Source organism: Vibrio sp. R12-SW3-ISO1, from assembly GCF_059834005.1.
Genome location: NZ_JCBDGK010000002.1, coordinates 1 through 57,671, shown reverse-complemented (window position 1 = coordinate 57,671; position 57,671 = coordinate 1). Strand labels below are relative to the sequence as shown.

The window sequence follows — 57,671 nt, the reverse complement described above, 5'->3', positions numbered from 1 at the left end:
AGACGGCCAAGCCGTTCCTCGAAGAGTGGATGATGAACCAAGTCGGGCCAAAAGCGGTGATCAATGCGGTAAAAGATCGCGCGCCGTTCTGGGCGGAAAAGCTGCCTGAGTTGCCAGAGCTTCTCTACGACAGCCTGCGCCAAGGCAAGATGATGAATCAGCGTATCGATCAACTCTATCAAGGGTATCGTCAGTCGAAGCGTCAGCAAGCGACAGGGAAATTTTTGTTTGGTGTTGGCGCAACATTAGTCGTATGCTCGGCAATATTGGTCAACACTCCGTATGAGCAACTGTCTATGGTCAGCGCCTTAGGTGGCGTCACATTTTGGTTGCTTAGTTGGCGAGCTTACCGTCGTTAGGCGGTAGACTTAAGAATTCAACAGTTAGACCCGAGGTAAAAAGAATGGGTGGTATTAGTATTTGGCAACTGCTTATCATTGCTGTGATTGTGGTACTTCTATTTGGTACGAAGAAACTGCGTGGCATTGGTGGCGATTTAGGTAGTGCGGTAAAAGGCTTTAAGAAAGCGATGAATGACGAAGAGCCTGCAAAGAAAGACGCCGACTTTGAGCCAAAAAACATCGAGCAACAGCAGAAAACAGACGCCACTGCTGACACTAAAAAAGACAAAGAGCAGGCATAACTCGTGTTTGATATCGGTTTCTGGGAACTGGTATTGATCTCTGTGGTGGGGTTGGTGGTTCTCGGCCCTGAGCGATTGCCGCATGCGATTCGCAGTGTCACTCGCTTTGTCGGTGCGGCCAAGAACATGGCGAACAGCGTCAAAGACGAATTGTCCCATGAGCTCAAGGTACAAGAGCTGCAAGAGAATTTGCGTAAAGCTGAGCAGATGGGCATGGAAGATCTCTCGCCAGAGTTGAAATCTTCCGTTGACCAGTTAAAGCAAGCCGCGCAAGACGTGCAGCGCCCTTATGCCAAGAAAAGCGACGAGCCTGCCAAGACTGAGCCCTGTGAAGAGGTAGCGTCACAAGGGCCTTCTTCCGACGCCACTGAGTCTTTGCATGTCGCCCCGGCTACAACAGATAAAAAGCCTGAGTAGTTCACCACTCTGATTATTGAGGGGCAGCCAATCGCTGCTCCTTTTGATTCCCAATAGTTGAGGTCTTCATGTCTTCTGTTGAGCAGACACAACCTTTGATTAGCCACCTTCTCGAACTGAGAAACCGCTTGCTGCGCGCACTCGTGGCGGTATTGGTGGTGTTTGTTGGTTTGATTTACTTTGCCAACGACATTTACGAATTTGTCTCAGCGCCTTTGGTGGAGCGCCTGCCTGAAGGGGCGACGATGATCGCCACCGATGTGGCGTCGCCGTTTTTTACTCCGCTCAAACTCACCCTAATTGCATCCATCTTTATTGCGGTGCCTTTCATCTTGTACCAAGTGTGGGCGTTTGTGGCGCCGGGTCTTTACAAGCATGAACGTCGATTGATCATGCCGCTGATGTTCTCCAGCTCACTGCTGTTTTACTGTGGTGTGGCGTTCGCCTATTTCGTCGTGTTCCCGTTAGTGTTTGGCTTCTTTACTGCGATTTCACTCGGTGGCGTTGAGTTTGCGACAGATATTTCCAGCTATCTGGATTTCGTGTTAGCTCTCTTCCTGGCTTTTGGTATCGCCTTTGAAGTGCCAGTGGCGATCATCTTACTGTGTTGGACGGGCGCGACCAATCCTAAAAGCCTCAGCGAGAAGCGCCCGTATATTGTGGTCGGCGCGTTTGTGGTGGGAATGATGCTGACACCGCCAGACATGATTTCTCAGACCTTGCTTGCTATACCCATGTGTTTGTTGTTTGAAGTCGGCCTGTTTTTCGCCCGTTTTTATGTGCGAAAAGAGGATGAACAGAGCGAGTAGTCGCTGATATAAAAAAGGCTTGCCGATGGGCAAGCCTTTTTTATCGAGTCCAATATCTTGGCACTAAAGAGTTGAGGGGAACACGCGTTGCTCGCTATAGCCTAAACAAGGCCTTAGCATTGTCGGTAGTAATCGCGTCTACTTCCTCGACGGAGATTTCTCGAAGGCTAGCAATGCGCTGCGCAACCAAATGGGTGTAGGCAGGCTCATTGCGCTTACCGCGATGAGGCACAGGTGCGAGGTAAGGGCAGTCGGTTTCCAGAATCACTTTACTCATATCCAAATGTGGGATGACGTTATCCATCCCGCCATTTTTAAAGGTGGAGACGCCACCAAGGCCAAGGTGAAAACCCAACTCATTAATTGCCTTGGCTTCCTCGAGACTGCCGCCAAAACAGTGAAAAACCCCGCTGAGGGACCCGTCTTGCTCTTTTTCAAGCAGAGTGAGGGTCTCTTCAATGGAGTCACGGGTGTGGATCACCACCGGTAGATCCATTGCTTTGGCCCATTGCAGTTGCGTGACAAACGCGTGTTCTTGTTCGGCGCGATAGGTTTTGTCCCAATAGAGATCGATGCCAATTTCGCCCACGGCAATGAACGCATGTTGACTAAACCAGGCATGAATTTGCGCAAGGGTATGCTCAACATTGCCATCGACGTAGCAAGGGTGGAGCCCCATCATCGAGCGGCACACATCGGGAAACTGACGCTCCGTGGCCAACATAGGGCTAATAGACTCAAGGTCGATGTTAGGTAATAAAATGCGGTCTATGCCTTGTTCCAATGCGCGGGCCACCACGGCGTCGCGATCGCCATCAAACTCACTGGCGTAGATATGGGCATGGGTGTCGATCATGGGATGTGTCTCTGGATAAAACGTCAATGGAGCCAGTATACCTGTCTGAGTAGAAGATGCAGCAAATGGCGCCAATCTGCCTAGGTCGTATTTTGCGTGATTTTTTCGCCTTGTTGGCTGGTGCAAGAGAGCGGGAGTGATATGATGCGACACAAGCACTTTCACCACACAAGGAGAATCGAGTGTCAGTTTCTATCCAAGGTCAGTTTCCTGGCCGTCGCATGCGTCGTATGCGTAAGCATGATTTCAGTCGTCGCCTTATGGCAGAAAATCAACTCTCAGTGAATGATCTGATTTATCCCATGTTTATTCTGATGGGCAAAGATCGCCGAGAAACTGTCGATTCGATGCCGGGTATTGAGCGTCTTTCCATTGATTTAATGTTGGAAGAGGCGCAATACCTCGCGCAGCTTGGTGTTCCTGCCATTGCGCTGTTCCCTGTGGTTAACCAAGATGCCAAAAGCCTGTGTGCGGCAGAGGCGTACAACCCAGAGGGCTTAGTTCAGCGTGCCGTTCGTTCGCTCAAAGAGCATGTGCCAGAGATGGGGGTGATCACCGATGTGGCGCTCGACCCGTTCACCACCCACGGTCAAGATGGCATCATCGATGACGAAGGTTACGTACTCAATGATGAAACCACTAAGGTATTGGTCAAGCAGGCACTATCGCACGCCGAAGCAGGGGCGGATGTGGTCGCGCCTTCTGACATGATGGATGGCCGCATTGGCGCGATTCGTGAAGCGCTAGAGCAAGCGGGCCACATCAATACCCAAATCATGGCCTATTCGGCGAAATACGCCTCTTGTTACTACGGCCCGTTCCGCGATGCGGTCGGCTCGGCGAGTAACCTTAAAGGCGGCAACAAAAAGAACTACCAAATGGATCCGGCCAACAGTGATGAAGCCATTCATGAAGTGGCGATGGACATCAACGAAGGCGCCGATATGGTGATGGTGAAGCCGGGCATGCCGTATCTGGATGTGGTTCGCCGTGTGAAATCTGAGCTGCAAGTACCGACGTTTGCTTATCAAGTTTCCGGTGAATACGCGATGCACAAAGCCGCGTTTGCCAATGGCTGGCTTAAAGAGCGCGACACTGTGATGGAATCCCTACTGTGCTTTAAACGGGCGGGGGCCGATGGGATTTTGACCTACTTTGCTAAAGATGTGGCGCAATGGTTGGCGCAGGAGCAGGCGCAAGCGGCGACGTTTTTAAAGCAAGAGTAAGCGAAGCGACAATACTGAGGTCGGCGCATGCCGGCCTTTTTCTTTTTCACCAAACCCAGAGAAGAGATCGCAATGAGTGTGCAGTATCGAGAAGGCACGTTAGAAGAGTGTGTCGAGGTGGTCAACCAAATCAATGAATTTGCTCAAAAGGAAACGGTTGAGAGCTTGGCGGCGAGATTGAAAGGGCGCCGTTACTTGATTCAAGTGGCCCAAGAAGGGGAGCAGTTGCTCGGTTTCAAAATTGGCTACGAGCTCGATGCTGAGACATTCTACAGCTGGTTTGGCGGCGTATCGCCGTTAGCGCGCAATAAAGGCGTGGCGCAAACGCTGCTCGACGTACAAGAGGCGTGGGTGGCGAAGCAGGGCTATCTGCGCTTGAAAGTGAAATCTCGCAACCAATTTCCAGCCATGCTGAGATTGCTATTGCGCAATGGCTATCTGATCGAACACTTTGAAGAAAAAGCACCATTAATCGAGTCGCGCATTCATTTTGTAAAGACGATGTGAGTGGTCATAAAAATTAAATGAGATTTTTTCTCATTTAACTATTGACGGAATAAATGAGAATGGTTATTGTTTATCTCGTCTTAGGGAATGAGAGAAGTTCACAAGGACGTGGTAGAACCGGATTCGATATGGAAAAGGTGATGCCAGACTCTAACGAACTTGCACACGTTTCTTTTGACACGACATTGCTCACATTGCTTCCAGTGTAATTTATAGCTTTACGGCAAAGTGTGATTCGCATGAACATGCTTTGACCTTTTCTGCTAGGCGACATCCTCACGATGTCGCTTTTTTTATGCCTGCTATTTGAGGTGAATAAAAGGACACCAGGTGTCTTTTCCACAGTTGAAGATCTCTAAAAGATCGATCTTTGTATGATCGATCTTGGTTATTTTTATTGTATTACAATGGGTTAAGATCTTGTTTGGCATCATTTTGTCAAATTTTACATCGCAGTGGAAAATAGTATAAACAGACTTATCCACAGCGTGAGCAAGAGAAGAGGCGATCACCAACACGCTGTGTGATCGCGATTCCTCGACAGAACATGGATTCACTGCTTGAGTCATGGCATCCTAAGCAGAAATTTGGACAGGCAGATAACAAACTATGGCTCGTATCCCAGACAACCCTTTGATCTTAATTGATGGCTCTTCTTACCTTTATCGCGCATTTCATGCTTACCCAGGCACGATGAGCAACGGGGAGATCCCAACCAACGCCGTTTATGGTGTGGTGAACATGCTGCGCAGTATGATGCGTCAATTTGCCAGTGATCGTATCGCGGTGGTCTTTGATGCGAAAGGCAAAACGTTTCGCGATGATCTGTACGCCGATTACAAGGCCAATCGTCCGCCTATGCCGGATGATCTGCGTTGCCAAATCGAGCCTTTGCACAATGTGATTCGTGCTATGGGGCTTCCTTTAATTTGTGTGCCGGGCGTGGAAGCCGATGACGTGATCGGTACGCTGGCGCATCAAGCGTCTCAAGCAGGTATGCCGGTGTTGATCAGCACCGGTGATAAAGACATGGCTCAGCTGGTGGATGACAACGTGACCCTCATCAACACCATGACTAACGTGGTGATGGACAGAGAAGGGGTGGTCGAGAAGTTCGGAATTGGCCCTGAGCTGATTATCGACTACCTCGCGTTGATGGGCGATAAAGTCGATAACATTCCTGGTGTCCCTGGCGTGGGTGACAAAACCGCGACAGCTTTGCTACAAGGCATTGGTGGTTTAGACAAGCTGTACCAACAGTTGGATGACATTGCCGCGCTCGGTTTCCGTGGCTCGAAAACCATGGCGAAAAAGCTGCTAGATAACAAAGACAATGCCTACCTTTCCTACGAGCTGGCGACGATTAAGCTCGACGTTGAGCTCGAAGAGAGTTTAGACGCGTTGGTGAAGTCTGTGCCGAATAAGGATGAGCTGGTCAAACTCTATGGAGAACTGGCGTTTAAATCTTGGCTCAATGAGCTGCTCGAAGGCGGCACGGGCGTAGTGGAAGCGAATGAGAAATCCGGGCAACGTGAAGTTAGCTCGTCAGCCAAAGCGCCGGAGCTCAATGTCGCCGCGGCGAGTATCGATCGCAGTCAGTATGAAACCATTTTGGATGAAGCGCAGTTCGCTAAGTGGTTAGACGCTCTACGCGAAGCCAAGGTGTTTGCGTTCGATACGGAAACCGACAGCCTCGATTACATGGTGGCGAATTTAGTGGGTGTCTCTTTTGCGACCGAAGAAGGTGTCGCGGCGTATGTGCCTGTCGCACATGATTATCTTGATGCGCCGGCTCAGCTTGACCGAGATTGGGTACTCGCTCAGCTCAAGCCTTTACTCGAAGATGAATCGCAAGCCAAAGTTGGCCAAAACTTAAAATACGATGCGAGTGTGTTGGCGCGTTATGGCATCGACATGAAAGGCATCAAACATGACACCATGTTGGCGTCTTATGTCTACAACAGTGTCGGCGGTAAGCATGACATGGACAGCCTCGCGCTGCGCTTTTTGCAACACAGCTGCATCTCGTTTGAGCAGATCGCGGGTAAAGGCAAAAAGCAGCTGACGTTTAACCAAATTGAATTGGACCAAGCGGCGCCTTATGCCGCAGAAGATGCGGATGTCACCTTGCGTCTGCACAATCGCTTGATGGAAAACATCGAGCAAGACGACAAGCTAAAGTCCGTCTATGAAACCATCGAGATGCCGCTCGTGCCTGTCCTATCGCGGATTGAGCGCACCGGTGTCTTGATTGATGACATGAAGCTGGCTGCGCAATCTCAAGAGATCGCAAAGCGTCTTGATGAGCTTGAACAAAAAGCCTACGAGGTGGCAGAGCAAGAGTTCAATATGAACTCACCTAAACAGCTGCAAGCGATTCTGTTTGAGAAAATGGGATTACCTGTAGTGAAGAAGACACCATCAGGTACACCATCGACCAACGAAGAGGTGTTGCAAGAGCTCGCGCTCGATTATCCACTGCCGAAGCTAATCTTAGAGTATCGCGGTTTGGCGAAGCTTAAATCGACCTACACCGATAAGCTGCCTAAGATGATCAATCCTGAAACGGGCCGAGTACACACCTCGTACCATCAAGCTGTCACGGCGACAGGGCGTTTGTCTTCAACCGATCCAAACTTACAAAACATCCCGATTCGTAACGAAGAGGGACGCCGTATTCGTCAAGCGTTCGTCGCGCCGCACGGCTACAAAATCATGGCGGTCGACTACTCGCAAATTGAACTGCGCATTATGGCGCACTTGTCAGGCGATAAAGCGTTACTTGATGCCTTCCAACAAGGTAAAGATATCCACGCTGCGACCGCCGCTGAAATTATTGGCGTCGATATCGAGCAAGTGACCAGTGAGCAGCGTCGCCGAGCGAAAGCCGTCAACTTTGGCCTGATCTATGGGATGAGTGCATTTGGTTTGGCCAAGCAGCTAGGGATCCCTCGTGGTGAAGCGCAGCAATACATGGATACCTATTTCGAGCGCTACCCAGGCGTTATGCAGTATATGGAAGACACGCGCAGCACAGCGGCTGAGCTAGGTTATGTGGAAACCTTGTTTGGTCGACGCTTGCACCTTCCTGAGATCACATCACGCAACGGTATGCGCCGAAAAGCAGCAGAGCGTGCCGCGATCAATGCACCAATGCAGGGCACGGCCGCCGACATCATCAAGAAAGCGATGCTGGTTGTTGATGAGTGGATCCAAAACGAAGGCCAAGGCCGAGTGAAATTATTGATGCAAGTGCATGATGAACTGGTGTTTGAGGTCGAAGAGTCATCGTTAGCCGAAATTGAAAGTAAAGTACAAGAATTGATGGAATCGGCTGCACAATTGGATGTCCCTCTGATCGCCGAAGTGGGGCATGGTGACAACTGGGATCAGGCACACTAAGCATAATTTGCACTAAATTGGTGAAATAAGTTGAGTCAGCGCACAAACGCTGACTTTTTTTTGCCTCTAAATAAGATCCGGCCTAGCCATATCAAATGTTGCTTAATAAAACTTTAATGAAAAAAAATTACAAAAAAGGTTTCACTTTCTGACCAATTGTTGTACATTAAGAGGCGTAGGGTACAGAGGTAAGATGTTCTATCTTTCAGACCTTTTGTTTCACGTTATTGGATTAGGCTGATTCAGCCGCCCCAGTCAGTTTTTGACTGGGGCGTTTTTTATTGTGCGAAAGAAAAGTCCAAACAATTCAGCACCCTGCCTAAAAGCACGCCTTATTCGCTATTCCGTTCACTTGGCTTATCGCCTGTCAGCTGATTTCATTCGTTTTGTTTTCTTTTCATCAAATGTAGCAAAACACCAATCACACTTTGGTTATTTTGACTCAGAAATCATGTGTGTAGGTGTGCATATTTTTCGTTGTTTTTGTTCTTAAGTGATTGTAATTACGAGGATAGTTGGTGTTTTATTTGCGCTGTGACTTCAGTAGTAGGGCGATTGCATTTTAGCGGGCTTGGCTTATGCTAGGAGCATAATAATTATTACCAGTTATTTCTCTCCCGTTTCCCCGCCAGGATGGTGGGGATTTTTGTTTCTGGCGTTAGGGTTTTTATTGTTTCGCTGGCAAACGAATTGCACCTCACGTTCAGCGCTTCTATTCAGACAGAAAAAAGGCCCTATCGATGGATAGAGCCTGTTCATTGGATATGTGATTGGATATGAGTGGGATGAACGCTTTAGGCGTTTGGATCTGACGGTTGTTCGTCGGCTGACTCGTCAGCGGAGGTCGCTTCCTGTTCTGCGAGCACCTCAAGCGCACTCTCGGCAAAGGCTGGGGCAAACCACTCATCGAGTTTATTGCGCAGCACATCGACGCCCAGTCCTTTCAATGAGGAGAAGGCGGCGACGCTGACATCACCACCAAAGCCAAGGGCGGCTTCGCGGATCTTCAATACGGCCGCTTTACGCGCGCCACTTTTCAGTTTGTCCGCTTTGGTCAACAAAACTTGTACTGGAATGCCGCAATCGACCGCCCAGTAGATCAGTTGCTGGTCGAGATCTTTCATCGGATGACGAATATCCATCAGTACCACTAACCCTTTCAAGCATTGACGCTTTTGCAGGTATTCACCAAGGGATTTCTGCCACTTTTTCTTCATCTCAAGTGGGACTTGGGCAAAGCCATAGCCCGGCAAGTCGACAATGTGACAACCGTCTGCAACCTTAAATAGGTTAATTAGCTGAGTACGGCCAGGTGTTTTACTCGTCTTCGCCAAGCTCTTTTGGTTGGTCAGTCGATTGAGCGAGCTGGACTTGCCCGCATTGGAACGTCCTGCGAACGCAACTTCGATGCCTTCATCTTCTGGCATATGACGAATATCAGGTGCACTGGTGATGAAATGCGTGTTTTGATAATGAATTTTTACGCTCACTGTTAACTCCATCTCGACTTTGTGTAGTCGATTGATTACTTTTTTGTGAAATTGTGTAAAATAACCGTGCTCGGCATAAGGTCGCCTATTGTACCATGAGTGGCAACGCAGAGTGGTACTGGAAGCTTGATAATTATAATGGAATGTCATGAAGAAATTAGCGCTAATCTTGAGTCTTTTAGCCAGCTGCTCTGTGTGGGCCCAAGGCAGCATCGAAGCTGGTAAAGCAAAATCTCAAACGTGTGTTGCCTGCCATGGTGCTGATGGCAACAGTCAACTCGCCATGTACCCGAAATTGGCAGGTCAGCATGCTAAATATATCGAAAAGCAGCTAAAAGACCTGAAACTGGGTATGACCAGCAATGGCCAGCAAGGCCGTATGGACCCTGTGATGAGTGGCATGGCGATGCCATTGTCAGAGCAGGACATGCAAGATCTTGCGGCGTACTACGCTTCTCTGCCTATTTCGCACAACACCACACCTGAAAATGTGGTGGAGAAAGGCAAAACCCTTTACACCGCTGGTGATGCAGAGCGCGGATTGACGGCGTGTATCGCATGTCACGGCCCGCGTGGTAACGGTACTGAACTGTCTGGATTCCCTAAGATCTCCGGTCAGCACGCCGATTACATTAAATCCCAATTACTAAAATTCCGTGACGGCACACGCGCCAATGACATGAATGCCATGATGCGTGATATTGCGAAAAAGTTAACGGATGATGATATCGAAACCCTATCCAAATACGTAGGCGGTCTGCACTGATCACCTCAGCCTGTTCGAGCATCGCAGTAGAGAAACAGCCCAAGCCGATCGGTTTGGGCTGTTTCGTTTGAGCTCGATCACACCCCGTTTTTCTACTCGATACGCCATCTCTCTATCTATGTTGTGAGACATTGGCTATATCGAATGACGCAATTCAGACGGACAACTCGCTAACCTAATGAAAAATAAAGAGTGGAAAACAAGAGCGAAAAAAAAGTGCAATAAAAGTCTGAGCCGGATTGTCTGAGCGAATCATTGGGGTAAAGTGAACACATCGGCAGGGCGCTGAATCAGGATGACAGACCAAGATGGTCTCCACGGATGCGAGTAACGGAAACTCGGCAGTTGATATGGAAAGGGTAGGCAGGATGCCTGCTGGATAAGGATGATCGACTTGTCTGATGGTTTAGACAGCGAAAGGGATCAGGCTCAGGATGAGCTCAGTGACGGGACGTCGCCAACGGAAAGCCAAAATTCACTCGGACAGTGAAAAACAACACCTTTTGCAGGGAAAGCACCAAAAACAAAAGGACATTTGATGCATTGATATCGATGCAACACAGTTTCGCCGTCAGGCATTTAGAAAGCGATAGGGTTCCTATCGCTTTTTTTATCTCTTCTACATCGCGACATATTCGCCATTTCTTTTCTTTCTCTCATAGAGAATATTTTCATCAATTGATGGGAATTTGTACAATAGCCCTCCACTCTAGGTCGAGTTTCTGGTATGTTTCGCATCCCTGTTTGAGGATGTCATTATGGAACCTTGTCCCCTTTGTCACAGTGTGGATACCCACGCGTATGTTTCTGATAAACGTCGTGACTATTTACAGTGCGCGCAGTGCCAGTTGGTGTTTGTACCGGCTTTGCAAAGGTTGGATGCGGCGACAGAAAAAGCCCACTATGATCAACATGAGAACTCGCCCAGCGATGTCGGTTACCGACGCTTTTTATCGCGCGTGGCTGACCCCATGTTACACAGAGTGGCGCCCCATTCTCACGGGTTAGATTTTGGTTGTGGCCCTGGCCCGACATTGTCATTGATGATGGAGGAGCAAGGACACACGATGAGTGTGTATGATCTTTACTATTATCCTGATGTGACGGTATTAGAGAGACAATACGACTTCATCACCTCCACCGAAGTGATCGAGCATTTGTATCAGCCCGACATCGTGTGGAAGCAATGGTTAAATTTGGTTAAGCCTGGTGGCTGGATAGGGTTGATGACGAAGATGGTCATCGATGTCGACGCGTTTGCAAACTGGCACTACAAGAACGATCCCACCCACGTGATCTTCTTTAGTCGTGCGACGTTTGCCTACTTGGCAGAGCGGGATCAGCTCGAGCTAGAATTTATTGGAAATGATGTAATTTTACTGAGGAAACCCCAGTAATGAGCCGTAGTAAAAAAGCCCGATCAGGTGGCAATGGTGACCTGATTGTCGTTCGTAATCGTACAGAGTCTGATGTTGAAGGACGCCTACGTAAGAAAGACAAAAAACGCAAAGGTCTAAAGACCGGTAACCGTAACTCAGAAGCCAAGCAAGCGAAGCAGCACACTTCGGGCGGCGCGCGTGACCCACGTTTGGGCAGCAAAAAGAAGATTCCGCTGATTGTGGATGCGCCGAAAAAGCAGACCAAAGCGCAGCGCCGTCTCAATGCGGAGCAAGAGCTGGAGATGCTGGAAAACGACGCGCAGTTGAACGTGTTGCTTGACCGTCTCGATAACGGTGAGAGTTTAGGTGCCGGCCTACAGAAATACGTCGATGAGAAGCTAGAGCGCATCGAAGTGCTGATGAAGCAACTTGGTCTCTACCAAGAAGACGACGAGATGGACGACGACGCAGAGCAAGAGAGTGAACCTGTTGTGCCTGCGAGTAAAAAGTCGAGCAAGAAATTGGCCACCGATGATGAACTTCTCTCGCAGTTCGAAGACTTGGATTTAAACCAATTTAAAGGATAACACGCCCAATGAATGTCACCTTGTTAGCCATCGCTGGTGGCGCTGTCATTCTCGGCCTCGCTTCTTACGCAGGGTACCTGTTGCTGCAACTGAAAAAGCAAAAGGCTTTGCAACTGCATCATCAAAAGCTGGCGATCGACAAGCGCAACGCGAATATCTTTGAGAGTGTCAGCACCTTGTGTTTAGCAGGCATTCAGGGCCAATGCGATTTATCAGAAATCAGCATTCGCCTCTACAACATTATGGATTACGTCCAAGGGGAATCGCGCGTCGACTTTGACAGTGAGTACCCAGCGACCTCTGAGCTTTACCATATTGTCAAAGAGATGGCTCGTGGTGACGAGCGTCAAGCCTTACCGAAAAAAGAACGCATGAAGCAAAACTTAGAGCGACACAAAGCAGAATCCCGTCTTGAAGACGCGATTGTGGCTGAGTTAACTCGTTTGCAAAAGCACGTTCAACCTTTGAATAACCAGATCAATATTCAGACGATCGGCTAATTCGCACCTCGATCACCCCAAAGTGGCAGTGATCGAGGTATCAAAACTGAGCATTGCTGCTCAAAATTCTTCGTGCCCCTCTACGGGTTGCTAACTTGTATGGCAAAATAGCGGGCCATAATAAGACGTCTCTTTTTTGCTAGAGCCAAGCTCAGTCATGGCCTATAGCCCAAACGGAATATCATCATGTCGCAGCCAGTTGTCGCCAGTCAGCAAATCGTGTGGGACCAAGCGGTTCTTGATAAGTACAACTATTCGGGTCCTCGCTACACCTCATACCCCACCGCGCTGGAGTTTCATGAGGCCTTTACCATCTCGGATTACGATATGGCGTGTACTGAGTACCCTCAGCGTCCTCTCTCGCTTTATATCCACATCCCGTTTTGTCATAAGCTTTGCTACTACTGCGGCTGCAACAAGGTCATTACCCGCCACTCGCACAAGGCCGATGAGTACTTGGATGTGCTGGAGCTTGAGATCCGCACTCGCGCGTCGTTACTCCATGAGCGCAAAGTCACCCAACTGCACTTTGGTGGCGGAACGCCAACCTTCTTAAGCAAGGAGCAAGTGAGCCGTTTGATGGCGATTTTGCGCGCCGAATTCTATTTCGACACTGACGCGGAAATCAGTATTGAGGTTGATCCACGCGAAATTGAGCTCGACATGCTGGATCACCTACGCAGCGAAGGCTTCAACCGCTTGAGTATCGGCGTACAAGACTTCAACAAAGAGGTTCAAAAGCTCGTCAATCGAGAGCAAGATGAAGAGTTCATCGTCGCCATGGTTGAGCGTGCCAAGCAATTGGGTTTCCGTTCTACCAACCTAGACTTGATTTATGGCTTGCCCAAGCAAACCCAAGCCTCGTTTGCTAAGACTCTTGAGCAAGTGTTAAAGATGCAGCCGGGGCGTTTGTCCGTCTTTAACTACGCCCACATGCCGAGCCTTTTTGCCGCGCAGCGTAAAATCAAAGATGACGATCTGCCTGCAGCACAAGAGAAGATGGCGATTTTGCAAGACACCATCGCCACTTTGACCAGTGCTGGCTATCAGTTCATTGGTATGGATCACTTTGCGCTACCAGATGATGAGCTTGCGGTGGCGCAGCGCCGCGGTGAGCTGCATCGCAACTTCCAAGGCTACACCACTCAAGGTGATTGTGACTTAGTCGGTTTTGGCGTGTCAGCCATCTCCATGATTGGTGACGCTTACGCGCAAAATCAGAAAGAGTTGAAAAAGTACTACGCACAAGTCAGTGGCCAGCGCCATGCCTTATGGAAAGGTGTGGTCCTTGATAGTGATGACTTACTTCGACGTGAAGTGATTAAGCAACTGATCTGTAATTTCTCTCTCGATATCCGCGCTATTGAGCAAGGCTTTAACGTCACGTTTGATGAGTACTTCAAGCAAGATTTGCAATTGCTGCAAACCTTCATCGATGATGGCTTGGTGGAGAAAGACGCCACCTCGATTCAGGTGACCCTGCGTGGTCGATTGCTGATCCGCAACATTTGCATGTGTTTTGACAAATACCTAAGAGCCAAAGCGCGTCAGCAGCAATTCTCACGGGTGATTTAAACGCTTCGACGGCAACGAGAGATAGTCTAGGGAGGCCCAGTTCGCCCTTGATAAGACAGACTATCAGTAGAGAGATAAGCGCGGCGTTATGTCGCGCTTTTGTTTATCTTGGAGCAGGGTAAGCATGGTCATTAAGGCGCAATATAAGTCGCTTGTGCCACCTCCCACAGTGCCTTAACCAATGGGTTATCCAACTGCGATCGTTTGCAGCACACACCGAGTTTAAACGGTTCAATCGACGCCACTTTTAAGCGCTGAATCTTCTCTTTGACTGGGCTGTTGTTGATCACCACATCCGGCGCAATCCCCACACCACAGCCTAACGCCACCATACTGACGATCGCTTCATGCCCCGAGACTTGCGCGTAGATATTGGGCTTAATCTTCATCGCTTTAAACCAGGCATTCGCCCGATCTCTTGCCGTTCCAGACTCTGGGACAATAAAGGGGATGTTGGCCCAATCCGGCTTGTCTTGGCCAAGCGAGTGGGCAAAGTGACTCACGCCGGTGGGCGCGATCACTGATAGAGGGATTTCGCTGATGGTTTCAAACTCGACTCGCGCTGGCAGTTGTTCGGGGAAGGCAGAAATCGCCACGTCCACGTCATCATTGATGATCTTGTCAATTGCTTGTGCAGGATCGCCAGTGGAGAGCTTGAATTCAATAAACGGATGTTGGAGACGAAATTCAGACAAGAGATCAGGCAGATGGCTGTAGCTTGCGGTCACAGAGCAAAAAAGACGGATCTCGCCGCGCAACTCCGCATCCTGTCCTTTGAGCTGCGCACGGTACGTCTGCCACTCGCCTTGAATTGACAGCGCAACCGGCAGCAGTTTTTTTGCCGCAGGGGTGAGCTCTACACTGCGGTTGTCTCGCACGAACAGCGTTTGACCGGTATCCGCCTCCAGTTTTTGAATTTGTCGACTGAGCGCTGATGGGCTGATGTGCATCGCGCTGGCGGTTTTGGCAAAGCTTTGGCTGTCGCACAAATGGATAAACAGCTGGAGACTTTTGATATTCATAAAACCGTTATTTCCTTGTTGCATTAATTGCAATTACTAATTGTGAATATATCACTTTAAGCAATTAAATACCTGCTTTAGTATGGACTCATTCGGTGCCAAGCCACCGACCGATACGGAAAAATTCTATAAAGGAGCGCCACATGGCTAACTATTTCAATACTTTGAACTTACGTGAGCAACTTGACCAATTGGGTCGTTGTCGTTTTATGGACCGCAGCGAATTCGCATCAGAAGCGGATTACCTAAAAGGAAAAAAAGTGGTCATCGTGGGTTGTGGTGCTCAAGGTCTTAACCAAGGCTTGAACATGCGTGATTCTGGTCTGGATGTGGCTTACGCATTGCGTCAAGCGGCGATCGACGAGCAGCGTCAATCGTTCAAAAATGCAAAAGACAACGGCTTTGAAGTGGGCAGCTACGAAACACTGATCCCTCAAGCAGACTTAGTGATTAACCTAACGCCAGACAAGCAGCACACCAACGTTGTAGAAACGGTTATGCCTTTGATGAAGCAAGGCGCGGCACTGGGTTACTCTCACGGCTTTAACGTGGTGGAAGAGGGCATGCAGATCCGTGAAGACCTAACGGTTGTCATGGTGGCGCCTAAGTGTCCAGGTACCGAAGTCCGTGAAGAATACAAGCGTGGCTTTGGTGTTCCTACCCTGATTGCGGTTCACCCAGAAAACGACCCGAAAGGTGAAGGTTGGGACATCGCCAAAGCATGGGCGGCCGGTACAGGCGGTCACCGCGCAGGCTGTCTAGAGTCTTCATTTGTTGCTGAAGTAAAATCGGATCTGATGGGTGAGCAGACTATTCTATGTGGCATGCTGCAAGCGGGTTCTATCGTCTGCTACGAGAAAATGATCGCCGACGGTATCGATCCTGGTTACGCAGGTAAACTGCTGCAATACGGTTGGGAAACCATCACGGAAGCACTCAAGTTTGGTGGCATCACGCACATGATGGATCGCCTCTCTAACCCAGCTAAAGTCAAAGCGTTTGAGCTTTCTGAAGAGCTAAAAGAGCTGATGCGTCCGCTGTATAACAAGCACATGGATGACATCATCTCTGGTCACTTCTCTAGCACCATGATGGCTGACTGGGCGAACGATGATGTTAACCTACTAGGCTGGCGTGCAGAGACCGGTGAAACGGCATTCGAAAATTACCCAGAAACTGACGTTGAGATCTCTGAGCAAGAGTACTTCGACAACGGTATTTTGATGGTGGCTATGGTGCGCGCTGGGGTAGAGCTGGCATTCGAAGCGATGACGGCTTCTGGCATTATCGACGAATCGGCGTACTACGAGTCGCTGCATGAGCTACCATTAATTGCGAACACCATTGCTCGTAAACGTCTGTACGAAATGAACGTTGTTATCTCTGATACGGCGGAATACGGCAACTACTTGTTTGCGAACGTAGCGACGCCGCTACTGCGCGAGAAGTTTATGCCAGCGGTGAACACCGATGTGATTGGTAAAGGCCTAGGTGAGACATCGAACCAAGTGGACAACGCGACGCTTATCGCAGTGAATGAAACCATTCGCAACCACCCGGTTGAGTACATCGGTGAAGAGCTGCGTGGTTACATGACAGACATGAAACGCATCGCGGTTGGCGGCTAATCACTGCAATTTTCACTGCGTCATCGGCTTAGGCGAGTTTGGCGCAGTCAATAAACTCCAGGCAGACTGGGGTGATAAATACAAAATAAAACACGACATCTAATAAAAAGGCTTGGTCAGTAGACCAAGCCTTTTGTCTTTCTTTCGTACGCGATTCCACACGAGAGTGGGCGCTGAGCCGATTACTTGTCGGCCAGTTTGGCTTCAAGCTCTGCGAGCTTTTGTTCCATTTCCGTCAGCTTTTGACGCGTGCGCAGTAGAACTTGCGTTTGAACATCAAACTCTTCACGGCTAACCACATCAAGCTTGTTGAGTTGGCCTTGAATTACTTGGCGTACTTTTTGGTCAACGTCCGCGCCGAGCTCTTTAACAGGGGCGGGCATAGAGTCATGAATTTGTTTGGCAATTTGTTCCAGTTTCTTTGGGTCAAACATGTGGCAACTACTCCTATTATTCTTGTCTGTATTCTACGTAATCGGACGGGGAAAGTCGTCAAGTGTTGCGTAAAAAGCGTGCGCGCGTTGGTGGAATAGCAATAGTTGGTCGAACAGCAATAAAAGTCGAATAACGATAAACGTAGAATCACAATAAAAAAGGCCACCGAAGTGACCTTTTGATATTGAATGAGGGCGTGTGTATTTTATGACGACTGCTGCGCGGCGCGCTGCTCATCTTCACGCGCTAACGCCTCGAGTTCGTCATCTTCAACGAACACCGGTAGAGGCTTGTGCTGCTCAGCCAGGTAGCTGTAGATCACTGGCAGTACGAACAGAGTAAACAGCGTACCAATCGCCAAACCAGAGACAATCACGATACCGATACTAAAGCGCTGCGCCGCGCCGGCGCCGGTGGCGTACATCAGCGGGATCAAACCAGCAATCATCGCCGCCGTTGTCATCAAGATCGGACGCAGACGCACTTTCGCTGCTTCCATCACCGCTTCAGTTTTGCTCAGTTTGTTGTGCAGCTGCTCTTCTTTGGCAACCTCACAAATCAAGATACCGTGCTTGGTGATAAGACCGACCAGAGTGATCAAACCGACTTGTGAGTAGATGTTCATCGATGCCGCGCCCCAGGCAAGAGCGATTAAGGCGCCACAAATGGCGAGCGGAACCGAGACCATGATAACCAGCGGATCTTTTACGGACTCAAATTGAATCGCCAATACCAAGAAGATGATCGCCAACGCCAAACCAAAGGTGGCGTATAGCGCGCTGCCTTCTGTCACGTACTGACGAGCTTCACCCATGTAGTCATGGTTGTAACCGCTTGGCAATTTATTCACTGCGGTCTCTTCAAACCAAGCAATTGCGTCGCCCATCGCGGTACCCGGAGCGGGTACGGCACCGATGGTGGCCGAGTTAAGCTGGTTGAAGTGTGGCAGCGAGCGAGGCTCAGCAATCACATCAATGGTGATGAGGCTACCTAGAGGTACGGCTTTGCCATCCGCGGCGCGCACATAGTAGTTGTTCATCGATTCTGGGTTAAGACGCCATTTACGCTCGACCTGAGGGATCACTTCGTACGAGCGGCCATTGAGGTCGATACGGTTGACGTAACCATCGGCCATCATGGTACTCAATGTGATACCGATGTCTTGCATGGTCACACCGTAGGCACCGGCTTTGTCTTTGTCGATGTTGATTTTCATCGTCGCTGAATCGTAGTTCAGATCCAGGTTCGAGTAGACGAACATCGGGTTTGATTGCACCGTGAGCAAGATGTCAGACGCGATGGTAAACAAGCTTTCAAATGCATTAGGTGTGGTGATCACGAACTGAATTGGTAGACCTGAACCCGCACCTGGCAACTCAGGCATCTGGAATGCCGTGACCGCCATACCCGGAACATTTGATACCAGTCCACTCACTCGGTTGGTGACTTCCGCTTGGCTTGCTTCGCGCTCACTCCAAGGCACCATTGATGCAATACCAAACGCTTGGTTGGAGTTAGGGACACCAGTAAACACCTGCGCGTACGCCACTTCCGGTTGATCCGATAAGATGGTGTTGACGTCGTTCATGGTGTTTTGCATGTAGTCGAGGTTGGCATTCGATGACGCCGTGCCTAGCAGCATGATCACGCCCTTGTCTTCCGACGGAGCCAACTCACTTGGGATGAACTTAAACAGCATCGGCAAGCTAGCAAACACAATCAGTGCAAAGGCAATCACGACAGGACGACGCTGCATGACCGCACCGAGCATACGTGAGTAGCGGTTGGTCATACGATCCAATACGTGATGCACTTTTTGCTCAAACTTGTTGGGCTCTTCATTAGCCTTAAACATTTTTGAACACATCATTGGCGACAAGGTCAGCGCGACGATACCCGAGACAAACACCGAACCGGCAAGGGTAAGGGCAAACTCTTTAAACAGCGAGCCCGTGATGCCACCCATCAAGGCGATCGGAGCGTATACCGCGCCGAGGGTCAGCGTCATTGCAATGACAGGCACAGCAATTTCGCGGGTACCTATGATGGCCGCGCGAAACGGCGATTCGCCAAGCTTGATATGGCGGTCAACGTTTTCCAGTACGACGATCGCATCATCCACCACCAATCCGATGGCCAATACCATCGCGAGTAGCGTCATCAAGTTCCACGAGAAGCCCATCGCCTGCATTACCATCGCAACACCAATCAGTGACAGCGGGATGGTGACAATCGGGATCAGAACGGCGCGGAAAGAGCCTAAGAAGAGGGTGATAACGACCAATACAATCAGCGCCGCTTCAACGATGGTCTTGATGACCTCGCTGATGGACTCATTGATCGCGATGGTGGAGTCGTACATCACGTTCATCTTGATGGTGCTTGGCAAGTTACGCTCAAGTTGAGGCAACAGCTCTAGCACGTCGGCGGCAATGTTGATTGGGTTAGCACTTGGCGCGGCGTTGATCGCGGCCACCACGGCTTCTTGACCGTTGGCACTGGCGCGATAGGTGTCATGACTCTTTTCAAGCGTCACTTTCGCGATGTCACTTAAACGGGTCACATCCCCTTCATCCGAGCTAACAACAAGATTCTCTAGTTCCGCGACATTCGACACCTGCGTATCGGCACTGCCGTTGTACAGCACGAATTCACCAATCGCTTGACCGGTGGCAGACTGATAGTTGTTGGCATTGAGCACGCTCATCACATCGGTAGCGGTCAGGCCAAGCGCGGCCATTTTCGCTGGATCCAACCAGACGCGTAGGGCGTATTTCATCCCACCGTACAAGTCGATTTTCGATACGCCATTGACGGTAAAGAGCTGTGGGTTGACCACGCGCTCAAGGTAGTCAGTGATTTGGCTCGATGAAAGCTCATCACTGGTAAAGCCAATGTACAGCACCGCAGTGGTGGAGCCTGTCGACATGGTCACCGTGGGATCTTCTGCCTCGCCGGGGAGTTGCGAGCGAACCGAGTTGGTTTTCGCCAACACGTCCGATAGCGCCGCGTTAGGATCGGTATTGAGCTTCATGTTGACCGTAATCGTCGACTGACCCAGCACCGATTGTGAGGTCATATAGTCGATGTTATCGGCCTGAGCGACCGCTTGTTCCAGAGGCTGAGTAATAAAGCCTTGGATCAAATCGGCACTGGCACCGTAGTAGCTGGTGGTGACCGTCACCACCGTATTCGTCATTTCAGGGTATTCACGAACTTGCATTTTGAACACCGCTTGCAGACCAAGCAGGGCAATCAAAAAGCTGATCGATACCGCTAAAACTGGACGTTTTATGAAAACATCAGTAAAGCGCATGAATCCTCCACATTACAGCATAGGGGTTTGTTCAGGTGGTGTGGTCGCATCGCTTTCTACGACGCGGACTTTGGCACCGTTGCTGAGACGCACTTGACCTGATGTCACGACTACATCGCCCGGTTGCACCCCATCGAGGATGTGAGCGATGTCTTGGGTGCGTTCACCCACTTTAATCACTTGCTGCTTAACGCGCTTCTCACCGTTTTCCTCAGAGACAAGGTAAACATTGTCACCGTAGAGGGTAAACGTGATGGCGGTTTGTGGCAGCGCCACTTGATTTTCCAGTTTAGGCAGGATGATGTTGGCACGCGCGAACATACCGCTGCGCAGTTTGCCATCACTGTTTGGAATGTCAGCCTGGACTTGAATCAAACCACTTTGGATATTGACGGCGGGTTCAATGGCGGTAATTGAGCCTTTGAACGCAATCGCAGGGTAGGCATCCACAAAAATGTCGACCTCTTGGCCCATATTGATGCGTGAGATGTCCGTTTGCGGCACGGTGAAACGAAGGCGCATCACGCTGGTGTCTTCTAGACGCACAATGTCCGTACCCGCTTGCAGGTATTGACCAAGGTAAACGTTACGAATCCCGACCACGCCAGCGAATGGCGCTTTGATTTCACGACGGTCAATCGAGGCATTCAAACTTTCGATATCCGCCAAAAGGGAGAAGTAATTGGCTTCGGCTTCGTCGTACGCTTCTTTTGAAATTGAGCCTTTTTGGTACAAGCCTTGGTAACGCTTATACTTGGCTTCGGCCGCAGGCAGTTTCGCTTTGGCGCTTTTTAAGTTGGCTTTTTCTACATCGGAGTCGAGCAGAACTAAAGGTTGGCCTTCTTCCACTTGAGTGCCTGACTCAAATGCAATTTGGTCAATCACACCGCTGGTTTCGTTGGCAACCGTCACACCTTGGTTTGGTTCGATAAAACCGATCGCTTCAATCACAGGAACCCAATCGATAGAGGCGACTTCGGTTACCGTTACGGGAAACTCTGGTTCTGGGCGATTCGCCATGTACTCAGCAATCTTCTGCTGCTTAAAGAGATTGAAACCTATCACACTGCCAAACAGCAGCACGGCGATAAGTAACATAAAGAAAGTCCACTTTTTCATTCCGATAAGAACTCCAAGTTAATGTGTGATAATGGCGTCCCAGCTGGCTTCAATCGCGGCTTCAAGTGCCTCTTGATCCAGTGGGTAAAGTCCTAAAGCGTGTTTGCGTGCAAGGGCAACACTAGCCTCAAGACTGAGTCCGGCGAGTACCTCGTTGGCGAGAGGTTTAAACAGTCCTTCTGCTTTCCCTTGATCAAAAAGAAGGTCGACTTTGTCGAACATCTGGCGCTCCAACTCACGAGTCGACTGGCCGCTGTCACAAGGTAAAGATTCATATTGAATACGGTTGCTGATGGTTTTCAGATTGGAACCAGCCATATTCCATATATTAAGCCACATAGTGCGGTAGCGACGTTTCAGTGGCATGTCATCGTCCACACCCGCTTGAATGGCGTTCGCCACCCGTTGCGCTACCGACAGACGAAGCTCTCGAAGTAAGTGCTCCTTGTCTTCGAAATATCGGTAGATGGTGCCGGCAGCAACCCCGGCCTGTTTGGCCAGTTTTTGCATCGACAAGCCTTGAAATCCCGACTCAGCCACAAGAATTTCTGCGGCAGCGAGAATTTGTTCTCGTTTATCTGGATTTAACGATTCCGGCATGATGACTTCAGTTAATGAATGAACGTTCATTCATTATAGATCGAATCCCAACCATCTTTGCAACAAAGTATGACACTTATTTGATAAATATTTTTTACTCAACCTATTGGTTGGCTGAAGGTGAGCTTATCGGTGACCTCGAAAACATGGCAATATGATGAGGTGGCGATTATCATAAGCGCCATTCCACTCCCTTTGAGCAATGCAGATTGAGCCGACAATGAAGCTGAACCCAAGACAAGACGAAGCCGTTAAATATGTCTCCGGACCTTGCCTAGTACTCGCGGGTGCCGGGTCAGGTAAAACGCGTGTGATTACCAATAAAATCGCGTATTTGGTTCAGCAATGTCAGTACAAGGCGCGCAATATTGCAGCGGTAACCTTTACCAATAAAGCGGCCCGCGAGATGAAAGAGCGCGTCGGTCAGACGTTGGGTAAGCACGAGTCCAAAGGTTTGATGGTGTCGACTTTTCATACCCTAGGTCTCAACATCATCAAACGTGAGTACAAAGCGCTAGGGCTCAAGGCCGGCTTTTCGCTGTTTGATGATCAAGACCAAATGGCGCTGCTAAAAGAGCTCACAGAAAAGCAGCTTGATGGGGATAAAGATCTGTTGCGCCAGTTGCTCAGCGCGATCTCTAATTGGAAGAACGACATGCTGACGCCCGATCAGGCCAAGGCACAGGCACAAGGTGAGCAGCAACAGCTGTTTGCGTTCTGTTTTGAGATGTACCAAAAGCAGATGAAGGCGTACAACGCGCTCGATTTTGATGATTTAATTTCGCTGCCCGTGCTTCTTCTGCGCACTAATGAAGAGGTGCGCCAGCGTTGGCAAAATCGGATTCGTTATCTGCTGGTGGATGAGTACCAAGACACTAACACCAGTCAATATGAGTTGGTCAAATTGATCGTCGGCGAACGTGGTCGCTTGACCGTGGTGGGTGATGACGACCAGTCGATCTACTCTTGGCGAGGGGCGAAACCGCAAAACTTGGTCTTGCTTGGTGAAGATTACCCGAACCTGCGCCTGATTAAGCTGGAGCAAAACTATCGCTCGACCAGCCGCATCTTGCGCGCGGCCAACATCTTAATTGCCAACAACCCGCACGTGTATGAAAAGACCTTATTTTCGCAAATTCCTGATGGCGAAAAACTCAAGGTGTTGATGGCGAAAGATGAAGACAATGAAGCGCAGCGTGTGACTGGGGAGTTGATCGCCCATAAGTTTCTCAACCGCACGGACTATCGTGACTATGCGATTTTATATCGCGGTAACCATCAATCGCGCTTGATAGAAAAGTCGCTGATGCAAAACCGAGTGCCCTACAAACTCTCAGGAGGCACCTCCTTTTTTGCTCGCGCAGAAATCAAAGACATCATGGCGTATTTAAAAATTTTGGTGAACCCAGATGACGACAACGCTTTTCTGCGCATCGTCAATACGCCGCGACGTGAGATTGGTCCGGTGACGCTCGAGAAACTGGGCAGTTATGCCAATATGCGTGGCAAGAGTCTGTTTGAGGCCAGTTTTGAAATGGGGCTGGAGCAGCACCTAACGGGCAGAGGGTTAGAAAACTTACGTCGCTTCACCACCTGGTTGGTGAAGATTTCCGATCAAGCAGAGCGGGGCGACACCGTCAGTGCAGTGCGCTCACTCGTGCGTGACATCAACTACGAAGATTGGCTGTACGAAACCTCCTCGAGCCCGAAGGCCGCAGAGATGAGAATGAAGAACGTCTCCGATCTCTACTCTTGGATTGTGGCGGATCTTGAAGGCGACAACTACGACAAAGAAGAGAAGAATCTCAAAGAGGTGGTTCAGCGTTTGACGCTGCGTGACATGATGGAGCGTGGCGAAGAAGATGACGACAGCGATGCGGTGCAACTGATGACGTTACACGCATCAAAAGGCTTGGAGTTTCCTTACGTCTATTTGATTGGCGCCGAAGAGGGCATCTTGCCGCACCAAACCAGCATCGATGAAGACAATGTCGAAGAGGAGCGCCGTTTAATGTATGTGGGTATTACGCGCGCGCAGCGAGAGCTCACCTTCACCATGTGTAAAGAAAGACGTCAGTTTGGCGAGCTGATCAAACCGACCCAGAGCCGTTTTTTGGATGAACTGCCGTTTGATGATGTCGAGTGGGAGGTCAACAAAAAGCCGCAAAGCGCAGAAGAGCGAATGGCGAAAGGCCAAGCCCACATTGCCAACCTAAGAGCGATGTTTAAAAAATAATTCGTTGATAAAAAGATAAACAAAAAAGCGGCTCACCCTAAAGTCAGCCGCTTTTTCATTTCTGCTTGTAGAGAACGCGCTACAAAAATGAGGTTTGAAAATAAGAGGGTGGGTTATAGCCCTTCAATCATATGCTCGATCGCCGCGATGATTTCATCATCTGAACAATCCATACATGAACCACGTGCAGGCATAGCATTGAAGCCGTTGATGGCATGATTCGCGAGAACATCTTTACCTTGAGCGATACGTGGCGCCCAATCATCCGCGTTGCCTGTTTTCGGTGCGCCGCTCACGCCTGATGCGTGACAAGCAATACAGAAGGTGCCATACACAGTGGCACCATCACGAGGGCCGCTCGGCTCTGCCACGACAGGCTCGGCACCGGCTAGATAAACATCACCAACAGGTTTAATGCGCTCAGCAATGGCATCGTATTCTTCTTGGCTTACGCTTGCTGCGATCGATGCGCTGGAAAAGGTGACAGCGGCGATAAGAGCCGTTAATAATTTTCGAGACATATCCATTAAACTCACTTTACATTCCTGAAGGTAAGTGCGTGCTTACCTATTCTATTAATGTGGCATTGAGCTAAGCAGCATCAAAGGGCGTGTAAAATGCAGATAATGCTGTTAAATCAATGTAAATAATGGGTGATTATATCCTGATAACTTGTTGCAATAAACAACAAGATAACTGCTTCCACAAGGTTATCTAATGGGAAATAGGGGTTTATCACACTTTAATTGCCCAAAAAGGCGTCAAACGAGAAAAAAACTTGAAAAAGTACTAGACGCCCTAGTGTGATATACGTATTATTCCACTCCGCCGATAGGGCATGCGCCCGTAGCTCAGCTGGATAGAGCGTTGGCCTCCGGAGCCAAAGGTCGAAGGTTCGAATCCTTTCGGGCGCGCCATTTGCCTCGGAGGATGTATCGGTAAAAAATATTGTGGTGGCTATAGCTCAGTTGGTAGAGCCCCGGATTGTGATTCCGGTTGTCGCGAGTTCAAGTCTCGTTAGCCACCCCATTCTCGGTGAATAGCGCAGCTTGGTAGCGCATCTGGTTTGGGACCAGAGGGTCGGGGGTTCGAATCCCTCTTCACCGACCACTTATTTATACGATTAGGCAATCGCGTGATCGTTTGTTCTTATCACCGCGTAAGAACGACAACGGCAAGAAGCCGGTTGAAGCAAAAATTGATGGTGGCTATAGCTCAGTTGGTAGAGCCCCGGATTGTGATTCCGGTTGTCGCGAGTTCAAGTCTCGTTAGCCACCCCATTTCGGTGAATAGCGCAGTTTGGTAGCGCATCTGGTTTGGGACCAGAGGGTCGGGGGTTCGAATCCCTCTTCACCGACCACCTTTAAAAGCCTCGCTAATATTAGCGGGGTTTTTTTACATCTCACGATCACCGATTTGTGCACATATCGGGTCGGGGTCTGGAAGCCCAGTCGCATCGAATCCCTCTTCACCGACCACCTTAGAAAGCCTCGCTAATATTAGCGGGGCTTTTTTACATTTTGCGATCACCGATTTGTGCACATATCGGTTATTTCTTGCGTCCCATCTATACGTTTTATCCAATCCTCCCACAACCCACAACCCACAACCCACAACCCACAACCCACAACCCACAACCCACAACCCAGATACTTACTCAATCACTGCTCTGCTACGTTCCTTATTCCCTACCACCATTTCTATGGTATTAGAGTGATTATTCAATTTATTACACCACTAACGTGATTGATATCTAGTTTTTGATCTCGATAAAAATAATCTCACTGGTTATGTGTGTTATTTTTGTTAATTGAGCGGTCTGAATAATGGGTGAATAACTATGCCTTGCGGCTTCTCGTTGCTCTTGAAAGTTTCGCAGTGAAAGTGCGCCAAAACTGTGCAAATGACGGCCAAAATGCAGCAGGTCCGATCAATGCATCGTATCGCTAAGGTGCATAGATATTTTGTTAAGCTGCTTGATATTTGTGCGTTCTCAACTTTTTATCCTAAGATTGTTGATTTTCTGTGAATTTTTTGCCAAATTGATGACCTTGTAAATTGCCGGAATACTGATCCGGTTTTTTGAATGGATTCACTTTTCAGACAGGGCAGAAGGCTGCCGCAGCAGTAGAGGTCTGGTTAATGGCACTTTTAGAAGTCAAAAATCTTCGTATCGAATATCCGTCACGTCACGGCGTACACGCAGCGGTCAAATCGCTTTCTTTTAATATAGAGAGAGGCGAGATTGTTGGCGTCGTTGGCGAATCGGGTGCCGGCAAATCCACCGTAGGTAATGCGGTGATCGACTTACTGAGCCCTCCGGGTCAGGTCGCAAGTGGTGACGTCTATCTTGATGGAGAGAAGATCTCCGGACTGACACCAGAAAAAATGCGCAAAGTGCGCGGGTCAAAAATCGGTTTTATCTTCCAAGACCCAATGACCTCTCTTAACCCACTATTTACCGTTGAGCAGCAACTCACCGAGACCATCCATGCCAATATGAAGGTGTCGGACGACGAAGCGTATCAACGTGCATTGTCATTGATGAAGCAGGTGGGCATTCCTCAGCCAGAGAACCGTCTCAAACAATACCCGCACCAGTTCTCTGGTGGTATGCGCCAGCGCGTGGTTATCGCGATTGCGCTTGCCGGTGAGCCTGATTTAATTATCGCTGATGAGCCAACGACGGCCTTGGATGTGTCGATTCAAGACCAAATCCTGAACTTGATTCGCGAATTGTGTATCAAGAACAACGTTGGCTGTATGCTGGTAACGCACGACATGGGCGTGGTATCGAACGTCACCGATCGCGTGGCGGTGATGTACCGTGGCGATTTGGTGGAGTTTGGCCCGACGAACAAAGTGCTGGGCGACCCCGATCATGCTTACACGCGCAGCCTGATTTCTGCCGTGCCTCGTTCGGATATCAAACTCGATCGTTTCCCTCTGGTGAGCTACATCGAGGAAGCGAAAGAGATGAAGCCGCTGGATGTCAAAAATCACTGGTTGGGTCAAAGCCAAGATCAGCGTGCTTATTCTGGCTCTTTGTTGACGGTCGAAAACGTTAACCTGCGCTTTGTCACCAAAGACTCTTTATTTGAAAGCCGCCGAGAGTACGTTCAAGCATCGAACAATGTCAGTTTTGAAGTGTTTGAAGGTGAGACGTTTGGCTTAGTGGGTGAGTCTGGTTCAGGAAAATCGACCATTGCGCGAGTGATTGCCGGTCTTTATCAGCCGAACTCGGGCAAAGTGTGCTTTGAGGGCATTGACCTTACTGCGATGACGTCAGAGAAAGAGCGTCGTCCGCTGCGCCGTCAAATGCAGATGGTATTCCAAAACCCTTATACCTCGATGAACCCTCGAATGAAGGTGTTCGACATCATCGCCGAGCCGATTCGTTTCCATAAGCTGACCAAGAATGAATCCGAAACACGCCAGATCGTTAACGATCTGTTGGATCATGTTGGTTTGGGCCGAATGGCTGGGGTGAAATACCCGCACGAATTCTCAGGTGGTCAGCGTCAGCGTATTTCGATTGCGCGCGCGCTGGCGACTCGTCCACGTTTGCTGATTTGTGATGAGCCGACGTCGGCGTTGGATGTGTCGGTGCAAGCGCAAATCCTCAACTTATTAAAAGATCTCCAAGATGAGCTCAATCTGACTATGCTGTTTATCAGCCATGACTTACCTGTCATTCGTCAGATGTGTGACCGTGTTGGGGTGATGCAAATGGGTACACTACTTGAAGTGGCCCCCACTGAGCAGCTGTTTAACTCACCACAGCATGAGTACAGTCAACAACTGATTTCTCTGATGCCAGAGTTCACCGGCTTAAGAGAAGAAGTAAAAACGGCCTAAAGCCGTATACCTTGCCCAACGCGGTTTTGTTGGGTAGCTAAACAGAAGCAAATACAACAACTAGGGATGAATCCCGCATAAGGAGTTATGCATGAAAACCATGAAAAGCAAACTAGCAGTGGCTTTGATGGCAGCAGGCTTAAGTTTTGCCGCCGCTGCAGCAGATATTACTGTCGCTTATGACGCTGACCCGGTGTCGCTTGACCCACACGAGCAGCTATCAGGCGGTACTCTGCAAATGTCTCACATGGTGTTTGATCCGCTAGTTCGTTACACACAAAAATTGGATTTTGAACCTCGTTTGGCTGAGAAATGGGAACGTGTCGATGACACGACATTCCGTTTTGAGCTACGCAAAGGCGTGAAATTCCACTCTGGTAACGAGCTAACGGCGGATGATGTGGTTTGGACGTTCGAGCGTCTGAAAAACTCTCCAGACTTTAAAGCGATCTTCGAACCGTACGAGAAGATGGTGAAAGTGGATGACTACACAGTGGAGTTGGTGTCTAAAGGCGCTTACCCACTGGTTCTACAAACCGCGACTTACATCTTCCCAATGGACAGCAAGTTCTACTCTGGTCAAACAGAAGATGGCAAAGATAAAGCAGAAGTTGTGAAGCACGGTAACTCGTTTGCTTCGACCAACGTATCTGGTACGGGTCCGTTTATTGTGACGTCTCGTGAGCAAGGTGTGAAAGTCGAATTTCAACGCTTTGAGGATTACTGGGATACCACAACAGGTAACGTTGACAAACTAACGCTAGTGCCAATCAAAGAAGACGCAACACGTGTGGCTGCGCTACTTTCTGGTGACGTTGATATGATTGCGCCGGTTGCACCAAACGACCACAAGCGTGTACAAGGCGCCAAAGATATCGATCTTGTGACACTGCCTGGTACTCGTATTATCACGTTCCAAATGAACCAAAATAGCAACGAAGCGTTGAAAGATGTCCGCGTTCGTCAGGCGATCGTTCATGCGATCAACAACGAAGGCATTGTGGATAAAATCATGAAAGGCTTCGCAAGTGTTGCGGGTCAGCAAGGACCTGAAGGTTATGCAGGTTACAGCGCGGATCTTGTGCCACGTTTCGATCTGAAGAAAGCCAAAGAGCTGATGAAAGAAGCGGGCTACGAGGACGGCTTTACGTTGACAATGATGGCGCCAAACAACCGCTACGTGAACGATGCGAAAATCGCTCAAGCGGCCGCGGCAATGCTGTCTAAGATCGGCATTAAAGTTGACCTGAAAACCATGCCAAAAGCGCAATACTGGCCAGAGTTTGATAAGTGTGCGGCAGACATGCTGATGATCGGCTGGCACTCAGATACCGAAGATTCTGCAAACTTCTCTGAGTTCCTAACCATGACGCGCAACGAAGAAACAGGTAAAGGTCAGTACAACTGTGGTCACTACTCAAACCCAGAGCTTGATCAATTAGTTGAAGCGTCAAACGTAGAAACGGATCCAGCGAAACGTGCGCAAATGCTACAACAAGTGGAAACCATCCTGTACAACGATGCGGCGTTTGTTCCTCTACACTGGCAAAACCTGGCGTGGGGCGCGAAATCTAACGTGGACATCGCACCTATCGTCAACGCTATGAACTTCCCATACCTTGGCGACCTAGTGGTCAAGTAATGAGAGTCTCTCGCTCTCAGTAATGGGAGAGCGAATTTGGCGCTTTGCTTTGTTTCAGTCGGGCAAAGCGCCATCATTAAGACTGAATTTTGCGAGCAGATCCCTCTGCTTTAGCAAGGCTGAAATCCATGGAAAGTTAAGGGGCAAGGAATGTTTTCGTTTCTGGTCAAGCGCCTGTTTCAGGCACTGATAGTGATGTTTGTGATCAGTCTAGTGGCGTTTGCCATTCAGGATAACTTAGGTGATCCACTGCGTGAGTTGGTGGGCCAGTCTGTTTCAGAGGCGGAGCGCCAAGCGCTGCGTGATGAATTAGGCCTGAATGATCCCTTCATTACCAAATATTCTCGTTTTGTCGGCGCTGCGCTACAAGGCGATCTCGGTACATCGTACTTCTTCAAGCGTCCTGCAGTGGACGTAATTCTCGATAAGCTGGTAGCGACGTTAGAGTTGGTGTTTGGTGCAACGATGATCATCATCGTTATGTCGATTCCACTTGGCGTGTACTCGGCGATACATCCAAAAAGTTTCTTCACTAAAGTGGTGATGGCGGGCAGCAGTATCGGCATCTCGATTCCGGTCTTTTTGACGGCGATTATGCTGATGTATGTGTTCTCCATCGAACTTGGCTGGCTGCCTTCCTATGGTCGCGGTGAGACGGCGAACTGGCTCGGCTGGGAGTCTGGCTACTTTACTTTAGACGGCTTAGCGCATCTGATCTTGCCGTGTGTGGCACTGGCTTCGATCATGTTGCCACTCTTCATTCGTCTGGTTCGCTCTGAAATGCTGGAAGTGCTGAGCTCGGAATACATCAAGTTCGCTAAAGCTAAAGGCTTGGCGATGAACAAAATCTATTACCAACACGCACTGAAAAACACCATGCTACCGGTGTTGACTGTGGGTGGGGTACAAATCGGTACTATGGTGGCGTACACCATTTTGACGGAAACGGTGTTCCAGTGGCCTGGGATGGGTTTTCTTTTCCTTGAAGCGATCAACCGAGTCGATACACCTTTGATTACGGCGTACGTAATTTTTGTTGGTCTTATCTTTGTGGTGACCAACACGATTGTCGACTTGCTCTACGGCATCATCAACCCAACGGTTAATCTGACAGGAAAAGGAGCATAACATGAGTCAAACAGCCGCAGCTCCTTCTCATTGGGAGCGTTTCAAACAGTCTGATTTCTTGTACTACTTCAAGCGCGATAAAGTCGCGATGACAAGTTTCAGCATTTTTATGATTTTCTTGATTGTCGCGATTGCCGCGCCCGTACTTGCGCCAAGCGATCCGTATGATTTGTCATCGATTGATATTATGGACTCAGAGTTGCCTCCATCGTGGATGGACGGCGGGGAAGAGCGCTTTGTGCTTGGTACCGACGAACAAGGCCGTGACATCCTATCGACCATTTTGTATGGCTCACGCTTGTCTCTCACCATCGGCTTCTTGGCGGTGGGTCTGCAACTGCTACTTGGCATCGTGATTGGTCTGTCTGCGGGTTATTTTGGCGGTCGTATTGACAGCTTCTTGATGCGTTTTGCCGATGTGCAGCTGTCGTTCTCAACCATGATGGTGGCCATCATTGTCTCTGCCATCTTTAAAGCCAGTTTCGGCAGTGACTTTTACAGTCAGTATGCGGTGATCATGCTGGTGGTGATCATTGGTGTCGCTGAATGGCCGCAATATGCGCGGACGATTCGTGCCTCGGTGTTGGCAGAGAAGAAGAAAGAGTATGTCGAAGCGGCACGTGTGATGGGCTTTAAAGCGCCACGTATCATGTTCCGTCATATTTTGCCGAACTGTTTGTCACCCATCTTGGTTATCTCAACCGTTCAGGTGGCGAATGCGATCATGTCCGAGGCGGCACTTTCTTTCCTAGGATTAGGTTTGCCGGTTGATCAGCCGTCATTGGGTGCGTTAATCAGCATTGGCTTTAACTACATCTTCTCCGGTGCATGGTGGATTACCGCCTTCCCAGGCATTGTGTTGGTGACACTGGTATTGGTCATCAACCTGTTGGGTGACTGGTTACGTGATGTATTTAACCCCAAAATTTACAAAGGGTGATCTAAGCCTAAGATCTGACTACAAAAACATCACTACACTAAGAGCCGTAACCGATTACGGCTCTTTTTTTGCATTCATCTTTTTTCAACAGTGTATGGTTTACCCTAGTGGCGTGGATTAGACGCCCGGTTTTAGGCGAAAGAATAAGGGATTGGATATCATTATGGCAGTCAAGCCGAAACGAACCATGTTACCGCTTTTGAGTGTTGCCGCGTGGCTCACTGTCTCCTTGTCGACCAGTTCAGTCAGTGCTGAAGAATTTCTCTGTGATGCCACACAGGCCTCAAATACCGAGTTGCCAGTGCTCGATGCGGCCTGCCCTATCGGTAATGGCCTTTGGGGCACCAAACCTAAGGGCAGTGAATCGAGTTTTTGGATTCAGTGTGGTGTCTTCAGCCAACCGTTATCATTGGATAAAGCGAAGGTGCTTTACCAGCATATTTCCACTGATGTGTGGGCAAAACCAGAAGGCAAAGGGGTACGCTGCTTAATTGGCCCGTACGATGAGTTTGCCAAGGCGCGCGCAGATCTTGCGAAGGTGAAAAGTGAGCCCGGCTACAAAGAAGCGTTTATTCGTGAAGTTGTCAAAGGGGCACCGCCGAAAGCCCCCGCCGCTAAGCGTAAGACTCAACCTGTCGAAAAAGCCAAACCCTCACCCAAGTCCACAGCAAAAACGCAGACTCAACACACCACGGTACTGCCTGCGCCGATTCCCTTAAAAACAGAGTCAGCGAATGTCGAGAGGGCAAATAGCGAGCCTCAAGATGAAATCCTTATCCGACTGTCCGCGAGCATCAACGGCGTAGAGTACAAGGTGCCTTACACCATGTTTAGTAATGATCAGTTCTATATGGAACATGGCTTGCCGTGGAATCGCATGAATTATGAGGACGCCTACAAAACCTGTTATCGCTTGGGAATGCGTCTTGCCAGCGCGCAAGAGTGGCAAAATCTATTGGCGGCTGAACATATGGGCCCAAATAAGTGGCCGATGCATTTGCCCTACTGGGGAAGCGGACGCACTGGACTTTTTGCCAGTGGCAAGGTTAACCAGTTAAAAGGCACCTCTCTGCTTAATGTGATGTGTGTGAAATAAAAAAAGGACGCGACGCGTCCTTTTTTAAATATCAGTAACTTATCTCATTGTGACGAATTCTTCGCTACCCGTTGGGTGAATCGCAACCACAGAGTCGAAGTCAGCTTTGGTGGCGCCCATCTTCATTGCTACGCCGAAGCCTTGAATCATTTCGTCCACGGTAAAGCCAATGCCGTGTAGACCGACTACGGTTTCTTCTTCTCCCGCACACACGAGTTTCATTTTGCATGGCTGACGGTGCTGAGTCACTGCGGTGTACATGGCGGTAAAGCCAGAAGTGTACACTTTTACATTCTCTTTGCCGTACTTCTCTTCGGCTTCTTGGGTGGTTAAACCAATGGTGCCGATAGGTGGGTGACTAAATACCACGGTCGGGACAAGGTTGTAATCCATCTTAGCGTTTGTTTTACCGTTGAATAGACGCTCAGAGAGTTGGCGACCAGCCTTAACTGCCACTGGTGTTAGCTCGATGCCCCCTTCCATAATGTCACCGACACAGTAGATACCCGGCACGTTGGTCGCTTGGAACTCATCCACTTTGATGTAGCCACGCTCATTGGTTTCAACACCGGTTGAGGCGAGATTGATCGCGTCCGTGGCAGGATGACGGCCGATGGCCCAGATCAACTGGTCAACGTTGTGTGTATGACCGTTTTCAAGGTGAAGTGTCAGGCTGCCATCGGCTTCTTTCACCACCTCTTTTGGAATGGAGTGAGTGTGCAGTGCTGGCCCTTCAGCTTCCATCACTTCTACCAAGGTCTCGATGATCATTGGGTCAAAGCTGCGTAGCGGCGACTCTTTACGAACAAACAGGTGAGTTTCCGTGCCGAGAGCGTTAAGCACACCCGCAATCTCGACGGCAATGTAGCCAGCGCCAATCACCGCAACGCGTTTTGGCTGCTCAGCAAGCTCGAAGAAGCCGTTTGAGTCGATGCCGTACTCTGCACCTGGGATATTAGGAATGGTTGGACGACCACCAACGGCAATCAGGATATGATCAGCGGTGTAGTGCTCACCGTTCACTTCGACGGTTTTCTCATCAACGAATTTCGCAAAGCCCTTGATGACGTTAACTTTGTTGTTGCCCAATACGCGGTCGTAAGATTGGTGGATGCGGCCAATATACGCTTGGCGGCTTTCGACCAGCTTGCTCCAATTGAAGCCTTTGACATCGATGTCAAATCCGTAGTCTTCGGCATAAAGGTTCATCGCATCTGCGATTTGCGCGCCGTGCCACATCACTTTCTTAGGTACACAACCAACATTGACACAGGTACCGCCTAGGTCTTGAGCTTCAATTAGGGCTACTTTTGCACCGTACATGGCCGCGCGGTTCGCTGATGCGATGCCGCCAGAACCACCACCGATACAGATATAGTCAAAATGAGTCGCCATTACTTTCTCCAAATTTTTTAGCTGATTATTATGTATATGAGGATGAACTGGTTGAACTCAATCCATCGCAGCGAAATGTCTGACTTTGCCAAGGCTACTCAGGAACAATCCAATCGACTTTCCAGTGGCCTGTGACGGGGGCAATTGCCTCCTTGAGGAAAGGCAAAATGTCGTTCATGTCTCTTTCCAATGTCCAAGGGGGATTGATGACAATCATCCCAGAGGCCGTCATGCCGCGCTCATTGGTATCTGGAGAGACGCCAAGCTCGATTTGCAAGATTTTACGAATCCCGAGTCCTTCTAGACCTTCAATCATATCTTCAATGTCGCAGCGGTTAACCACAGGATACCAAATCGCATAAATCCCGGTAGCCCAGCGCTTATAACTTTGTGCTATAGCCTGAACCACATCGCGATATTCTTTAGCCAGCTCATAGGGTGGGTCGATAAGCACTAGGCCGCGGCGCTCTTGCGGCGGCAAGCTGGCTTTGAGACGCTGGAAACCATCCTCTTTAAAAATGCTGACTTGGCGATCACGATGAAACTCTTGTTGCAGCAAGGGGTAGTCACTAGGGTGAAGCTCGGTCAATAGCATGCGATCTTGTGGGCGCAGGTGGGCGCGGGCGACGCGTGGTGAGCCAGGGTAGTAGCGCAGTCCTTCACCGTTGTTTAAGCTCGTGATGGCATCAAGATAGCTCTGAATCGCCGCAGGTCTCTCACTTTGTGCCCATACCCGTGCGATACCTTGCTTGTACTCACCCGTTTTTTCTGACCATTCGTGGGTCAAATCGTAACGACCAACACCGGAGTGCGTGTCGTGATACACAAACGGTTTGTCTTTGTTCTTGAGCGAGTTAAGGATCAGGCTTTGCACAATGTGTTTAACCACATCGGCATGGTTACCTGCGTGAAAACTGTGACGATAGCTTAGCAAAACGGTTCTCTCTAAATGGCCCTAGGCCATAGTTATTTCCCAAAAAGCGATGTGGGAGAGTATAACCGCACCGACGCCGGGCTGCTTGTCTTTCTCTGTGCCTTTGTTGGCTAGGTAAACAAAAAGTCGTGACTTGCCGGTTGGTGCTTATCTCACGCGAATATCGTAAGAATTGGCAACAACTTAGCGGTCGATGACTATTGAAAAAGTCCTCTCGGGGCACTATCTATTCTATAAGACCCGACGAACATCTCAGCTCGTCTGCCAACAAAAAAGGAATGCTTATGTCTAACCCATTGCTGACGTTTACCGATCTGCCGCCTTTTGCTCACATTCAACCAGAACATGTGAAACCAGCAGTTGAAGATGCGATTGCTGCGTGCCGCGCTAAAATCGACCAAGTGCTGGCCGGCAACGACGCACCGACTTGGGAGAGCGTGATTGCGCCCATTGAAGAGGTGGATGACCGTTTAAGCCGCATTTGGTCGCCAGTGAGTCACATGAACTCTGTGGTCAACAGTGATGAGTTGCGTGAGGCGTATGAAAGCTGCTTGCCGCTGTTGTCGGAATACGGCACTTGGGTAGGTCAACACAAAGGGTTGTTTGATGCCTACAAAGCGATCAAAGCCAGCCCAGCGTTTGCGACTTTAACGCAAGCACAAAAGAAAACCATCACCGATGGCCTGCGCGACTTCGAGCTGTCTGGTATTGGTTTGCCGGCTGATCAGCAGCAGCGTTATGGTGAGATCAGCAAGCGTATGTCAGAGCTGGGCTCAAAGTTCTCGAACAACGTCTTAGATGCGACCATGGGTTGGAGCAAGCACGTCACCGATGACTCAGAGTTGGCAGGCATGCCAGAGTCGGCGCTGGCCGCCGCGAAAGCCGCTGCGCAAGCGAAAGAGTTAGACGGCTATCTGCTCACCCTCGATATTCCTTCCTACCTGCCAGTGATGACCTACTGTGACAACCAAGCGCTGCGCCAAGAGATGTATGAAGCCTACGTGACGCGCGCGTCTGATCGCGGCCCGAAAGCGGGAGAGTGGGACAACAGCGAGATCATCAGTGAGCTGCTCAAACTGCGCTACGAAGTGGCGCGAATGCTGGGTTTCAATAACTACAGTGAAAAGTCGCTTGCAACGAAAATGGCGCAGAGCCCTGAGCAAGTGCTTGGTTTCCTCAATGACTTAGCCGCGAAAGCGAAACCACAAGGCGAGCGTGAAGTGGAAGAGTTGCGCCAGTTTGCTCAGCAAGAGTTTGGCGTTGAAGAGCTCAACTTATGGGACATCGCTTACTACAGCGAAAAACAGAAACAGCACCTGTTCCAAATCTCAGATGAAGAGCTGCGTCCGTACTTCCCTGAATCCAAAGCGGTCAGTGGTCTGTTTGAAGTGCTCAAGCGTGTCTTTGGTATGCGTGTTGAGGAGCGCCAAGGCGTGGAAACTTGGCATGAGTCGGTGCGCTTCTTTGATATTTTCGATGCCAATGACACCTTACGTGGCAGCTTCTATCTCGATTTGTACGCCCGTGAACACAAACGTGGTGGTGCGTGGATGGATGAGTGCCGTGTGCGCCGCATCAACGCCAACGGTGAGCTGCAAACCCCAGTGGCCTACTTGACCTGTAACTTCAATCGTCCGGTGGGCGATAAGCCAGCGCTGTTTACCCATGATGAAGTGGTGACCTTGTTCCATGAGTTTGGTCACGGTATCCATCACATGTTGACTCAAGTGGACACAGGTTCGGTGTCGGGCATCAACGGCGTGCCTTGGGATGCGGTGGAATTGCCGAGTCAGTTCCTGGAAAACTGGTGCTGGGAAGAGGAGGCACTGGCCTTCATTTCTGGTCACTACGAAACCGGCGAACCTTTACCAAAAGCCATGCTCGACAAAATGCTGGCCGCGAAAAACTTCCAGTCCGCGATGTTCATTCTTCGCCAGCTGGAGTTTGGTCTGTTTGACTTCACTTTGCACACTGAATTCGACCCAGAGGTTGGTCCACGTGTTCTTGAAACCCTGGCACAGGTCAAAGCGAAAGTCGCGGTACTGCCAAGCTTAGAGTGGAACCGCTTCTCACACAGCTTTAGTCATATCTTTGCGGGTGGATACAGTGCGGGATACTACAGCTACTTGTGGGCCGAAGTGCTGTCATCAGATGCGTTCTCGAAGTTTGAAGAAGAGGGGATCTTTAACCCGAAAACGGGTCAGAGCTTCTTGAATCACATCTTAGAGATGGGCGGCAGTGAAGAGCCGATGGAGCTCTTTAAGCGCTTCAGAGGCCGTGAGCCAGAGATTGATGCCTTGTTGCGTCACGCAGGGATTGCCGCATAACACGGTCGCATCACAACGCTGCATTACACGGGAAACAGGAGGCCAAGCGCCTCCTGTTTTTCATCGTGCTTTTTCTGGTTTTTCTTCTGAAATGGCAAGGCTGTTTAGGTTATAATCATTTTTCATGTATAGATAACCAGTAGCCGAGTCCCCCATGGATCCTTCTTTACTTCTCGACGGTCTCAACGACAAACAGCGCGAGGCTGTTGCCGCTCCTTTAGAAAACCTGCTTGTGCTGGCTGGCGCCGGAAGTGGTAAAACCCGCGTGCTGGTCCATCGAATTGCGTGGTTGATGTCTGTGGAGCAAGCGTCGCCGTTTTCGATCATGTCGGTGACCTTCACCAACAAAGCCGCGGCGGAGATGCGTGGCCGAATTGAAGAGTTGATGATGGGCAGCGCCTCGGGGATGTGGAACGGCACGTTTCATGGGATTTGCCACCGCATTTTGCGCGCGCACTATCTAGATGCCAAACTGCCCGAAGATTTTCAAATCATCGACAGTGATGATCAGCAGCGCCTATTGCGCCGATTAATCAAAGCGCAAAATCTGGATGAAAAACAGTGGCCACCGCGTCAAGTGGCTTGGTGGATCAACGGTAAAAAAGATGAAGGCCTGAGACCGGCGCACATCGATGCTTACCACGATCCCATTACCCAAACCTATCTACAAATTTATCGAGCTTACCAAGAGTCGTGCGATCGCGCCGGCTTGGTCGATTTTGCTGAAATTTTGCTGCGTGCCCATGAGCTATTGCGTGATAAGAAGCACATCCGCGAGCATTACCAAGCGCGCTTTAAGCATATTCTGGTCGATGAGTTTCAAGACACCAACAACATTCAATACGCTTGGCTGAGAATGATGGCTGGCCCAGATTCGCACGTGATGATCGTCGGCGATGACGATCAGTCCATCTACGGTTGGCGCGGGGCGAAAATCGAGAACATTGAAAAGTTCACCCAAGAGTTTCCAAGCGTCAATACCATTCGTCTTGAGCAGAACTACCGCTCAACCAAAACCATTTTGCAGGCGTCCAACGCGCTGATCGCCAACAACACTGAGCGTATGGGCAAAGAGCTGTGGACGGAGGGCAGTGAAGGCGAGCCTATTTCTGTCTACTCGGCGTACAACGAGCTTGATGAAGCGCGTTTTGCGGTCAACAAAATTAAAGAGTGGCAAGAGAACGGCGGGGCGCTGGTGGATGCCGCGATGCTTTACCGTAACAACGCCCAGTCACGTGTTCTGGAAGAAGCCTTGATTCAAGCTGGGCTCGCATATCGCATCTACGGCGGCATGCGCTTCTTCGAGCGCCAAGAAATCAAAGATGCCTTGAGTTACTTACGATTAATGGCCAATCGCAATGATGATGCGGCGTTTGAGCGAGTGGTGAACACGCCTACCCGTGGCCTTGGTGATAAAACCCTGGAAACCATCCGTTTTGCTGCCCGCGATCAAGGCTGCACCATGTGGGAAGCGAGCGTACGTTTACTGGAAGATAAAGTCCTTGCTGGCCGCGCTGCTGGTGCCTTAAGCCGCTTTGTGGAGTTGGTGAATGCGCTGGAAGATGACACCCTAGAGATGCCGTTACATGAGCAAACCGACCATGTGATCAAATACTCCGGTTTGTACGCCATGTACGAACAGGAGAAAGGTGAGAAGTCCAAGGCACGCATAGAGAACTTGGAGGAGCTGGTCACTGCAACTCGTCAATTTGAAAAGCCAGAAGAAGCGGATGAGATGACGCTGTTAACGGCATTTTTGACCCACGCTGCACTCGAAGCGGGCGAAGGGCAAGCGGATGAGTTTGACGATGCGGTGCAATTAATGACGCTGCACAGTGCCAAAGGGTTGGAGTTTCCTCTGGTGTTTATGGTCGGTGTTGAAGAGGGGATGTTCCCAAGCCAGATGTCTGCAGAGGAAGCAGGGCGACTCGAAGAAGAGCGTCGTCTGTGTTATGTCGGTATGACTCGTGCGATGCAAAAGCTCTACATTACTTACGCCGAAATGCGCCGATTATACGGTCAAGACAAGTACCACAAACCATCGCGCTTTATTCGTGAGCTACCCGAAAATTGTTTGGACGAAGTGCGAATGAAAGCGCAGGTCAGTCGCCCGACCAGCAGTGGTCGCTTTAGCCAAACGGCGGTCAAAGAGAACTTCAATGAAACGGGCTTTAGCCTTGGCTCACGAGTGATGCACCCTAAATTTGGAGAGGGGACCATCATCAACTTTGAAGGCAGTGGCCCGCAAAGTCGCGTTCAGGTTGCCTTTAATGGCGAAGGGATCAAGTGGCTCGTCACCGCGTACGCGAAACTCGAAAAGCTCTAATCTATCTCATCGCGCCTCAGTTCCTAGACATTCGCTTTAAGTGCCCCCTCTAGGAACTAGGCACTAGAACCTAATCACTTTCTTCACACAAAGAAAAACCCCGAGGGCTTGCGCCCATCGGGGTTATAGTCTTACTCGCAGCAATCCGGCTACTAAAAGTGCTCCATGCATCAAATCCTTGATAGTATGCTGACGTCCTTCAGCGTAGTCCTTTCATCGCCATCCTAGCGGTGTCCTTGACCCTATCCTGGTCTACTAACGTTCCTCGTTAGTTCACTTCGCTTGTTCCCTGAGCGGTGTCCCTTTCATCATCCTGATGATCGTTCCATGCCTCGTCCAGAGGTGTCCATTTCCCATCCTTAGTAGTAACCATCCTAGCTACTATTGCGTCCGTTCAATGTCCAATTTGCTTTCCGTGCCGATTACTCATCCTAAGCAACCGTATCTTCATCCTGAAGACCACCGAGTCCGTGGTGATTTCCTGTTCCGTGTCAGCATCCTTCCGACAGGGTTCATATTAAGACTTTGGCGAAGTTCAGCAACGTCAGAAAAACGATAAAAGGCATAAAAAATTGACGAAATTTCACACATAACAAGTTAAAACAATGAGTTATGATTTTTAATTGATAGTTTTCTTAGACAAAAAGAGAGTTTGACTCACTCGCTTGTGAGAGATCTCGCACAAGATGCCTAGACGATCGCCGATCATTGACGAGAAACCGATTGTGATCGAGCGCAACTTTTTGTCCTAAGATGCGTTAGAAGTGAATAAATAAACAAAAAATGGCCGTTATGGCCATTTTTTATGAGTGGTTATTCTGAGCAGAGCTAAAAGAGCATGGCGATGGCGTTAGTGGATTGCCATAAAATGCCAAGGCCGATGCCGCTGAACATCAGACCGCATAATGCGTCGATGTAGAGGCTCAATGATTTCAGTTTGCGCTGCATACGCTGCGTTGACAGCATCCAGGCCAAGAAAGAGAACCAAGCGAGCGAGAGGCCCCATAAAATCAACAGTGCAGCGCTTTTGCCGCCCAGCGACATACTGGCAGGCACCAGGCTGGACATCAAACTGACAAAAAAGACCAACGCTTTGGGGTTGAGAATATTGGTCGCAAAGCCTTTAGAAAAGGCGTGACGCTTGTTGACCAAGAGTGCTTGTTCAGAGGAGGCATCATCTTGCGCTGCGGTCTGCGAGGATTGAATGCGCGCCCATGTCCCCTTTAGCGCGCCTACGCCTAGGTATAAGAGGTAGCTACCGCCGGCAAGTTGCACGAGCGAAAACAGGGTTGGCTGCTGATGCACCAGATAGCTCACCCCAGTCAGGCTGAGCAGCGAGTGCAAGAGAATACCGAAAGAGAGGCCCAGTGCGATAAAAAATCCGGTCTGACGCCCGTAACGGGTGGCATTTTGCACCACAAGCGCAAAGTCGGGGCCCGGGCTCATTAAGGCAATGAAATGAACCGTCGCTAGAGTGGCAAGTAAAGTGATCTCATTCATGTTGGTAACGTTAGGCTTGTTTCGTGTTTAACAGTTTGGCGGCGCGGCGGCTTTGGCGGTTGGTTTTTAAACCGTCGAAGCTAAATACGACCAGTGCACCCCAAATAAAGGCAAAGGTGATGGCTTTGTCTGGCGTAAAGGCCTCACCATAGACAAGCACGGCGAGCATAAACATCAGGCTTGGGCCTATGTATTGGAAAAAACCCAGCGTTGAGAGCTTTAATCGTGTCGCGGCGCCCGTAAAGCAGAGCAGCGGTAGGGTAGTGATGACACCCGCAGCAACAAGGAGCAGATTGAGATCTAAGGGATTCTGGCTCAGGTTCGAGGTGGCGGAGTCGGCAATCCCGATAAGATAGATCGCAGCGGCAGGCAGCATCACCAAGGTCTCGATAAACAATCCCGTTTGCGCATCTAAGCTGACTTTTTTACGCAGCAAGCCATAAAAACCAAAGCTCATCGCCAGCGCGATGGCGACAATCGGTACCGAGCCAAACGCAACCAACTGGACCAATACACCACAGGCGGCAAGTACGACAGCAAACCACTGCAATTTTCGCAGGCGCTCACCGAGAAACAGCATGCCGAGCACCACATTAATTAACGGGTTGATGTAGTAGCCAAGACTGGCATCGAGCATATGATTGGCGTTCACCGCCCAGATGAAAATCAACCAGTTGGCCCCAACCAAGGTCGCCGTGGTGACGAGGTAGGTCATTTTCTTTTTGGATGTCAGCACGTCGCGTACGGTCTTCCAACCTCGGCTGAGATGAATCAGTAGCGCTAACAGGAAAAAAGACCAGACAACACGGTGACTTAAAATCTCAAGCGCAGAGACCTCGCTAATGGTCTTAAAGTAAATTGGCGCGATTCCCCACATGGTGTAGGCACCAATCGCAAGGAGGACACCTTGCCGCGCGCGTTGCTGTTCGTCGGTTGTCATTGGATGATTCTCAACACAGAATTATGAAATGAAACGAGTAGTATACGAATAGGATTGAGAATCACCTAGCACTTTGCAGTTTTATTCACCGCTATTCCCAACTACAATAAGCGCTCGATTTTTCCACCCCACTTATCCCAACAGAGAGCGTAATGACAGCCACACTGATCGCGCAGCAACCTGATTCTATCGAAACCGCTCAGAGCGTCTTGGAAAAGGTGTTTGGTTACCACGAATTTCGAGAAGGTCAACGTGACGCGATTGATACCGCGCTAGACGGTCAAGACAGCTTAGTCATTATGCCAACAGGCGGCGGTAAGTCACTGTGCTATCAAGTGCCGGCGCTGCTCAAAGAGGGGCTGACCTTAGTCATATCGCCTTTGATTTCCTTGATGAAAGACCAAGTGGATCAGTTGAAAGCCAATGGCGTCGCCGCTGAGTGTATTAACTCGACGATGGCGAGAGAGGCGCTTACCTCTGTCTACAATCGCATGCACTCTGGGGCGCTTAAGTTGGTCTATGTCTCGCCGGAACGTGTGTTGATGCGTGATTTTGTCGAGCGGTTAGAGAACTTGCCGCTGGCGATGATTGCCGTGGATGAAGCGCACTGTATTTCCCAGTGGGGACACGACTTTCGCCCGGAATACGCCGCGCTAGGTCAGTTGAAGCAATGGTTTCCACAGGTTCCTGTGATGGCGTTAACGGCAACCGCTGATGAAGCAACGCGCAGCGATATTACTCACCGTTTACAGCTGAACGAGCCACACATCTATTTGGGCAGTTTTGATCGACCGAATATTCGCTACACCTTGGTGGAAAAGCACAAGCCGGTCTCACAAATCGTGCGCTTTTTGGATGAGCAACGCGGTCAATGCGGCATCATCTATTGTGGTAGCCGTAGAAAGGTCGAGATGGTGACCGAAAAACTGTGCAATAACGGGCTGCGCGCCGCCAGTTATCACGCAGGGCTAGACGCCGACGAGCGCGCCTATGTACAAGAGGCCTTTCAGCGCGATGATATTCAAATCGTCGTCGCCACGGTCGCGTTTGGCATGGGGATCAATAAGCCTAATGTGCGCTTTGTGGTCCACTTTGATATTCCGCGCAATATTGAATCCTACTATCAAGAAACTGGCCGAGCAGGTCGAGACGGCTTACCAGCAGAAGCCATGATGCTCTATGACCCCGCTGACATCGGCTGGCTGCGTCGCATGCTCGATGAAAAAGAAGAGGGGCCGCAAAAGCAAGTCGAAGCGCACAAATTGAACGCCATGAGTGCGTTTGCGGAGGCGCAAACTTGTCGCCGCCAAGTGCTGCTCAACTATTTTGGTGAGTATCGACAAGAGCCTTGCGGCAACTGCGATATCTGCCTCGATCCGCCAAAACATTTCGATGCCACGGAACAAGCGCAAAAGGCACTCTCTTGTGTTTACCGGGTCAATCAAAGCTTCGGTATTGGTTATGTGGTGGAAGTGCTGCGTGGCATGCAAAACATTCGTATTCGAGAAAACGGTCATGACCAACTCTCGACGTACGGACTTGGGCGCGAGAATAGTCACGACTACTGGGTGAGTATTTTCCGACAGTTGATCCATAAAGGACTGTTAAACCAAAACATCACACGCAACTCGACGTTGCAATTAACCGAAGAAGCGCGCCCACTACTCAAAGGTGAGCGCACATTGGAACTAGCCGTCCCTCGGTTAGACACCGCGGCGCGCGCTGCACGTTCGGATAAGCTGGCGAATAAACACTACGATAAGAAGCTGTTTGCTAAGCTGCGTAAACTAAGAAAGTCGATTGCTGATGAAGATGGCTTGCCACCTTACGTTGTTTTCAGTGATGCGACCTTGATGGATATGGCGGAGATCTTGCCAACCTCTTACGGCGAGATGCTGGCAGTGAATGGCGTTGGTCAGCGCAAGCTGGAGAAATATGCCGATCCTTTCCTTGATTTGATTCAGGAGCATTTGACGCACCATGGCTAATGAGCACAGCGAGTTTGGCTTGATTGACTATCAAGCGGATCAGGGGCGATTGATTTTGCGTACGCCTCGATTTGATTTTGACACCTTTCCAGAGTTGGCCGAGCGTTTGGTTGGCCTACTGTCGGCCAAGGTAATAGAGAAACAGTGGGATGCAGACATCCACACTTGGTTGATTGATTTTGAAGGCTGCCAGTTGGTGCTCAGAGCGGAACACTACAGTGAAAGTGTTTGGCTAGAATCCTTAGTAGTTGAGCAATCTCAGCCGGAGTGTGATTTTTTAGCTGCGCTGTTTGAACGTGGTTTTTAACGGCTAGATTTTTCACTTCCTGCCTAATAACGTTTTAACTTCCTGCCTACTAACGAATAGTGATGGGCGCTGAAGTGGCTGATGCGTCGCCGAAATCGGTACGTGAACGATTGCCTTTGGTTGGGCGCTTGCGGCGCGGGTTGGTTAATGTATAATCGCCGGCCGTGATAATGGCAGGGTGCCATTATTGAGTATAGACATTGTTGGTCTGAGCCACTTCATGATGAAGAGGTTCAATTTGGGTTCCCTCACCCCCAAACCAAACTAAAAAGGTATCGCATGAATCACTTTACTCCTGCGCAGCAGCGCAAAGCCCTTTTTCTGTTAGTTCTGTTCCATTTGGTTATCATTGCATCGAGCAATTATCTCGTGCAGCTGCCCTTTACGGTTATGGGTTTTCATACCACTTGGGGCGCGTTCACCTTTCCTTTTATTTTTCTCGCCACGGATCTCACCGTCCGTGTCTTTGGCGCGGCATTGGCACGTAGAATCATCTTCTTGGTGATGCTGCCGGCCTTAGCAGTTTCGTATGCGTTGTCTGTCCTCTTTTTAGAGGGGCAGTTTCAAGGTGTCGCTCAGCTTGGCGAGTTCAATCTGTTTGTTGCGCGTATCGCGGTCGCCAGCTTCATGGCCTACTTGCTTGGACAAATCCTCGATGTGCACGTGTTCAATCGTCTGCGCCAGTTGAAGCAGTGGTGGGTGGCGCCGACCTGCTCGACCTTGTTTGGCAACGCACTTGATACCATCGCCTTTTTTGCGATTGCGTTTTACCAAAGCCCAGATCCGTTTATGGCTGAGCATTGGACGGAAATCGCGCTGGTGGACTACGGCTTTAAACTGGTTATCAGTCTTGGCTTGTTCGTGCCTATGTATGGGGTGCTACTGAACTACTTGGTTAAGAAGCTGACTGCCGTGAACCCAGACTTTAAAGTGGTGGGTGCAAACTAGCATTTTTGCATGGTATCGATGGTTCTGATGAGAGACATCGATCTGCGGATAAAAGAAAACCCGAGGCGAGAACGTCTCGGGTTTTTTGATCTCTGCGCTGCTTTCAACTCTGTGCTGCGCGGCGACGTGATTTAGATGGTCGCCGCTGCGCGGGTGGTGATCACCAAGGGCCAGCCAATATCACTCTGGCGGTTCGCTTCAATTTCAAGCTCCGCACTAGTGAGAGGGTTTTGCTCTAACCAGAGTGGGTCCAAGGTCAGCGTCAGCTTATCACCGTCGGTGGTTAACAACACATCTGGCGCAAGTTGTGGATTGCGACGATGGGTTAACAGCACGGCCAGTCTGAGTAGACGCAACACACGCTTGGCACTGGTGCCAGAGAGCGCGTGCTGCTCAGGCAGTGAGGAGAGTTGTTCACGATAGCGACGAGTGAGCTCACCCAACAGATGCTTCTGCGCACGGGTAAAGCCTGGCAAATCGAGATGCTGAAGGAGATACGCTCCGTGTTCCCCGCCTTTTTTAAAGTCGATCGTCAGGCCAATTTCATGCAGCTTAGCGGCGGTATCGAGTAGCACCACGCCTTGGTCTTCCGCAATCCAGCCTTGCTCGCATTGAGTGAGTAAGGTATTGGCTTGCTGCGCAACTTGTTCACCGTAGGCGACATCCAATTGGTATCGCGTTTGGACACTGGTAATGGTGCGCGCACGTATGTCGTCTTGCTTAAGTTCATCGACCATTTCGTACACTAAGCCTTCGCGCAGTGCGCCGCCGGCCAGTGTCATTGCCTCGATCTCTAACAACTCGAAAATCGCAATGAGAATCGACAAGCCGCTCGGAAACACCAGCGCACGTTCGAAAGTGAGCCCTTCGATATCCAGCTCTTCGAGGTGGTCAGCGCGCATGGCTTGCTTTTGTAAGCGCTTGAGTTTCGGGTGGGTGATCACCTCATCCATCCCTTGCGCTAACATGATCTCTTGCAAAGCTTGTACGGTGCCTGACGCGCCGACACACACATCCCAGCCCAGCGCGCGGTATTGCTCCAAGATGGGGTGCAGCGTCTGCTTGGCCGCCGAAATGGCGTTGTCAAAGTTACTGGCTGTCAACTGTCTATCTTTAAAGTGCTTCTCAAGCCAGGTCACGCAGCCCATTTTTAGACTGGTGAGCGCTTTGGCTTCAAACCCTTCACCGATAATCAGTTCAGTGCTGGCGCCACCAATATCGACCACCAAACGACGTCCGCTACCACCGGAGGTGTGCGCAACGCCTTTATAAATAGTGGCCGCTTCTTCCTCACCACTGATGACCTCGATCGTGTGACCTAAGATTTCATTGGCTTTGGCAAGAAATTGCTCGGCGTTGGTGGCCGTTCTTAAGGTCGCGGTGCCGACGATGCGGATGTTATCTGGCTCAATGTCTTGCAATCGCTCTGCAAACAAGCGCAAGCAGTCCCATCCGCGCTGCATGGCGTCTAGGCTCAGCGCATTGTTTTCGTCTAGTCCAGCGGCAAGGCGCACTTTGCGCTTGATTTTAGCCATGGTTTGAACGCTGCCATCGATATGACGCACAACGAGCATGTGAAAACTGTTCGACCCGAGGTCGATGGCAGCGTAGAGCGGAGAGGAGACGGCTTGACTCATAGACGACTTAAGAATCCTTTTGCTGACGTGAACGAGAGCGGTTGTTGTTACGGCGGTTGTTGTTACGCGAGCCACCGGTGTTTGTACGACGTTGCTGAGGTTTGTTGCTGCGCATGCGAATCGGTGCAGGCAGGTCTTGAATCAAAGCGCTTGCGTCGTAATCCGATTGTGGGATCGTGTGCTCAATGTACTCTTCAATAGCAGGCAAATTGATCGCGTAATCTTCACAAGCGAAGCTAATAGAGTGACCGCTTGCGCCCGCACGACCAGTACGACCGATACGGTGGACATAATCTTCACAATCATCAGGCAAATCATAGTTAAAGACGTGCGTGACTTGCGGAATGTGCAAACCGCGCGCCGCGACATCGGTAGCAACCAGAATATCGACGTCACCTTTGGTGAATTGCTCAAGAATCTTCTCGCGCTTCTTCTGCGGAACATCACCAGTAAGTAGGCCGACACGATGACCGTCAGCGGCCAGATGTCCCCATACGGATTCACATTTGTGCTTGGTGTTGGCAAACACGATGGCACGGTCTGGCCACTCTTCTTCAATCAGAGTTTGCAGCAGCGCCATTTTGTGCTCGTTAGAAGGGTAGAATAGTTCTTCTTTTATACGGTGACCGGTTTTTTGTTCCGGCTCGACCACGACATGCTCTGGGTTGTGCATGTGTTCAAAAGCGAGTTCTTGCACGCGGTATGACAGCGTGGCAGAAAACAGCATGTTCAAACGCTCTTTTGGCTCTGGCATGCGGCGGAATAGGAAACGAATGTCTTTAATAAAGCCAAGATCGAACATGCGATCTGCTTCATCCAATACCACAGCTTGGATATTGTTGAGGTTAAACACGCGCTGCTTATAGAAGTCGATGATACGACCTGTGGTGCCGATCAGTACGTCCACACCTTGCTCAAGTTTCGCAAGTTGTTTGTCGTAACTTTCGCCGCCGTAGGCAAGGGCGGTTTTGATCCCTGTGCTTTCGACCAATGGCGCCGCATCATTATAGATCTGGATCGCCAGCTCACGAGTCGGCGCCATAATGATGGCACGCGGCTGTGTCGGTTTGCGGCCGTCATGCTCAGGCGTGGTCAGCAAATGGTTAAAAGTAGCAGTCAAGAAAGCCAGGGTTTTACCTGTCCCTGTTTGAGCTTGTCCTGCGATGTCTTGGCCGGTGAGCAGTACCGGCAACGCCAAGGCTTGGATAGGGGTACAAAACTCGAACCCTTTTTTCTCCAATCCTTCAGTAACTTGGGGGTGTAAACCCAAATCGGCGAACTTTTGCTCTGTGATATGCGTCTTTTTCATTGCTATAGAATATCAGCTTAAGCTTGCAATACGAAAGTAAATACATTCCAATAGGGCATCTAAATACTGGTTATCATCCAACCAGTTCAGAAAAAACACATTGGAGTGGAAGATGAGTGATAAAATTTTGCAGCTAACTGATGATGGTTTTGATGCTGATGTAATCAATGCTGCAGGCCCGGTTCTTGTGGATTTTTGGGCAGAATGGTGCGGACCATGTAAAATGATCGCGCCGATTCTGGACGAAATCGCAGACGAGTACGAAGGCAAACTCACTATCGGTAAACTGAACATCGACCAGAACGCAGGCACACCGCCTAAGTTTGGTATCCGTGGTATTCCAACGTTACTTCTGTTCAAAGATGGTAACGTCGCAGCGACCAAAGTTGGCGCGCTGTCTAAGACTCAACTGAAAGAGTTTTTGGACGCCAACCTATAAGTCCACCGAGCTAAGACCGTGCATTTTAACCGATGCACGGTTTTGTTTTTGAAGGCCAACAAAATCTAGACTAGTCTAGTATTTAGTGCTAATTTATCGCACGTTAATTAAACAAGTTCTCTTCTTTGGTCGATCCTCTGACCAAATTCATCTAACTAAATAACAGATCCTTATTTTGACTAAACAAGTATCCACCACCATGAATCTAACTGAACTGAAGAACAGACCTGTGTCTGATCTTGTCAAACTTGGCGAAAGCTTGGGCCTTGAAAACCTAGCTCGCCTAAGAAAACAAGACATCATCTTCGCTATCTTGAAAGCGCATGCTAAAAGTGGTGAAGATATTTTCGGCGACGGGGTTCTGGAAATACTGCAAGACGGTTTCGGTTTCCTGCGCAGCGCAGACAGCTCTTACCTCGCAGGTCCGGACGACATCTACGTGTCACCGAGTCAGATTCGTCGTTTCAACTTACGCACGGGTGACTCAATTGCAGGTAAAATTCGTCCGCCAAAAGATGGGGAACGATACTTTGCATTGTTGAAAGTCAATACGGTTAATGATGATAAACCAGATAACGCGCGTAACAAGATTCTTTTTGAAAACTTGACGCCACTGCACGCCAATGAGCGTATGGTGATGGAGCGTGGTAACGGTTCGACGGAAGATATTACGGCACGTGTTTTGGATCTCGCGTCACCGATTGGTAAAGGTCAACGTGGTTTGATTGTCGCTCCGCCAAAAGCGGGTAAAACCATGTTGCTGCAAAACATCGCTCAGAGCATCACCTACAACCACCCTGAGTGTGTGCTGATGGTCCTTCTTATCGACGAACGTCCAGAGGAAGTGACAGAGATGCAACGCCTAGTCAAAGGTGAAGTGGTTGCATCGACGTTTGATGAGCCAGCGTCTCGTCACGTACAAGTAGCAGAAATGGTGATCGAGAAAGCGAAACGTCTGGTTGAACACAAGAAGGACGTGGTGATCCTGCTTGATTCGATTACGCGTCTCGCGCGCGCCTACAACACCGTTGTGCCTTCATCGGGTAAGGTTCTAACGGGTGGTGTCGATGCAAACGCACTACACCGTCCTAAGCGCTTCTTTGGTGCGGCACGTAACGTCGAAGAAGGTGGCAGCTTAACGATTCTAGCGACAGCACTGGTCGATACCGGTTCTAAGATGGATGAAGTCATCTACGAAGAATTTAAAGGTACAGGTAATATGGAAATTCACCTGAACCGTAAGATTGCCGAGAAGCGCGTCTTCCCAGCGATCGATTTCAACCGCTCTGGTACTCGTCGTGAAGAGCTACTGACGAAAAACGAAGAGCTGCAAAAAATGTGGATCCTACGTAAAATCGTACACCCAATGGGTGAAACCGATGCGATGGAATTCCTCATTGATAAATTGGCCATGACCAAGACCAATGATGAATTCTTCGATGCCATGCGCAGACAGTAATGAGCAAGTTTGAATGAATGAACGCCACCCAACCCGGGTGGCGTTTTTATTTGCATTCTCCGCTATTCCTATCCACAATAAGTGAAATGTTACAAGGAGGTTAACATGCAACAAGGAATGTTGTCGTCACTTCTCCTCTCGGCATCTCTACTGGTGGCTCACCCCGTCTCGGCAACACCCATGGAGCCGGAAAGAGCGCAAGCGTTGCTCGCCGATGAGCACATTGAACTGAAAGTGGCTGAGCTGCTGCAATACGCCATCGAAGACAATATCGACACACTCAAATTTGCGTTAGATCGTTTGTCACTCCCACAGCAGGAAGTGGCGCGTTATCTATTATTGAAAAAGTTTGAAGATCAAGAGTTAGCGCTCACGTCGAAAATGGCTTTGTTTGTTGAGCAGCAAAAACGTCGCGTACCCACCTATCAAGTCTTGGAGGTCGGTGATGGTTATGAGTTTTCAACCCCCGCGTTTAATTATCCTGCAATTGCGAGTCGTCTGCTGAAACAGTGGAAGCAGGGGCAATCGGCATTGGAATTTGTGCTAGCGGCAGAGCGCCAGGAGTTGAATCTGAAACAGTGGTTATCGGGTAGCGACTATCAGGTGCAGATGAGAGAGTCCTTGTTTATCCGCGAGCTAGATACCTTGTCTCAGCAAGCGGTCTTAGCATTGGCGGCGCAGCTGACAGAGCAAACGGTCACCAGTTGGCTTCCTTCATCGGCAGTCATGGTGCGCTTGGCGCAAGTGAGTGAAGACCCAGGTGTTTACAAACTGATCTGGCTAACCAAAGCGGACTTTAATAGTCAGCAAGAGTTGGCGAGGCTCGCTGATGTGGGCGACGAGTTTGCTCTGCAACAAATCATGCGTGCATTCACTAACCCTGCGTTGAAAGCATCGGCGATTGAGGCGTTAACGCGCATTAAACCGATGTCACCAGAGGTAAAGGAATTTCTTATCGCTAAGATGGCTATTCGTGAAGAGGCGTCAATGGTGGCAAGCGCGCTCGCCAATCAAGGTTATCGAAGTTGGCTTGAAGAGTTAGCCAAGACCAACCAAACCGTACGCAGTCATGCCATTTTGAGTGTGTTAACCCAATAAGACCCTGCACAAAAAGGGGGATCGGACGGGCGAGGTTTTTGATATACTGATGCGATATTAATCAGCCAGCAAAAGCCCATGAGTTTTAAGGATTTAAGAGACTTTATCGACTTCCTCGAGCAAAAGGGGAAGCTTAAGCGCATTACTCACCCGGTTGACCCCGCTTATGAAATGACAGAGATCAGTGACCGAACACTGCGTGCGGGTGGTCCTGCTCTGTTGTTTGAAAACCCCATCGGTTACTCCATGCCTGTCCTTACCAACCTGTTTGGTACGCCAGAACGTGTCGCGATTGGCATGGGGCGTCAGGAAGTCAAAGAGTTGCGGGAAGTGGGTAAACTGCTTGCCTACCTGAAAGAACCCGAGCCCCCTAAAGGGTTTAAAGACGCGCTCGAAAAATTACCTGTCTTTCGGCAAGTCCTGAACATGCCAGCGAAACGCTTGCGCCGCGCACCGTGTCAGGAGATCGTTTGGCAAGGTGAGCAGGTCGATCTCGATAAAGTCCCCGTGATGAGTTGTTGGCAAGAAGACGTGGCGCCGCTGCTCACCTGGGGATTGACGGTTACGCGTGGCACCAAGCAAAAACGACAAAACCTCGGGATTTATCGTCAGCAAAAAATTGCCAAAAACAAGGTGATCATGCGCTGGCTCGCCCATCGTGGTGGCGCACTTGACCTACGAGATTGGATGGAGACGCATCCAGGTAAACCGTTCCCAGTCTCTGTCGCCTTTGGTGCGGACCCTGCCACCATACTTGGCGCCGTTACGCCGGTACCAGATACCTTGTCTGAGTATGCTTTTGCCGGTCTATTGCGGGGCAGCAAAACCGAAGTGGTGAAATCGGTGAGTAACGATCTCGATGTTCCTGCGAGTGCAGAGATCGTATTGGAAGGATACATTGACCCAAATGAGTTTGCCGATGAAGGTCCATACGGTGATCACACCGGGTATTACAACGAAAAAGAGCAGCATCATGTGTTCACCGTGACGCACATTACAATGCGTCAAAATCCCATTTATCACAGTACCTACACTGGCCGCCCACCTGATGAGCCTGCTGTTCTTGGGGTGGCATTGAATGAAGTGTTTGTGCCGATTTTGCAAAAGCAGTTCCCGGAGATTGAAGATTTTTACCTACCGCCGGAGGGGTGTTCGTATCGCATGGCGGTGGTGACGATGAAGAAACAGTACCCGGGCCACGCGAAGCGCGTCATGATGGGTGTGTGGTCTTTCTTGCGCCAGTTCATGTATACCAAGTTTGTCATCGTGTGCGATGAATCTGTCGATGCCCGCGATTGGGGCAGTGTCGTCGCCGCGATGAGCCAGCATGTCGATCCGCTGCGTGATAGTTTATTCATAGAAGATACCCCGATCGATTCCCTTGATTTTGCATCGCCAGTCGCGGGTCTAGGTTCCAAGATGGGTCTCGATGCGACAGTGAAGTGGGATGCAGAACGTGTGGGTCGAGCCGAGTTGCCCGCTAGCGCTAGGCTATCACAGGACGCCATCCGTCAATTTATTGCTCAGAATGACAACGTCCGAACGATACACATTCCAGAAACCGCTCACGGTGATGGCGTGGCCATTGTGACGATGAATAAGCAGCAGGCTGGAGACTCAGCGTCACTCGGACACCACACCCATCAGTGGTTAGCGCAGCACACGCGACCTAAGTTCATTATTCTTTGTGATGATGACGTCGATGCTCAAGACTGGAACGACGTTATCTGGGCGGTGACAACACGGGTGGATCCATCGCGCGACAGCCTACGTATTGCAGCGACAGATAATCAATCGTCATGCTTAGTGCTTGATGCCACCAATAAAATCGAAGGGCTTGAAGTGACGCGTGAGTGGGGCACGCCTATCAAGAAAGATCCGGACTTAGTGGCAAAAATCGATGCTATTTGGCCCGAGTTAGGTATCCTATGACGTATCAAGTCATCTTGCATCCAGGGGCAATCGCCTTTGATGTGCAAGAGGGAGAAACGGTGCTGGAAGGGGCGCTCAACAATCAATTACCTTTCCCACACCGTTGTCAGGTCGGTGCATGCGCAGCCTGTTTGTGCCGGATAATAAAAGGAACAGTGAAGTATCAATTAGAACCTATGCTGACAGAGAAAGAGCAGCAAGAAGGGTGGATATTCGCTTGTCAGGCTCTCGCAACGAGTCATTTAGAACTTACTCTAGAGGAGTGAGTTAGAGGAATACCATGACAATCCAATGTAAAGTAAAGTCTATTCAGCCGTTAGCTGCGAATACATTTCAAATTTTGCTCCATCCACAACAGCCGGTTGCGTTCAAAGCTGGCCAATACCTTACTGTCGTGATGGGTGAGAAAGATAATCGCCCTTTTTCTATTGCCAGTAGCCCGTGCCGCCATGAAGGCGAACTTGAACTTCATATCGGCGCAGCGGAACACAACGCTTACGCCCTTGAAGTGGTGGAAATGATGCAACACGCGCTGCAAACCCAAAGCGACATCACCATAGATGCACCACACGGCGATGCTTGGCTACAACAAAATAGCGAGCGACCACTATTATTGATTGCTGGAGGAACCGGCTTCAGTTATGTACGCTCCATTCTCGATCATTGCTTGTCCCAATCTTTAGAGAATGACATCTATCTTTATTGGGGAGCGCGAGATCAAAGTCAGCTGTATGCTCAACAAGAGTTAGCAGCCATTGCAGAGCAACATCGCCATGTACACTTTATTCCGGTGGTGGAAGCGCCAGAAGGCGAATGGCATGGAAAGGTAGGTAACGTCCTTCAAGCGGTGGAAGATGATTTCGACTCACTCGCCGAGTTTGATATCTATATTGCAGGGCGCTTTGAAATGGCCGGCGCCGCGCGTGAGCGCTTCACACAACACAGAGATGCGAAGAGTGATCGTATGTTTGCGGATGCGTATGCTTTTATCTAATCGATAAATTCTCCTACCAAAGGGTGGTTAAAAAGAGAGCGAAATGCTCTCTTTTTTGCCCTTTCGGCCACAATTTCAGCGAACAGCCTGTTTTTTTAAATTATTTTCAAATAGGGCTTGCGCTATCGAATCAACTCCCTATAATGCGCATCCACTGACACGGCAGACGCCACAAGGCTTCAGCAGTGTTAAAGAGGTAAAAGCTTCTTAAGAAAATAAATTTGAAAAGTGTTTGACTCTTCAAATTAACTCGTTAGAATGCACCTCCGCTTCGAGATAAAGCTCAAAGCAACGCTCTTTAACAATATAAACCTATCAATCTGTGTGGGCACTCGTTGATGATAATCCAAATAGTTTCTTCGGAAACAATTTAGGTTTCAATGATACGAAGTGACCATTGAGTCTTCGGACTCAGCACAGTCAATTCAAGTTTTCTAGGAACTAGCTTCTAGTGACTAGGAACTTATCAGTATTCATTGAGCCGAACAAAACTTTAAATTGAAGAGTTTGATCATGGCTCAGATTGAACGCTGGCGGCAGGCCTAACACATGCAAGTCGAGCGGAAACGAGTTATCTGAACCTTCGGGGAACGATAACGGCGTCGAGCGGCGGACGGGTGAGTAATGCCTGGGAAATTGCCCTGATGTGGGGGATAACCATTGGAAACGATGGCTAATACCGCATAATGCTTTCGAGCCAAAGAGGGGGACCTCCGGGCCTCTCGCGTCAGGATATGCCCAGGTGGGATTAGCTAGTTGGTGAGGTAAGGGCTCACCAAGGCGACGATCCCTAGCTGGTCTGAGAGGATGATCAGCCACACTGGAACTGAGACACGGTCCAGACTCCTACGGGAGGCAGCAGTGGGGAATATTGCACAATGGGCGCAAGCCTGATGCAGCCATGCCGCGTGTATGAAGAAGGCCTTCGGGTTGTAAAGTACTTTCAGCAGTGAGGAAGGTGGGTGTGTTAATAGCGCACTCATTTGACGTTAGCTGCAGAAGAAGCACCGGCTAACTCCGTGCCAGCAGCCGCGGTAATACGGAGGGTGCGAGCGTTAATCGGAATTACTGGGCGTAAAGCGCATGCAGGTGGTTTGTTAAGTCAGATGTGAAAGCCCGGGGCTCAACCTCGGAATTGCATTTGAAACTGGCAGACTAGAGTACTGTAGAGGGGGGTAGAATTTCAGGTGTAGCGGTGAAATGCGTAGAGATCTGAAGGAATACCAGTGGCGAAGGCGGCCCCCTGGACAGATACTGACACTCAGATGCGAAAGCGTGGGGAGCAAACAGGATTAGATACCCTGGTAGTCCACGCCGTAAACGATGTCTACTTGGAGGTTGTGGCCTTGAGCCGTGGCTTTCGGAGCTAACGCGTTAAGTAGACCGCCTGGGGAGTACGGTCGCAAGATTAAAACTCAAATGAATTGACGGGGGCCCGCACAAGCGGTGGAGCATGTGGTTTAATTCGATGCAACGCGAAGAACCTTACCTACTCTTGACATCTACAGAACTTAGCAGAGATGCTTTGGTGCCTTCGGGAACTGTAAGACAGGTGCTGCATGGCTGTCGTCAGCTCGTGTTGTGAAATGTTGGGTTAAGTCCCGCAACGAGCGCAACCCTTATCCTTGTTTGCCAGCACTTCGGGTGGGAACTCCAGGGAGACTGCCGGTGATAAACCGGAGGAAGGTGGGGACGACGTCAAGTCATCATGGCCCTTACGAGTAGGGCTACACACGTGCTACAATGGCGCATACAGAGGGCGGCGAACTTGCGAGAGTAAGCGAATCCCAAAAAGTGCGTCGTAGTCCGGATTGGAGTCTGCAACTCGACTCCATGAAGTCGGAATCGCTAGTAATCGTGGATCAGAATGCCACGGTGAATACGTTCCCGGGCCTTGTACACACCGCCCGTCACACCATGGGAGTGGGCTGCAAAAGAAGTGGGTAGTTTAACCTTTCGGGGAGGACGCTCACCACTTTGTGGTTCATGACTGGGGTGAAGTCGTAACAAGGTAGCGCTAGGGGAACCTGGCGCTGGATCACCTCCTTATACGATGATTATCGTTTTGAGTGTCCACACAGATTGATGGTTTATAAAACGAGACACTAGTGGTGGCTATAGCCCAGATAGAAGAGCCTTGCCTGGCAGGCACAGAGGTACTCGGTTCAGATCCCGGTTAGCTCACCACTGTCCCGTTCGTCTAGAGGCCTAGGACACCGCCCTTTCACGGCGGTAACAGGGGTTCGACTCCCCTACGGGATACCATCTTTAAGTGCACTTCTTTTAATAAGAAAGACGATAGTGCTTTTAAAAATGGTTACTTCTTTGAAGTGATTTGCTCTTTAACAATTTGGAAAGCTGACAAAACAACAATTTATTGTTGTTTGTAAAGTTCTCAAAGTATTCATATCTATGAATACACAAAAACACATTCAAGTGTTCTTGGCTTTTTGTTTTCACTTTTTATAAAAAAGTAAAATAAAAAGATATTTGAGTCCGGCAAAATCGAAAGCTATCTCGCTCATTCAAATAATGAGATAGCAACTTTGGTTGTTTGACCGTAAGACCCTTTGGGGTTGTATGGTTAAGTGACTAAGCGTACACGGTGGATGCCTTGGCAGTCAGAGGCGATGAAGGACGTATTAACTTGCGATAAGCCCAGATTAGGTAGTAAAAACCACTTGAGTCTGGGATTTCCGAATGGGGAAACCCACCTGCATAAGCAGGTATCGTTATGTGAATACATAGCATAACGAGGCGAACCGGGGGAACTGAAACATCTAAGTACCCCGAGGAAAAGAAATCAACCGAGATTCCGAAAGTAGCGGCGAGCGAAATTGGACTAGCCCTTAAGCTTTATATGCGTTAGACGAACGGTCTGGAAAGTCCGGCAATAAAGGGTGATAGCCCCGTAGTTGACAACGCACATTCAGTGAAATCGAGTAGGGCGGGACACGTGAT

At 49.7% G+C, this 57,671-nt stretch carries 45 protein-coding genes, 6 tRNA genes and 2 rRNA genes (1 of these 53 running past the window's edge); 39 read left to right on the top strand and 14 right to left on the bottom strand.

All coding sequences use genetic code 11. The annotated features are described in order from the left end of the window. The 4 genes from ubiB to tatC form a co-directional block, all read left to right on the top strand. Positions 1-359 carry the 3' portion of a ubiquinone biosynthesis regulatory protein kinase UbiB gene (ubiB, locus tag AC6R0R_RS00850; protein WP_334555436.1) on the top strand. Its footprint begins 1,276 nt before the window's first position, so 359 of the gene's 1,635 nt are visible here — the last part of the coding sequence; its start codon lies off the left edge, out of view; its stop codon occupies positions 357-359. 44 nt (positions 360-403) lie between these two features. Continuing rightward, positions 404-643 carry a Sec-independent protein translocase subunit TatA gene (gene tatA / locus AC6R0R_RS00845; RefSeq protein ID WP_334555437.1) on the top strand — a complete coding sequence of 80 codons (240 nt, stop codon included), beginning with the start codon at positions 404-406 and terminating at the stop codon, positions 641-643. 3 nt (positions 644-646) lie between these two features. Then, positions 647-1,060, top strand: a complete 414-nt coding sequence (gene tatB / locus AC6R0R_RS00840; RefSeq protein WP_500625337.1) for a Sec-independent protein translocase protein TatB — start codon at positions 647-649, stop codon at positions 1,058-1,060. 68 nt (positions 1,061-1,128) lie between these two features. Continuing rightward, positions 1,129-1,869 carry a twin-arginine translocase subunit TatC gene (tatC, locus tag AC6R0R_RS00835; RefSeq protein ID WP_487902706.1) on the top strand — a complete coding sequence of 247 codons (741 nt, stop codon included), beginning with the start codon at positions 1,129-1,131 and terminating at the stop codon, positions 1,867-1,869. A gap of 94 nt (positions 1,870-1,963) precedes the next feature. Here the strand turns inward: tatC and AC6R0R_RS00830 are convergent, their stop codons facing one another. Continuing rightward, on the bottom strand, positions 1,964-2,725 hold the full coding sequence (locus AC6R0R_RS00830) for a TatD family hydrolase (protein WP_500625336.1): 762 nt from the start codon (positions 2,723-2,725) through the stop codon (positions 1,964-1,966). A gap of 182 nt (positions 2,726-2,907) precedes the next feature. Here AC6R0R_RS00830 and hemB point away from each other — a divergent pair, with 182 nt between their 5' ends. The 4 genes from hemB to spfP all read left to right on the top strand — a co-directional run bounded on the left by hemB (position 2,908) and on the right by spfP (position 8,101). Beyond that, entirely contained in the window at positions 2,908-3,951 is a 1,044-nt protein-coding gene (gene hemB / locus AC6R0R_RS00825; RefSeq protein ID WP_334555441.1) for a porphobilinogen synthase, read from the top strand. 72 nt (positions 3,952-4,023) lie between these two features. After that, positions 4,024-4,458: a GNAT family N-acetyltransferase gene (locus AC6R0R_RS00820; RefSeq protein WP_334555442.1), complete on the top strand. Its 435-nt coding sequence runs from the start codon at positions 4,024-4,026 to the stop codon at positions 4,456-4,458. 609 nt (positions 4,459-5,067) lie between these two features. Further along, positions 5,068-7,860: a DNA polymerase I gene (gene polA / locus AC6R0R_RS00815; protein WP_500625335.1), complete on the top strand. Its 2,793-nt coding sequence runs from the start codon at positions 5,068-5,070 to the stop codon at positions 7,858-7,860. A gap of 193 nt (positions 7,861-8,053) precedes the next feature. Then, positions 8,054-8,101 (top strand): small protein SpfP, encoded by a 48-nt coding sequence (spfP, locus tag AC6R0R_RS00810; protein WP_438356636.1) that lies wholly within the window; start codon positions 8,054-8,056, stop codon positions 8,099-8,101. Between the two features lie 553 nt (positions 8,102-8,654). Here spfP and yihA read toward each other — a convergent pair. Next, positions 8,655-9,350, bottom strand: coding sequence for a ribosome biogenesis GTP-binding protein YihA/YsxC (gene yihA / locus AC6R0R_RS00805; protein ID WP_500625334.1), 696 nt, complete (start codon positions 9,348-9,350; stop codon positions 8,655-8,657). A 148-nt stretch (positions 9,351-9,498) separates the two neighbouring features. On the opposite strand from yihA, the gene AC6R0R_RS00800 reads away from it, so the two are divergent. From AC6R0R_RS00800 to hemN, 5 genes are all read left to right on the top strand, one after another. After that, positions 9,499-10,116, top strand: coding sequence for a c-type cytochrome (locus tag AC6R0R_RS00800; protein ID WP_334555445.1), 618 nt, complete (start codon positions 9,499-9,501; stop codon positions 10,114-10,116). Between the two features lie 758 nt (positions 10,117-10,874). Then, complete coding sequence (locus AC6R0R_RS00795) at positions 10,875-11,513, top strand: class I SAM-dependent methyltransferase (RefSeq protein WP_487902702.1); 639 nt, start codon at positions 10,875-10,877, stop codon at positions 11,511-11,513. After that, on the top strand, positions 11,513-12,082 hold the full coding sequence (gene yihI, locus AC6R0R_RS00790; RefSeq protein ID WP_487902701.1) for a Der GTPase-activating protein YihI: 570 nt from the start codon (positions 11,513-11,515) through the stop codon (positions 12,080-12,082). The genes AC6R0R_RS00795 and yihI overlap by 1 nt, the downstream gene beginning before the upstream one ends. A gap of 8 nt (positions 12,083-12,090) precedes the next feature. Further along, on the top strand, positions 12,091-12,582 hold the full coding sequence (locus AC6R0R_RS00785) for a DUF2489 domain-containing protein (protein WP_487902700.1): 492 nt from the start codon (positions 12,091-12,093) through the stop codon (positions 12,580-12,582). A 186-nt stretch (positions 12,583-12,768) separates the two neighbouring features. Further along, positions 12,769-14,157, top strand: coding sequence for an oxygen-independent coproporphyrinogen III oxidase (gene hemN, locus AC6R0R_RS00780; protein ID WP_500625333.1), 1,389 nt, complete (start codon positions 12,769-12,771; stop codon positions 14,155-14,157). Positions 14,158-14,288: 131 nt separating this feature from the next. On the opposite strand, the gene ilvY is transcribed toward hemN, so the two are convergent. Then, positions 14,289-15,179, bottom strand: coding sequence for an HTH-type transcriptional activator IlvY (gene ilvY, locus AC6R0R_RS00775; protein ID WP_334555450.1), 891 nt, complete (start codon positions 15,177-15,179; stop codon positions 14,289-14,291). 143 nt (positions 15,180-15,322) lie between these two features. On the opposite strand from ilvY, the gene ilvC reads away from it, so the two are divergent. Continuing rightward, positions 15,323-16,807, top strand: coding sequence for a ketol-acid reductoisomerase (ilvC, locus tag AC6R0R_RS00770; protein ID WP_500625332.1), 1,485 nt, complete (start codon positions 15,323-15,325; stop codon positions 16,805-16,807). Between the two features lie 182 nt (positions 16,808-16,989). On the opposite strand, the gene ubiK is transcribed toward ilvC, so the two are convergent. From ubiK to AC6R0R_RS00750, 4 genes are all read right to left on the bottom strand, one after another. After that, a complete protein-coding gene (ubiK, locus tag AC6R0R_RS00765) occupies positions 16,990-17,241 on the bottom strand; it encodes a ubiquinone biosynthesis accessory factor UbiK (protein ID WP_334555452.1) in 252 nt (83 codons plus the stop codon). A gap of 206 nt (positions 17,242-17,447) precedes the next feature. Then, the gene (locus AC6R0R_RS00760; RefSeq protein WP_334555453.1) at positions 17,448-20,558 is read right to left on the bottom strand and encodes a multidrug efflux RND transporter permease subunit; all 3,111 of its coding nucleotides are present in this window, start codon (positions 20,556-20,558) and stop codon (positions 17,448-17,450) included. Positions 20,559-20,570: 12 nt separating this feature from the next. Next, positions 20,571-21,677, bottom strand: a complete 1,107-nt coding sequence (locus AC6R0R_RS00755) for an efflux RND transporter periplasmic adaptor subunit (RefSeq protein WP_500625331.1) — start codon at positions 21,675-21,677, stop codon at positions 20,571-20,573. Between the two features lie 18 nt (positions 21,678-21,695). After that, positions 21,696-22,277: a TetR/AcrR family transcriptional regulator gene (locus AC6R0R_RS00750; protein WP_334555480.1), complete on the bottom strand. Its 582-nt coding sequence runs from the start codon at positions 22,275-22,277 to the stop codon at positions 21,696-21,698. Positions 22,278-22,497: 220 nt separating this feature from the next. Here AC6R0R_RS00750 and rep point away from each other — a divergent pair, with 220 nt between their 5' ends. Further along, positions 22,498-24,513 carry a DNA helicase Rep gene (gene rep / locus AC6R0R_RS00745; RefSeq protein ID WP_500625330.1) on the top strand — a complete coding sequence of 672 codons (2,016 nt, stop codon included), beginning with the start codon at positions 22,498-22,500 and terminating at the stop codon, positions 24,511-24,513. 113 nt (positions 24,514-24,626) lie between these two features. On the opposite strand, the gene AC6R0R_RS00740 is transcribed toward rep, so the two are convergent. Next, a complete protein-coding gene (locus AC6R0R_RS00740) occupies positions 24,627-25,040 on the bottom strand; it encodes a c-type cytochrome (protein WP_487902695.1) in 414 nt (137 codons plus the stop codon). 313 nt (positions 25,041-25,353) lie between these two features. Between AC6R0R_RS00740 and AC6R0R_RS00735 the strand changes: the two genes are divergently transcribed. The 10 genes from AC6R0R_RS00735 (at position 25,354) to AC6R0R_RS00690 (ending at position 33,177) form a co-directional block, all read left to right on the top strand. Next, positions 25,354-25,430: transfer RNA gene (locus tag AC6R0R_RS00735), tRNA-Arg, on the top strand. Positions 25,431-25,466: 36 nt separating this feature from the next. Further along, positions 25,467-25,542: transfer RNA gene (locus AC6R0R_RS00730), tRNA-His, on the top strand. Positions 25,543-25,546: 4 nt separating this feature from the next. Further along, positions 25,547-25,623: transfer RNA gene (locus AC6R0R_RS00725), tRNA-Pro, on the top strand. A gap of 94 nt (positions 25,624-25,717) precedes the next feature. Continuing rightward, a tRNA-His gene (locus AC6R0R_RS00720) sits at positions 25,718-25,793 on the top strand. 3 nt (positions 25,794-25,796) lie between these two features. Beyond that, positions 25,797-25,873 (top strand) — tRNA-Pro (locus AC6R0R_RS00715). Between the two features lie 782 nt (positions 25,874-26,655). Then, on the top strand, positions 26,656-28,371 hold the full coding sequence (locus AC6R0R_RS00710) for a dipeptide ABC transporter ATP-binding protein (protein WP_487903371.1): 1,716 nt from the start codon (positions 26,656-26,658) through the stop codon (positions 28,369-28,371). A 91-nt stretch (positions 28,372-28,462) separates the two neighbouring features. After that, complete coding sequence (locus tag AC6R0R_RS00705; RefSeq protein ID WP_500625329.1) at positions 28,463-30,013, top strand: ABC transporter substrate-binding protein; 1,551 nt, start codon at positions 28,463-28,465, stop codon at positions 30,011-30,013. Positions 30,014-30,163: 150 nt separating this feature from the next. Continuing rightward, positions 30,164-31,141: an ABC transporter permease gene (locus AC6R0R_RS00700; RefSeq protein ID WP_334555460.1), complete on the top strand. Its 978-nt coding sequence runs from the start codon at positions 30,164-30,166 to the stop codon at positions 31,139-31,141. Between the two features lies 1 nt (position 31,142). Then, positions 31,143-32,081, top strand: coding sequence for an ABC transporter permease (locus AC6R0R_RS00695; RefSeq protein ID WP_487903369.1), 939 nt, complete (start codon positions 31,143-31,145; stop codon positions 32,079-32,081). Positions 32,082-32,244: 163 nt separating this feature from the next. Further along, positions 32,245-33,177: an SPOR domain-containing protein gene (locus tag AC6R0R_RS00690; RefSeq protein ID WP_500625328.1), complete on the top strand. Its 933-nt coding sequence runs from the start codon at positions 32,245-32,247 to the stop codon at positions 33,175-33,177. Between the two features lie 39 nt (positions 33,178-33,216). On the opposite strand, the gene gorA is transcribed toward AC6R0R_RS00690, so the two are convergent. After that, positions 33,217-34,572, bottom strand: a complete 1,356-nt coding sequence (gorA, locus tag AC6R0R_RS00685; RefSeq protein WP_500625327.1) for a glutathione-disulfide reductase — start codon at positions 34,570-34,572, stop codon at positions 33,217-33,219. Between the two features lie 94 nt (positions 34,573-34,666). Further along, positions 34,667-35,506, bottom strand: coding sequence for a 23S rRNA (adenine(2030)-N(6))-methyltransferase RlmJ (locus tag AC6R0R_RS00680; RefSeq protein WP_334555464.1), 840 nt, complete (start codon positions 35,504-35,506; stop codon positions 34,667-34,669). Between the two features lie 284 nt (positions 35,507-35,790). Here AC6R0R_RS00680 and prlC point away from each other — a divergent pair, with 284 nt between their 5' ends. Both prlC and uvrD read left to right on the top strand, forming a co-directional pair. Continuing rightward, positions 35,791-37,833, top strand: a complete 2,043-nt coding sequence (gene prlC / locus AC6R0R_RS00675) for an oligopeptidase A (protein ID WP_500625326.1) — start codon at positions 35,791-35,793, stop codon at positions 37,831-37,833. 154 nt (positions 37,834-37,987) lie between these two features. Next, on the top strand, positions 37,988-40,159 hold the full coding sequence (gene uvrD / locus AC6R0R_RS00670) for a DNA helicase II (RefSeq protein ID WP_500625325.1): 2,172 nt from the start codon (positions 37,988-37,990) through the stop codon (positions 40,157-40,159). Positions 40,160-40,987: 828 nt separating this feature from the next. Here the strand turns inward: uvrD and AC6R0R_RS00665 are convergent. Both AC6R0R_RS00665 and rarD read right to left on the bottom strand, forming a co-directional pair. After that, complete coding sequence (locus AC6R0R_RS00665) at positions 40,988-41,659, bottom strand: LysE family translocator (RefSeq protein ID WP_500625324.1); 672 nt, start codon at positions 41,657-41,659, stop codon at positions 40,988-40,990. A gap of 10 nt (positions 41,660-41,669) precedes the next feature. Further along, entirely contained in the window at positions 41,670-42,599 is a 930-nt protein-coding gene (rarD, locus tag AC6R0R_RS00660; protein ID WP_500625323.1) for an EamA family transporter RarD, read from the bottom strand. Positions 42,600-42,751: 152 nt separating this feature from the next. Between rarD and recQ the strand changes: the two genes are divergently transcribed. The 3 genes from recQ (at position 42,752) to AC6R0R_RS00645 (ending at position 45,842) form a co-directional block, all read left to right on the top strand. Continuing rightward, positions 42,752-44,587: an ATP-dependent DNA helicase RecQ gene (gene recQ / locus AC6R0R_RS00655; protein WP_500625322.1), complete on the top strand. Its 1,836-nt coding sequence runs from the start codon at positions 42,752-42,754 to the stop codon at positions 44,585-44,587. Then, positions 44,580-44,894, top strand: coding sequence for a DUF3630 family protein (locus tag AC6R0R_RS00650; RefSeq protein WP_487903361.1), 315 nt, complete (start codon positions 44,580-44,582; stop codon positions 44,892-44,894). Before recQ ends, AC6R0R_RS00650 begins: the two co-directional genes overlap by 8 nt. A 279-nt stretch (positions 44,895-45,173) precedes the next feature. Then, positions 45,174-45,842: a 7-cyano-7-deazaguanine/7-aminomethyl-7-deazaguanine transporter gene (locus AC6R0R_RS00645; protein ID WP_500625321.1), complete on the top strand. Its 669-nt coding sequence runs from the start codon at positions 45,174-45,176 to the stop codon at positions 45,840-45,842. A gap of 131 nt (positions 45,843-45,973) precedes the next feature. Here AC6R0R_RS00645 and gppA read toward each other — a convergent pair whose 3' ends face one another. Both gppA and rhlB read right to left on the bottom strand, forming a co-directional pair. Continuing rightward, the gene (gppA, locus tag AC6R0R_RS00640; RefSeq protein WP_500625320.1) at positions 45,974-47,479 is read right to left on the bottom strand and encodes a guanosine-5'-triphosphate,3'-diphosphate diphosphatase; all 1,506 of its coding nucleotides are present in this window, start codon (positions 47,477-47,479) and stop codon (positions 45,974-45,976) included. 7 nt (positions 47,480-47,486) lie between these two features. Then, a complete protein-coding gene (gene rhlB, locus AC6R0R_RS00635; RefSeq protein WP_334555473.1) occupies positions 47,487-48,788 on the bottom strand; it encodes an ATP-dependent RNA helicase RhlB in 1,302 nt (433 codons plus the stop codon). Between the two features lie 112 nt (positions 48,789-48,900). Here rhlB and trxA point away from each other — a divergent pair, with 112 nt between their 5' ends. The 9 genes from trxA to AC6R0R_RS00590 form a co-directional block, all read left to right on the top strand. Then, positions 48,901-49,227, top strand: coding sequence for a thioredoxin TrxA (trxA, locus tag AC6R0R_RS00630; protein WP_053440774.1), 327 nt, complete (start codon positions 48,901-48,903; stop codon positions 49,225-49,227). 199 nt (positions 49,228-49,426) lie between these two features. Then, complete coding sequence (gene rho, locus AC6R0R_RS00625; RefSeq protein ID WP_334555481.1) at positions 49,427-50,686, top strand: transcription termination factor Rho; 1,260 nt, start codon at positions 49,427-49,429, stop codon at positions 50,684-50,686. Positions 50,687-50,791: 105 nt separating this feature from the next. Further along, positions 50,792-51,784 (top strand): hypothetical protein, encoded by a 993-nt coding sequence (locus AC6R0R_RS00620; protein WP_500625319.1) that lies wholly within the window; start codon positions 50,792-50,794, stop codon positions 51,782-51,784. Positions 51,785-51,862: 78 nt separating this feature from the next. Further along, positions 51,863-53,716: a 4-hydroxy-3-polyprenylbenzoate decarboxylase gene (gene ubiD, locus AC6R0R_RS00615; protein ID WP_500625318.1), complete on the top strand. Its 1,854-nt coding sequence runs from the start codon at positions 51,863-51,865 to the stop codon at positions 53,714-53,716. Then, positions 53,713-53,982, top strand: a complete 270-nt coding sequence (locus AC6R0R_RS00610; RefSeq protein ID WP_334555476.1) for a 2Fe-2S iron-sulfur cluster-binding protein — start codon at positions 53,713-53,715, stop codon at positions 53,980-53,982. Before ubiD ends, AC6R0R_RS00610 begins: the two co-directional genes overlap by 4 nt. Before the next feature lie 14 nt (positions 53,983-53,996). Next, a complete protein-coding gene (gene fre / locus AC6R0R_RS00605; RefSeq protein WP_334555477.1) occupies positions 53,997-54,710 on the top strand; it encodes an NAD(P)H-flavin reductase in 714 nt (237 codons plus the stop codon). Between the two features lie 495 nt (positions 54,711-55,205). Further along, a 16S ribosomal RNA gene (locus AC6R0R_RS00600) occupies positions 55,206-56,759 on the top strand. Between the two features lie 140 nt (positions 56,760-56,899). After that, a tRNA-Glu gene (locus AC6R0R_RS00595) sits at positions 56,900-56,975 on the top strand. Between the two features lie 317 nt (positions 56,976-57,292). Then, positions 57,293-57,671, top strand: a 23S ribosomal RNA gene (locus AC6R0R_RS00590); the annotation flags it as partial.

What these genes read in the sequence shown, in the direction of transcription:
- tatA (WP_334555437.1), top strand. Translation starts at nt 404, where the DNA reads ATGGGTGGTATTAGTATTTGGCAACTGCTTATCATTGCTGTGATTGTG.
- tatC (WP_487902706.1), top strand. Translation starts at nt 1,129, where the DNA reads ATGTCTTCTGTTGAGCAGACACAACCTTTGATTAGCCACCTTCTCGAA.
- AC6R0R_RS00830 (WP_500625336.1), bottom strand. Translation starts at nt 2,725, where the DNA reads ATGATCGACACCCATGCCCATATCTACGCCAGTGAGTTTGATGGCGAT.
- AC6R0R_RS00820 (WP_334555442.1), top strand. Translation starts at nt 4,024, where the DNA reads ATGAGTGTGCAGTATCGAGAAGGCACGTTAGAAGAGTGTGTCGAGGTG.
- polA (WP_500625335.1), top strand. Translation starts at nt 5,068, where the DNA reads ATGGCTCGTATCCCAGACAACCCTTTGATCTTAATTGATGGCTCTTCT.
- AC6R0R_RS00800 (WP_334555445.1), top strand. Translation starts at nt 9,499, where the DNA reads ATGAAGAAATTAGCGCTAATCTTGAGTCTTTTAGCCAGCTGCTCTGTG.
- AC6R0R_RS00795 (WP_487902702.1), top strand. Translation starts at nt 10,875, where the DNA reads ATGGAACCTTGTCCCCTTTGTCACAGTGTGGATACCCACGCGTATGTT.
- yihI (WP_487902701.1), top strand. Translation starts at nt 11,513, where the DNA reads ATGAGCCGTAGTAAAAAAGCCCGATCAGGTGGCAATGGTGACCTGATT.
- AC6R0R_RS00785 (WP_487902700.1), top strand. Translation starts at nt 12,091, where the DNA reads ATGAATGTCACCTTGTTAGCCATCGCTGGTGGCGCTGTCATTCTCGGC.
- hemN (WP_500625333.1), top strand. Translation starts at nt 12,769, where the DNA reads ATGTCGCAGCCAGTTGTCGCCAGTCAGCAAATCGTGTGGGACCAAGCG.
- ilvY (WP_334555450.1), bottom strand. Translation starts at nt 15,179, where the DNA reads ATGAATATCAAAAGTCTCCAGCTGTTTATCCATTTGTGCGACAGCCAA.
- ilvC (WP_500625332.1), top strand. Translation starts at nt 15,323, where the DNA reads ATGGCTAACTATTTCAATACTTTGAACTTACGTGAGCAACTTGACCAA.
- ubiK (WP_334555452.1), bottom strand. Translation starts at nt 17,241, where the DNA reads ATGTTTGACCCAAAGAAACTGGAACAAATTGCCAAACAAATTCATGAC.
- AC6R0R_RS00760 (WP_334555453.1), bottom strand. Translation starts at nt 20,558, where the DNA reads ATGCGCTTTACTGATGTTTTCATAAAACGTCCAGTTTTAGCGGTATCG.
- AC6R0R_RS00755 (WP_500625331.1), bottom strand. Translation starts at nt 21,677, where the DNA reads ATGAAAAAGTGGACTTTCTTTATGTTACTTATCGCCGTGCTGCTGTTT.
- AC6R0R_RS00750 (WP_334555480.1), bottom strand. Translation starts at nt 22,277, where the DNA reads ATGCCGGAATCGTTAAATCCAGATAAACGAGAACAAATTCTCGCTGCC.
- rep (WP_500625330.1), top strand. Translation starts at nt 22,498, where the DNA reads ATGAAGCTGAACCCAAGACAAGACGAAGCCGTTAAATATGTCTCCGGA.
- AC6R0R_RS00740 (WP_487902695.1), bottom strand. Translation starts at nt 25,040, where the DNA reads ATGGATATGTCTCGAAAATTATTAACGGCTCTTATCGCCGCTGTCACC.
- AC6R0R_RS00710 (WP_487903371.1), top strand. Translation starts at nt 26,656, where the DNA reads ATGGCACTTTTAGAAGTCAAAAATCTTCGTATCGAATATCCGTCACGT.
- AC6R0R_RS00705 (WP_500625329.1), top strand. Translation starts at nt 28,463, where the DNA reads ATGAAAACCATGAAAAGCAAACTAGCAGTGGCTTTGATGGCAGCAGGC.
- AC6R0R_RS00700 (WP_334555460.1), top strand. Translation starts at nt 30,164, where the DNA reads ATGTTTTCGTTTCTGGTCAAGCGCCTGTTTCAGGCACTGATAGTGATG.
- AC6R0R_RS00695 (WP_487903369.1), top strand. Translation starts at nt 31,143, where the DNA reads ATGAGTCAAACAGCCGCAGCTCCTTCTCATTGGGAGCGTTTCAAACAG.
- AC6R0R_RS00690 (WP_500625328.1), top strand. Translation starts at nt 32,245, where the DNA reads ATGGCAGTCAAGCCGAAACGAACCATGTTACCGCTTTTGAGTGTTGCC.
- gorA (WP_500625327.1), bottom strand. Translation starts at nt 34,572, where the DNA reads ATGGCGACTCATTTTGACTATATCTGTATCGGTGGTGGTTCTGGCGGC.
- prlC (WP_500625326.1), top strand. Translation starts at nt 35,791, where the DNA reads ATGTCTAACCCATTGCTGACGTTTACCGATCTGCCGCCTTTTGCTCAC.
- uvrD (WP_500625325.1), top strand. Translation starts at nt 37,988, where the DNA reads ATGGATCCTTCTTTACTTCTCGACGGTCTCAACGACAAACAGCGCGAG.
- AC6R0R_RS00665 (WP_500625324.1), bottom strand. Translation starts at nt 41,659, where the DNA reads ATGAATGAGATCACTTTACTTGCCACTCTAGCGACGGTTCATTTCATT.
- rarD (WP_500625323.1), bottom strand. Translation starts at nt 42,599, where the DNA reads ATGACAACCGACGAACAGCAACGCGCGCGGCAAGGTGTCCTCCTTGCG.
- recQ (WP_500625322.1), top strand. Translation starts at nt 42,752, where the DNA reads ATGACAGCCACACTGATCGCGCAGCAACCTGATTCTATCGAAACCGCT.
- AC6R0R_RS00650 (WP_487903361.1), top strand. Translation starts at nt 44,580, where the DNA reads ATGGCTAATGAGCACAGCGAGTTTGGCTTGATTGACTATCAAGCGGAT.
- AC6R0R_RS00645 (WP_500625321.1), top strand. Translation starts at nt 45,174, where the DNA reads ATGAATCACTTTACTCCTGCGCAGCAGCGCAAAGCCCTTTTTCTGTTA.
- gppA (WP_500625320.1), bottom strand. Translation starts at nt 47,479, where the DNA reads ATGAGTCAAGCCGTCTCCTCTCCGCTCTACGCTGCCATCGACCTCGGG.
- rhlB (WP_334555473.1), bottom strand. Translation starts at nt 48,788, where the DNA reads ATGAAAAAGACGCATATCACAGAGCAAAAGTTCGCCGATTTGGGTTTA.
- trxA (WP_053440774.1), top strand. Translation starts at nt 48,901, where the DNA reads ATGAGTGATAAAATTTTGCAGCTAACTGATGATGGTTTTGATGCTGAT.
- rho (WP_334555481.1), top strand. Translation starts at nt 49,427, where the DNA reads ATGAATCTAACTGAACTGAAGAACAGACCTGTGTCTGATCTTGTCAAA.
- AC6R0R_RS00620 (WP_500625319.1), top strand. Translation starts at nt 50,792, where the DNA reads ATGCAACAAGGAATGTTGTCGTCACTTCTCCTCTCGGCATCTCTACTG.
- ubiD (WP_500625318.1), top strand. Translation starts at nt 51,863, where the DNA reads ATGAGTTTTAAGGATTTAAGAGACTTTATCGACTTCCTCGAGCAAAAG.
- AC6R0R_RS00610 (WP_334555476.1), top strand. Translation starts at nt 53,713, where the DNA reads ATGACGTATCAAGTCATCTTGCATCCAGGGGCAATCGCCTTTGATGTG.
- fre (WP_334555477.1), top strand. Translation starts at nt 53,997, where the DNA reads ATGACAATCCAATGTAAAGTAAAGTCTATTCAGCCGTTAGCTGCGAAT.